Below are 57,671 nucleotides of genomic sequence, written 5' to 3'. Positions count from 1 at the left end.
GAATTCATCTCGGCCTTCGCCCACGAACTGCCGACCCGGGTCTTCCTCACCCTGATGGATTGGCCGCGGGCCGACGCGGCGATGTTCACCGAGGCGACCGATATCGTCCTCACCGGCATTCCCGGTGGGAGCGAGGAGGAATCGAATCGGGCCCGCGGCGAGGCGGCGTTCCGGATGCTCGGCTATTTCCAGCGGATGATCGATGCCCGGCGCGCCACCCCGGGCCCGGACATCACCTCCACGATCATCCACACCGAGGTGGAACTCGCCGACGGCACCCGGCTGCTCACCGACGAAGAACTCCAGCGGATGTTCTTCCTGTTGCTGATCGCCGGACTGCACACCGTGCAGGGTTCGCTGGCCTGGAGCATCATCCACCTCTCGAACAACCCGGAGCAGCGCCGGCAACTCGTCGAGGATCCGGCCCTGATCGCCTCGGCCGTCGAGGAGATCCTGCGGATCGAGGCCGCCGTGATACCGGGCCGGTGCGCCACGCGCGACGTCGAATTGGGCGGGGTGACAATCGCGGCGGGCGATCAGCTGATCCTGCTGCTGTGTTCCGCGAATCGCGACGAGGCCGAATTCGAACAGCCCGACATGCTGCAATTGGATCGCCGGCCGAATCGGCACCTCTCGTTCGGCGCCGGGGCCCACCGATGCCTCGGCTCGCATCTGGCCCGGATCGAACTCCGGGTCGCGCTCGAGGAGATCCACCGCCGGATCCCGGATTACGCACTGGTCGAATCGGATCCGCCGATCCTGCACGCCAGCCAGGTGCGCGGCTGCGCCCGCCTGCCGATCACCTTCACCCCGGAGGGCTGACGGCGGCCACACCGCGAAGGTACGAGAACATCCGACAGGTATCGTCGCTGGTGTCGTGAAGAACGGACCCGTGGAGGGCGGAGAAGAACGTGGCTCGTCGCAACAGCAACGTCCTCAGCACCGATGTGGAAGAGGCCCGCGGCCAGATTCTCGAGGCCGCCCAATCCACATTCCTCCATTTCGGTGTCGCCAAGACGACCATGGACGATATCGCCAAGGCGGCGGGGGTGTCGCGACCCACGATCTACCGATATTTCCGGGACCGCGACACCCTCATCGCCGAATTGATCCGGATGCGTTCCCGAAAACTGTTCGTGCGGGGCACGAAATTCGTCCTGGAACGCGACAGTTTCCGCGATCAACTGATCGACGGCCTGATGTTCATGGTCGACCACGGCCGCAAGGACCCGCTGATCCGGCTCATCGTCGGCCCCGAACACATGGACCTCGCCACCACCGTGGTCGGCACCTCCCGCCTGGCCAGCACCCTCACCCTGGAAATGTGGGGCCCAATTTTCGACCGAGCCCGCGAACGCGGCGAACTGCGCCCGGGAATCACCAACGAACAAGCCTGCGAATGGCTCGCCCTCGTCCAGCTGATCCTGGTCGGCCGCCTCGATTTCGAGGACCCCACCGACCCGGCCCACCGCCAACTCCTGGAGACCTTCGTACTCCCGGCATTTCTCCCGGCGGCCGGCTGATCCTGCCGGACAGCGACATTGGTCCCCGGCACGTCACCGCCGCGCCGGCGGCCACCCCGCGTCCGCCAACCGATGTGCCAAATCCTCCGCTTGCCGAACACCGGCCGGAACGCCGCCGGCCAGCGACCGGACCCTACATGTCCGGCTCCGGTTCCACTCCGAAGGTGTTGTAGGCGACCGTGAGCATCATGAAGCAGCCGATGGTGAAGATCAGGTCCATCCGTTGCTGTTCGTCGAGGAATTCGCCGAGGGTTGCCCAGGTGTGGTCGGTCAGATCGGAATTTCCGTCGAGTTCGTCGACGGCGGTGATCAGCGCCTGTTCCCGGGGGTCGGGCAGATGCCCGGCACGGATCGCCTCGATCTCCGGGTCCGTCAGCCCCGCCGCCGCGGCGCTGTGCGCGTGATGGGCCCAGACATAGGTGCTACGGCGCCGATGGGCGACACGGAGGATGACGAGTTCCCGCATCCGCGGGCTCAGGGTCGAGCGGAAGCCCAGGTGGACCCCGAGACCGAGGTATGCCGCGGCGAGGTCCGGGTGCCGGGCCAGGGTCGCCATCGCGGTCCCGGCGCCCTCGGGATTCCGGCGGTCCCGGGGTAGCAGCGATCGGAACGCCTCCCGGGTTCGATCGTCCCATTCCTCGGCGGGCAGTGGGGGCAGGCGCATGGGACTCCTTCGCGATCTCGGGCGCCCGGCGGTCTTCGCGCGACCGACCGGAACCTGAACCCGTAGCCTCGCACAGCGAACCGCGGGATCGGCGACCGGTCGGCGCCTCGGCAGCGCGATGTCCCCCCGCGCGCCGAGGAGTCGGGTTGTCACGACGGCATAGTCGCCGCGATGGCGGTGAGCCGATCGACCGTCGCGGTCAGATCGGATGTGCCCTGGAGGTACAGCAGCACGTGGTCCGCGCCGGCGTCGAGGTGTTCGTGGATGCGCTCGGCGATGGCGTCGCCGTCGCCGTACGCGATCGTGGCGTCGACGACGCGGCGGCTGGTCTCGCGAATCTCGTTCTCGCCGTAGCCGAGTCGGAGCAGATTGCGGTTGTAGGGAGAATCCAGCGGGTCCATGCCGCGGGCCCTGGCCCCGGCCAGTCCGGCGGCGCGGGCGGCGAAGGCGGCGTCGCGGGCCCGGGTGGGGTCGGTGTCGAACACGACATGCTGCTCGGGGATGAGCAGTTTTCCGGGACCGAGAATCTCCCGCGCCTGCCGAGTGGCGGCCACCGGGCCCGCGAACGGGAGTGTGCCGTCGGCACGTTCGGCCGCCAGCGCCGTCATGCGCGGGCCGTTGACGCCGAGGAGCCGGGGCCACGCGGCCCGCACGACCGCGCCCCCGTCGCCGCGCTCGGCCGCCGCGGAATCCATCTCGTCGAGGTATTCCCGGCTGCGCGCGAGCGGGCGGGTGAAGTCGCGCCCGCCCACCGTCGGACGGGTGACGTATCCGTGGCCGATGCCGAGGACGAACCGGCCCGGGTAGGCGTCGGCGAGCGCGTCCGCGCCGGCGCGCATGGTGGATCCCGGCCGGTCCCACAGGTTGGCGATGCCGGATCCGACCACGATCCGCTCGGTCGCGGCCAACCAGGTGCCCAGTAGGACGAAGATGTCCCGCCCGTAGGACTCGCCGGTCCAGACCGAGCCGTAGCCCAGCTGCTCGATGCGGGCGACCTCCCGGCGCTGCACGCCGATCGGAGTCGTGGCGGTGGTGGCGTTGAGGATCCACACCCCGACTCTGCCCAGCCGTTGCCGGATTTCGGTGAAGTCGTCGGATTCTGTTCGGCCGGTCTCGTGCATGGCGATGATCTCCGGTCCAGCGGTTCGCGAAAAAGTGGGGATTGTCCCCGTTTACGCTGCGGTACAGTACCGGGGATACTCCCCACTTGTCGAATCGAGACCATGGCCACCCCCGACGCGAACCCGCGACCCCGGCGCACCGACGCACGGCGCAACCGTGAGGCACTCCTCGCGGCCGCCTCGAGGGTGTTCGCGGCCCAGGGCGCGAGCGCCGCGCTGGACACGATCGCCCGCGAGGCCGGGGTCGGCAACGCCACGATGTATCGCCATTTCCCCACGCGGGACGCCATGGTCGAGGCGGTCCTCGCCGAGCGCTACCGCGAACTCGCCGCGCACGCCGAAGAACTCGCGAACGCCGCCGACGCCGACGCGGCCCTGCTCGACTGGCTGACCGAGTTCGTCGCCTACAACCAGACGTTCCGCGGACTGTCCGAAATCGTCCTGGCCACCCTGCGGGACCACGACTCCGCGCTGTACGCCTCGTGTAAAGCCATGCGCGCCAACGCCGCCGATCTGCTCACCCGCGCCCAGCGACTCGGCACCGTCCGCGACGACATCGACGCGGCGGACCTGTTCACCCACGCCGCCGGAATAGCCTGGGCCACCCAGTACGCCCCCACCGAGGATCCCGGGCGCGCCCGGCGCCTGCTCCGCGTCATGACCGACGGATTACGCCGCCCCACTTGATCCTTCGCCATCGATGCCGAAAAGGCGATGGCACAGCCACATTCAGCGCACCGGAGCCGATCCGGCGTACCCGTGGCGCACACCGTTTCCCTGGCAGCGACGTTGATCCGCGGCCGACCGGCCGAACCCCTCGGGCTCCTGGGTCATTCGTCGCCGAGCCGGGCCGTTTCGTCCGAAATAAGTTCCGCGGCAGCCGATTCGGACCGGTTGCGTTCCCACAGGTCCGCCGACAGGGCGGTGGCGAAGGCGCACCACACGGGGTAGGCGGCCAGCCACCAGCGCCGGCGGGACCCGGCCGCGGTGCGCACGGTGAGGTCGGCGCTGCTGACGGTGAGCGCGGCGGCGACGGCGGTGGCCGTCCCGAGCCGATGCCCGCGGAAGAACACCCAGGTCCACGAGCTGTTCAGCAACATATTCACCGCCAATGCCGCGCGCAGACCCCGCCGCCGCGCCGGCGGATCGTGTTGCAGCGCCGCGGCGGTGGTGACGATGATGTCGGCGTACAGAGCGGTCCACACCAGCGGGAACACCTGGGGCGGAGGCTGATAGCCGGGCTTGTCCAGACCTCGATACCACTGCGAGGAGCTGCCGGAGGCCACCGCTCCGGCGATCGCCGCGGCGGAGACCATTCCGGCGGGAAGCAGCCAGGCCGACGGGTGGAACCCGATCCGATCCGACAGCCGGCGGCGGAGCCTGCCGCTCACGAGAGCTACCAGCATCGATGTTCCTCTCCTCGTAGGGACGGTGACCGTCGGCGAGCAGCGTGTGACGCCGGGTCGCGACAGCTTCCGACTACCCGCCACCGGCGGTCCGACACACCCGCGGCTCAGTTCGGCGTCGTTTCCACACCGTCGAGCAGGATCCGGACGTCGTCGGCGAATCCCGCCGGGTCGGCCAGGTCGAAGGCGACCCGCTGGAGCAGGAACCCGTGCAGCAGGCCCAGCACGACCCGCGCGCCCCGCTCCGGTTCCAGCGCGGGTGGAACGACGCCCGCCGCCCGGCCGCGGCGCAGCGCGTCCGCGATACTGCCGCGGACGGACTCGACGCCCTCGGCGGCGCGGGCGCGCACGGTGTCGTTGCGGAGCAGCTCCGACCAGGTCTGCACGGCACACCGCAGCAGTTCCTCGACCGGCACCGCGTGTCCCGCGGCATCGGTGACGGTGTCGGCGCTCAGCGCCTCCAGCGACACGGCCACCAGGTCGGCGACCGAGGGGGCGGCGGTGCCCGCGGCCAGTCGCTCGATCGGCGCGAAGATCAGCCGGAACGCGTCTCCGGCGATGGCGAGGATGATCTCCTCCTTGCTCGCGAAGTAGCGATACGGCGCCCCGGCCGAGACGCCGGCCTCGGTGGCGATATCGGGCATCGAGGTCTGGTGGAAACCGTCCCGGGAGAAGCAGCGCCGGGCCGCCGCCATGATCTCCGCGCGCTTGGCCTCGCGACGCTCGGGCGTGATGCGCGGCATGACCCTCCTTCACCGTGAATGACCATTCACCTTGACGAGCAAGGCGTGCGGTCCTAGCTTAAAAGTGAAAGGTCATTCACGGAAGGGAGGATCGCGATGAACGCGAAACTACGGGTAGCCACGTACATCTACGAGCACACCGCGGCGCTGTTCGACGGACGCGTCACGATCGAGGGGGCCGACGCGACCTTCGAGACGGACGCCCTGGTGTCCAACATCTTCCAGCGCACCGTCGAAAGGCGTTACGACGTCTCCGAATTCGGCCTGACCTACTTCCTGCGCACCTTCGATCTCCCGGACTCGCCCTTCCTCGCGCTGCCGATCTTCCCGAACCGCAACTTCCGGCACTCGGCCGTCTTCGTGAACACGGCGGCGGGAATCGAGAGTCCGCGCGACCTCGCGGGCCGGACAATCGGCGAATTCGCGCTGTACGGGCACGATCCGGGCGTATGGATGAAGGGCATCCTGGCCGACGAGTACGGCCTCACCCCCGACAAGTGCCGCTGGGTGATCGGCGGCACCGACCACCCCATCCCCCCGTTCGACTGGATCCCGCAGCCGGTGCCGGAGGGAGTGGACGTCCGGCACGCCGCCGACGGCGAAACCCTTTCCGCCATGCTCGAATCCGGCGAGATCGACGCCCTCGTCTCGGTGGACGTCCCCCGGGCCCTGCTGAACGGCTCGACGAAGATCGCCCGGTTGTTCCCCGACTACGAGACCGTGGAACGCGACTACTACCGGCGTACCGGGATCTTCCCGCAGATGCACATCGTCGCGGTCCCGCGCGAAACCGCATCGCGGACAGACCTTGTGACGTCGATCTACCGAGCGTTCCACGAGGCCAAGGAGATCGCCCAGCGCACCTATCGCGACGGTGCGGCGAAACAACACATGAGCGTCGTAACCCCCTGGTTCAGCGGACATTTCGAAGAGAACCGGGCACTGCTGGGCGAGGACTGGTGGCCCTACGGCCTCGCCGCGAACCGCACGGCGATCGACACGTTCCTGCGCTACCACCACGAACAGGGCCTCTCGAAGCGCCGGCTCACCAGCGAGGACATCTTCGTCCCCGCACTCCTCGACACCTGAGCGACACGGCGCCACCCACACCGAACCGAGGAGTCAGCTGTGACCACTGCGCACATCGACATCGCGATCACCCGCTACGACAACACGAGAGCACTGTTCGACGGATCCGTCACGTTCCCCGGCCTCGACGTCACCCTGCACAGCCCCACCATCCCGGAGATCTTCGCGGGCCTGGCGTCCGGCCGGTTCGACGTCGCCGAGTTCGGCCTCACCCACTACCTGCGCGCACGGGACGCCGGCGCCGATCTCGTCGCCGTTCCGGTGTTCCCCGCGCGCGTGTTCCGCCATTCCAGCGTCTTCGTCAACACGTCCAGGGGGATCGCCGGCCCGGCGGACCTCGTCGGGCGCACGATCGGCGAATTCGGCATGTACGGACAGGATTCCGGCATCTGGGCGAAAGGCATCCTGGCCGACGACCACGGCTTCGCGCCGGAGCGCAACCGCTGGGTCGTCGGCGGACTCGACACACCGATGTCCGCGCCGTTCGAATTCACCACACACCCGCGCCCCGACAATGTCGAGGTCGGCTTCGCCCCACCGGGACGCACGCTCGCCGACATGCTCGACCGCGGCGAAATCGACGCGCTCTTCGCCTCCAACGCACCCACGACCTACCTCGCCGGGTCACCGAACATCGCCCCGCTGTTTCCGGATCACGAAGCCCGCGAACGCGATTGGTACCGCCGCACCGGCATCTTCCCCATCATGCACACGGTCGTCGCACGCCGCGAGCTGTTCCGGACCCGTCCCGGCCTGGCCCAGCGGCTCTACCGAAGTTTCGTCTCCGCCAAGGACATTGCCGCCGACCGCTATCGGCACACGCGAAAACTGTTCCAGGTCACCACGATGGTGCCGTGGATGTACCAGCTCTTCGAGGAGAATCACGCGCTGTTCCCGGAGGACTGGTTCCCCTACGGGATCGATGCCAACCGCAGGGTCCTGGAGACCTTCGTGCGTTACTCCTGCGAACAAGGGCTCACCTCCGCCCCACCCACCATCGACGAACTGTTCGTCGAAGAACTGCGGGGCACGTGATCGGGCGGGGCGGTGTGGTCCGCCCCTACTCGCCGATCCGGTCGAGTTCGGTGCGCGCGAGTGCGGCGAACTCCGGGTCCCCGGCCGCCAGGCAGGCGGTCAGGTCCGCGACCCCGGCGGGGCGGTCGTCGGCGGCCAGATGCGCCGTGCCGCGGCGATAGCGCAGTTCGGCGTGGCTGTCCGGATCCGCCGCCATCGCGGCCGTGAAGTCGGCGACCGCCGCGGCGTGATCACCGCGGCCGCTGTGCGCGATGCCCCGGTTGGCCCGGACTATCGGGTCGTCGTCGAGTTCCAGCGCACGATCGAGGTAGCCGATCGCGGCGTCGGCGTCACCGTACTCGTGCGCCAGCACGCCGGCGTTCGCCCAGCCGGCGACCAGGGCCGGGTTCAGCCGCACCGCCCGGTCGAAGGCGCGGGCCGCCTCCTCGCGGTGCCCCCGGGCCTGCTCGATCAGGCCGAGCAGGCAGTGCAGTTCGGCCTGGTCGGGGTCCAGCGACAGTCCGGCGGCGACATCATCGGCGGCCGCCTCGACATCACCGAGTTCCAGCCGGCAGCTCGCCCGGTTGACGTACGCGTCGACCAGGCCGTCGTCGAGTTCGAGCGCGCGATCGAGATCGGCCAGCGCCCCGGCGTGATCGCCCAGTTCCATCAGCAGGTCACCGCGGTTGAAGTGCACCTCCGGGTACGGCGGGCTCGCCGCGATGGCGTGCGCGTAGTCGGCGAGCGCGTGCTCGGTGTCGCCGAGCTTGCGGTGGACGGCCGCTCGCTCGCCGTAGTACTCGGAGTGGTTGGGGTCCATGGCGATCACGATGGCGTAGGCGGCCAGGGCCTCGCGCGGGTCCCCGATGCGCGCGAGCAGTTGCGCGCGGTTGTAGGCGAGTACCGAACGGTGCGGGTCGAATCGGCCCGAGTCGACCTCGGCGGTCATCCGGGCGAGCCCCGCATCGATCAGCCGCAACGCCTCGGCCGGGTTGCCCGTGTGCATCTCGATGAGGGCCTTGCCGTTCTCCTGGAACGAGAGGTTGTAGGCGCGGCGCTGCTTCTCGGTGCTCAGCGAGGCGAACGCGATCGCGGTGTTGATCCAGGTGCGGGCCCGATCGTGGTCGCGGCGGTCGGCGTAGAAGCGGGTGTAGAGCATCGCGCGCCCGTACGCCGATTGGAGATGCACACCCGGCAATGTGGTGTTCGCGCACGCCCGATCGTAGAGCTCCTCGGCCTCGGCCGGGCGGTTCAGCGCGGACAGTGCCGTGCACATCCGGATGGTGACCAGCCAGCTGCGTTCGGGATCGGTTCGCCAGTTCAGCAATTCGAGGGCGCGGCGGCCGAATCGGACGGTGGCCTCGTAGAAGCCCTGCATCGTGCAGTGCGCCAGCGCGCGTTCGACGGCCACCGCGCCCGCACCGGACGGATCGGTGCCGCGCTCGAGCAGCAGCGGGACGATGCCGAGGGTCAGCGAGAGTTCCCCGCGTTGTTCCAGTTCGGCGGCCCAGCGATCGTGCCATCGCGCCCGTTCGGCATCGCCGAGCCCGTTGTAGACCGCGGGGTCGGCGGCCGCGCCGGACAGGCCCAGGCCGGTCAGATCGGGGAGGCCGTCGTGCCCGGCGATGTCGGGGCTCGGGGCGCATTCGGTGGCGTATCGGGCGAGGGCGCCGGCCAGCCGCGCGGGCACCGGCCCGTCGGCGCTGATGTCGAGAACCAGGTACGCCGGGTCGGCGCGGCGGACCAGCACGGCGAACAGCTCGGCGTCGGTCGGGTCGGCCAGCTCCACATGCCGGATCACCAGCCGCTGGGGTGCGCCGAGTTCGCGGCAGTATTCGAGCAGCAGGTCGGTGATCCCGTGCGCGAGCCGCGCGGTGTACACCGCCGGGTAGTACCGGGTCCGTTCCTCGGGCGCGGCGGAGGCCATCAGAGTGGCTCGGGCACAAGCGATCCGGTCGGCCAGTTCGGGGGCCACCGCGATCAGTTCGATGTCGTGCCGCGCCACCAGGTCCGGGTGCCGGGCGAGCAGATCCGGCGCGAGCCGGCGCAGGATCGCCCCGCCGGCCGAATAGGGGCCGCGCAGCCGATGATCGGCGTCGGCGGAGGCGAGGACGGTACACGGCACGGCCGATCCGGCGGTGCTCCAGGTCCGGGTGGTCACGATATTTCCTTCCGGTCGGCCGCCGGCCCCCGCCGGCGATCACGAATTGCGATGACCAGCGCCGCCGCGACCTGGCCGAGATTGAGAGTGAGCAGGACCGCCGCGTCCGCGACGGAGGCGAGCGGCGCCGTCGGCGAGCACAGCGTGTGCACCGCGCCGCTGATGAACCGCCAGGACAGCGGGATCATCACCACCACGAACATGACTGTGGCGAAGGTGTATCCGAGGGCGTGCAGCGGCGCGTAGAACCGCGCGACGCGGCGATCACGCGGATGCCAGCGGCTCTCGTCGACCAGCCGGTCCGGCCGGCCCAGCAGCCGGTGGAACCGGTTGCGCAGCAACTGCCCGCTGACGGTGTGCAGGTCGACGCAGCCCAGGAGGTTCGCGACCAGGTGGTAGATGTCGGTACGCAGGAAGAAGTAGAACTGCCAGGCGAACCGGGCCACCGAGGTGAAGGCGAGCGCCAGGCACACCCGGCCGATCAGGATCGGTTCCCCGCCGGGCGAGCGGGTCGCGTAGGCGACGACGGTCAGCACCGCGATCCCGAGCAGATCGGCGAGCATCCCAGCCAGCATCGGCAGATATCGCTGCCGCTTCGGCACCACCACCAGCCCGTCGATGGCGGTCTCGAAGACCACCATGTAGAACCGCCGGCCGATGGTCAGCCGGGTGGGCAGCCCGAGCCGCCGCCCGGCCAGCACGTGGAATGCCTCGTGCAGCAACGTGAGTGGCAGCTGACCGAAGAAGAGTACGACCTCCACGACCAGCAGATAGTGGGTGAAGATCACGTGGTGGCGGGTGGGCAGCAACCGCGGATCGGCGCACAGCGCACCGATCGCCGCCGCGAACAGTGCGGCGTAACAGATCCAGGCCGGTGCGCTGAACAACGCCCGCCCGGCCCGCTGCCACCGCACCGGCCGCTGTTCCGGCGCCGGCCCGGAGCCCTCGTACAGGAAGCCCAATTCGCTTACCGTGTCGAGGAATTCGTCGATATCGACCGGCTCGCCGAAGGTCCGCGCGTACCACCGGGCGGCCGCGGCGGGCGAACGGCCCGCGACGAGTTCGCGCAGCAGCGCCGCACCGTCGGCGGGCAGGATCGCGTAGGAACCGGTGTCGACCCGCCCGACGACGACCTCGTCCCCCTCGGCCAGGAAGCGCAGCCGATGGAAGTCCAGCCGCGCGTGATCGTGTCGAATTGTCATGGCATGACCTCGAATCCGGGTGCGCGAGGCCGGAACACCGCGGTGCCGGCCCCGCCCGCCCGTCGCTGGGATCGGGTCTACTGCATCGCATCCTCGGTGATCTTGCAGCTGCAGTTGCAGTAGCAGTACGCCGCCGAGGTCAGGCGCACGGTGCCGGGCTTGCGGACCAGGATCTTCTTCATGGGATGTCCCTCTCGATCGAAGGGGCCGGACCCGAATGGCCCGGCACCGGTGGACGATTCGAGAATGCGGCAGCGGCCGCGCGAAATCGTCGGCCCACCGCGGTATCCCGGCGTACCACCACAGGCGGACATCGCCGTCCCCCCGGGGTGGTAGCGCTCGTCAGCCGTCCGATCCCGGCAGCACCAGACCGCTCCGGTAGGCCAGCACCACCGCCTGCGTGCGATCACGCGACCCGGTCTTCATGATCACCCGCGCAACATGGGTCTTCACGGTGGCCTCGCTCAGCACCAGCCGTTCCCGGATCTCGTTGTTGGACAACCCTTCCGCCATCAGCACGAGAACCTCGCGCTCCCGCGGCGTGAGCCGATCGATCAACTCCGACGAGTGCGGGCCGACCCGCCCGGACCCCGCCAGCGCGGCGATCACCCGCCCCGCCACCGCCGGATCGATCCACGCCTCCCCCGCCGCGACCCGCCGGACCGCGGCGGCCAGATCCCCCGGCGCGGCATGTTTGAGCAGAAACCCGCTCGCCCCGCTGCGCAACGCGCCGTACACCGCGTCGTCGTCCCGGAAAGTGGTCAGCACCAACACTTTCGTCAGCCGATCCGGATCCCGGGCGGAATCCGCGGTCAGCGCCGCGGTCGCCTCGATACCGTCCATCTCCGGCATCCGGAGATCCATGAGCACGACGTCCGGCCGGTGCACCGCCACCAACTCCAGCACCTCACGTCCGTCGGAAGCCTCCCCGACGACCTCGATATCGGTCTCCACCCCCAGCAACAGGACGATCCCGGCCCGCACCAGCGGCTGATCGTCGGCGACGACCACGGTGATACTCATATCGGCAGTGTCACCGATCCGGCTCAGCCGTGGGGCGGATAGCTCTCGACGGGTGCGACGACGTTCCCGGCGCCGTCGCGCACCTCGTCGACCCCGAACCACGAACTGCCGCCCGATTCGTCCGCGTACATCGAATCCCATGTCTTACCGGTGAATCCGTGCACCCGCAGTCCGATGCCGACCTCGGTGTGCAGGTGCTCGGCGACCGTCCGTGCCGCGGGTCCCGATGCCGTGGCGCAATGCAGCAACAGCGCGTCCCCCGACCGCGCCGCCTCGGCCGCCCGGAGGAATACATTGTCGGAGCCCACGACACGAGCGTATTCGCCGGCGTCCAAGCGCAGGACCCGCCAGCCGCGATTCGCCGCGCCACCGGAGCCCACGAGCACATTGAAGTACTGCCCGTCACCGTGCCCCTGGACCAGGACCGGGTCGGTCCACGGCGCGGGCCGGGGATCGTCGTACGTCCGCATCGGCGAAAACCCGGTCGGATCGGGTTTCGGCCTGAGGACGTAATATTCGTGGTCGACGGTTCTGTTCCGCACACTCACCCACCGAGCCATCCGGGTGATCTCCATCGGCTCTCGCGGATACTGCACACCGATGAGCCGCCCCCGGTCGTCCTTCAGCGGAACGCTGAGAACGCTACGGCCGCCGACCGACACGCGCCGCCCGGTGTCCACATCGATGCCCGAGATCCGCTCTCCCCCATGTATATCCCGGTGGACAGCGGCTGTCGCCACATCCCGAATTTCGCCACTCGTCTCCCGGATGCGCAGCGACACCGCTTGTGCCAGTTCACCGGAGAGTTCGTCCAGGTTCCGAAGGACATGATTGAACGCGACAGCGAAATCACGGGGCACCGACGAATCGTCCCACCTTCCCGGTGACGGGACCGCCCTCCAGCGGGGCAGCGATCACGACCACGCCGCGCTCAGGAGACGGCCCGCACCTCGCGACCTCCACGTCGTCCACCTCGAACGGGCCGGAAAGCACTCCCGCCGTGACCAATTCGCGGAAAACCCGTTCCTGTTCGTCGCGGCACCGGATCACCCGTGGCCCGCGTTCGGGATCGAGGCTGCGGATCTCGGTCGCCCCCACCAGCGCGTCGTCGCGCCGGAACGCGTGGAACAGCGCCCCGGCGTGGACGGCCGCGCGGCAACGCGCCGCCGGCGACTCTCCCGCCGACGCGATCGCCCGGTCCACTACGAAACCGGCACGGAGGCCAAGGCATGGCGCGACATCTGGGGCGCGGGCCAGGGAATCGGCCCGCACGGCCCTGGCCACCGTCCCGGCCGAAAGCTGAGCCGGCGTCCGGGCAGGCGTCAGCCCGGCCGGTCGGGGATCGCGGCGACGCTGCCGTAGGCGTCCAGGATGTGCAGGGCCAGTTCGATGTACGCCCGGCGATCCGCCACCGGACGCCCGAGCAGTTCCTCGGCGCGGCGTACCCGGTAACGAACGGTATTGGGGTGCACCGACAGTCGCTCACCCGCGCGCCGCGCGTCGCCGCCGAGGGTCAGGTACCGCAGCAGCGTCCCGCGCAGCAGCACCGTCGGCTCGTCGTCGGCGGCGAGCGGGCCCAGTTCCCGGCGGATCAGTTCCCGCGCCGCCGGGCTTCCACCGAGACCGGTTGCCAGGCAAGCCAATTCGACATCGCGATAGGCGGTGACCGGGCGCGGTACGGCCGCCGCGACGGTCTGCGCGGCGAGCGCCTCCCGATGACTGCGACGGAAACCGGCCACGCCGGGTGCGGGCGTACCGGTCGCCGCGTGCACCCGGGCGTGCGACAGCGCGTCCGGGATCACCGCGGCGGCGCGACCCGGAGTGGACGACCAGCACCACAGGGTCCGGGCCCCGCTGGGAACGGTCAGCCGGCCACCCGCGCCGATCCCGGCCGCCACCGCGGCGGCGGTGTGCTCGAGGGCCCGCTGTACGTCGGCGGCGGGCAGGTCGTCGTCGGCCCAGAGCACCCAGGCCGTGTGCTGGTGGTGCAGCGGGTACCCGAGCGTGTTCGACGCCGCGTCGACGTCCACGGCCACACCGTCGAGGATGTCGTGGACGGTCTCCAGCCGTATCGCCAGGAATCCGCGCTGCAATTGTTCGCGTTCGCGGGTGTACGTGCCGACCAGGGCTTCGACGGTGGTGTCCAGCCACAGGCTGGTCCGATCCCAGAATCGCACCAGCACCGCGGACCGCAGCGCCACGTCATCGATGCGTTCGTCCAGGTAGGCGGTGATGTGCTGCCACACCGCCCGCTGCCCCACCCGATAGGAGGCCAGCAGCACGGCGAGGTCGAGGCCGCGACCGGCGATGGTGCGGGCCAGGTCGATCGCCTCCGCCGGAGGCCGTGGCTCGAACGGTTCGCGGGACAGCCCGGCGAACAGCCCCCGCCAATGGGCCCGGGTACTGGCGTGCAGGTCGTGCCGGAAGGTCTCGTCGGCGCTCAGCTCCGGCACGGCCGCGAGAATCCGGTCGTCGGCCATCCGCACCAGATCCTCGAGCCGCTCGGGCCGCCGCATCCGGCGCGCGTAGTCGTCCAGCCAGGTCGTGGCGTCCATCGAGCCCCCTTTTGTTCCCCGGAACAAATACGGAACGGATATCTGACCGACAGCACGAGAATTATCGCCCCGGACGGACCGACAATGGAGTAACGAAATGTTCGACGAGACAAATTCGGTAGGTCACCAACGGAGGTGAACGGGATGCAGCAGCCGAGAACAGAGCAGATGGCCGTATTCGACCCGGAAGGCCTCAGCGACTGGCCGCAGCCGGTGCGCTGGTCGATCCTGACCGGCTGCAAGAACCCGATCACCGCGGCCCGGCGCGCCGCCGCGCTGGCCGAGCGGATCACGCTCGACGACAGCGACGAGGCGGACCGCGTCCGCGCGACGGTCGCCGCCGTCCTGCGCTGCTGCCTGCACGCGGCGGCCCGCGCGGACTGCACCGTCGCGCAGGTGCGCGACTGGATCGAGAACCGCACGAACCGGACACCCGTAGCGATCCTGGAACTCGTCTTCCCCGCCTGGGCGCGGGAACTGTCCTTGCTGCTCGCCGCCGCCGGCACCGACGACGAGGCCTTCGAGGCCGCCGCCCGCCTGTTCGAACCCCTGACCGTCCCGAGCCGATCGGCCGCGGTCGACGCCCCACCGGCCGAATCCTTCGACCTCGACCGATTCATGCGCTCCGGCCCGAACACCGTCTACCTGGTCTCGAGGGGCACCACCGACGCCATGGCCGCGTTCACCGCCGTCTTCGCCGCCGAGGCCCACGAAGCGGCCCGGCAGTCCTCCCACACCGGCGCGGCACGCCCCGACCCGACGGTATGGCTGACGGTCGGCCCGGACAACCCGGCACCCCTGCACCTCGCGGCGGCATGACTCCGCGGAACGAACACCGCGCCCGATTGGTAACGGCCACAACATTCCCGGGATAGCGCGCGCCGCGGCACACGGGTGCTCTTGACTCCGGTTCGGGCCTTCTCATTCGGGGCAGGAGTCGATATGACGGGATATTCCCGGCGAATGTGTGGCGCGTTCCTCACCGCTCTGCTGATTCTCTCCTGGGCGAGCGTGCACGCTGTTGCCGCACGGGCCGACAACTCGGAGATCCGGGAACTGCGGCCCGGGCCGGGCCGGCAGGCGCAACTCGACGTGTATTCGACGGCGATGGGCCGAGTGGTGCGGATGACCGTGCTGCGGGCTGCCGATCCGGATGCGCCGGCGCCGGTGCTGTATCTGCTCAACGGTTCCAGCGGGGGTTCGGACGGGAATTGGCTCGACCGCACCGATCTCGCCGAATTCCTCGCGGGCGAGCAGGTGAATGTCGTCGTTCTGATGGACGGGGCCGGAAGCTATTTCACCGATTGGCGGGCGGACGATCCGGTGCTCGGGAAGCAGCGCTGGGCAACGTTTCTCACGCGGGAGTTGCCGCCGCTGGTGGATCGGGAGTTCCACGGCACGGGCGCGGACGCGATCGCGGGGGTGTCGATGGCGGGGACCTCGGTGTTCCAATTGGCGCTCTCCGCACCGGGTTTCTACCGGGCGATCGGCTCGTTCAGCGGGTGTGCGCGCACCAGTGACCCCACCGGGCAGGCCATCGTCGAGACGGTGGTCACCACCCAGCGTGGCACGGTCGCCAACATGTGGGGGCCGCCGGACGATCCGGCCTGGCGGGCGAACGACCCGTACCTGCACGCGGAAGAGTTGCGCGGCACCGCGATCTACGTGTCGGCCGGCAGCGGTCTGCCCGGCGTGAACGAGAATCTCGGATACACGCGCGGAGACGCCGTGCAGCTGATCTACCAGTTCCTGATCGGGATGCCGATGGAGGCGATCGCGAACACGTGCACCCGGCAGTTGCAGGATCGGCTGCGCGCGTTGGGGATTGCCGCGACCTTCGATCTGCGGCCCGCGGGCACCCATTCGTGGGGCTACTGGCAGGACGATCTGCACAGGTCCTGGCCGATGTTCGAGGAGGCGCTGCGATGACCCGCGGCGAGGCGGCCGTGGCGCTCGGCTCGTTCGGGGCGTGCCTGATCTCGGTGTTCATGCAGATGATCGACGTCACGATCGTCACCACCGCGCTGCCGGTGATCACCGGCGATCTGGCCGCGTCCCGATCCCAGCAGTTGTGGTTCGTGGCCGGTTACTCGCTGGCCTTCGCGTGCGTCCTGCTCACCGCGGCCCGGCTCGGCGCGATCGCGGGGCGGCGGCGGATGTTCCTGTGGTCGGCGGCGGGGTTCACCGCGGCCTCGTTGTGGTGCGGAATGTGCACCAGCGCTGTGGAACTGGATCTGGCGCGGATCGTCGCGGGCGTGGCGGGGGCGGGGATGGCGGCGCAGACCATCGCGATCATCACTGCCTCGTTCCGGCGCGAACATCAGCCGTACGCGTTCGCCGCCTACGGCGCCACCGCGGGTTTCGCGGGCATGCTCGGCCCGATCCTGGGCGGCGTGCTGGTCACCGTGAACCCGTTCGGGCTGGGCTGGCACGTCATCTTCCTGATGAATCTGCCGCTCGGGGTGGTGGCCGTCGCCCTGGCCTGGAAGTACCTGCGGATCGGGGCGGCGCCGCGGCGCCCGCCGCTGGATCTGCGCGGATCCGTGATCGCCACGGCCGCACTGTTTCTGCTGCTGTTCGCGTTGTCGGACAATCAGGCCGGTCCGCGGCCGTGGCAGTGGGGCTGTACCGCGGCCGCGCTGGTACTCGGCGGGTTGTTCGTGGTCCACGAGCGGGCGGCCCGGCGTCGCGGCGCAGTGGCGCTGGTCCGGCTGGACCTGTTCGGCGACAGGGGTTTCGCGGTCGGCTCGGTGCTGGTGACGATATTCTTCGGGCTGTTCACCGCCTTCGTGTTCACCGTTTCGGTGCTGCTGCAGGAGGTGCTGCGGTTTTCCGTGCTGCGCACCGGAATCGCCATGACCCCCTTCGCCATCGGTGCCGGTGCCGGTGCGGTCCTGTCGCCGAAACTGGTGAACCGCTTCGGTGTTCGGGCGCTCGCCGCCGGGGTCGGCCTGTTCGGCGGGCTGGTCGCGGTGGGCGTGGGATATCTGTCCGTCAGTTCCGGGGCGGTGAATCTGGCGCTGGTCACGGGCCCGGTGTTCCTGGCGGGCTTCGGGGTCGGGGTGTTCGGGGTCCCGTTGCAGCCGATCATGCTCGCGGGCTTGGACGATCGGGACATGGACGAGGCGTCCGGCCTGCTGCCCACCGTCGAGCAGATCGGCAATTCGGTCGGGCTCGCGGTGCTCAGCGCGCTGTTCTTCCGGGCGCACACGCTGCCGGGCAGCATGACCATGCTGAGCGCGATCGCCGTCGCCGCAGCCGGTCTCGGCGTACTCACGCTGGCACTGCCGGATCGCCGCGCCAAGCTCGGATCCACCCCGTGGACGCCCGCCACCACGAAATGACCCGCCCGGCGCGCCGACCCGTTCGCCGTGGCTACCGGCGCGGCCCCGGACCGGCCGCCGGCTCCCCGATTTCGTCCGGCAGCGGCCGGTCCTCGCGGAGCGGCGCATCGAATTCATCACGTGGCGAACGGGTTTCGTGGTGCTCGGCGGCCGCGATCGGCTCCGCACGCGGGGCCCGGCGCCGCAACGGGCCGGGCGTCCACCAGGCGACCGCGCCCAGCATCCGCATGATCGCGGGCATCAGCAGCAGGCGCAGCACGACGGCATCGATGAACAGCGCCGTGGCCATCCCGATGGCGATGTACTGCATCATCACCAGCTCCGACAGCGCGAACGCGCCGCACACCACGATCAGGACCAGGGCGGCGGCGGTGATGATCCATCCGGTCCGCGCGACCCCGAGTCGCACCGCCTCGGCATCGCTCGCGCCGCGCGCCCTCGCCTCGTGGATGCGAGCGAGCAGGAACACCTGGTAATCGGTGGACAACCCGTAGATCACCGAAATGATCAGTACCAGAACGAGAGCCATGATCGGCTGCGGTGTGAAGTTCAGCAAACCGGCGCCGTGGCCGTCGGCGAAGATCCAGGTGAGCACGCCGAGGGTGGAGCCCAGCCCCAGCAGGTTCAGCAACCCGGCCGCCAACGGCAGTATCGGCGCGCGGAAGGCCAGGATCAGCAGCACGGTGGTGACCAGGAAGACCAGCGCGACCACCCACGGCATCCGATGCCGCAGCGCCGCAACGCTGTCCCGTTCCACCGCCGATTGGCCGCCGACGAGCACGGTCGTGCCCTTGGGCACCGGCATGGCCCGCAGATAGTCGATGGTCTCCCGCGCGTCGTGCGCGTCCCGCAGCGAGGTCGAGGTGGTGAACACACCCAGCTGCGACGGCGCGTGGAAGGGCTCCGGGAACGGCGCCTTCAAACCCGGGGCCCGGTTCGCCGTCGCCACCACCTCGTCGATATCGGCCGTGGCGGCCGTGGTCACCACGATCTCGACCGGATCGGTCTGCCGCAGCGGGAACAGCTCGTCGAAATGCCGCTGGGCCGTGCGCACCGGATGCTCCGGCGGCAGGAAACGTTCGGAGATACCGCCGAACGCGACATCACGCACCGGCGCGATGAGCACCACGAGGATCGCCACCACCGGCACCGCCGCCAGGACCGGCCGGCGCATCACCCAGCCGGCGATCCGGCCCCACGGATTACCGCGCTGATCGGATTGCGCACGGCGCGAATGGAACCGGTTGAAGCCCAGCCGATTCACGCCCCGGCCCAGGACTGCGAGCACGGCCGGCAGCACCGTCACCGAGACCAGCGCCGCCAGCGCCACCGTCACCATCGCGCCGACCGCGAAGGAACGCAGGAACCCCTGCGGCACCAGCAGAATCGCGCCCGCCGCGGCCACCACGACGGTCGCGGAGAACACCACCGTGCGGCCCGCGGTGGCGACCGCACGCCCCACCGCCTCCGGCACCTCGTGCCCCGCGGCCAGTTCCTCCCGGAACCGGCTCACGATGAACAGTCCGTAGTCGATGGCCAGGCCGAGGCCGATCATCGAAACCACCGGGGAGACGAAGGAATTCACCTGCATGAAGCCGGTGAGGAAACGGACGATCCCCCACGCGCCCAGGACGGTCAGCCCGCCGACGGCCAGCGGCAGGGCGGCTGCGATCACACCACCGAACAGGAAGAACAGCAGCACCGCCACCGCGGGGATCGCGAACAGTTCCATCCGGCGCTGGTCCTGTGCCATGGTGTCGTTGAGCGCGAGCGCGATCGGTTGCCGCCCGGCGATTTCCACGTCGACGCCGGGTAGCGCGAGCTCGCCCGCGACCTTGCGATAGTTGTTCAGCAGGGTGGTGTCGTCGTCGCCGCGGATCGCGACCGAGGCGAAGGCGTGGCCGCGGTCCTCGGTGCCGAAGACCTCGGGCATGGCCAATCCGGTGTCGGTGGCCCAGTACGCCCCGTTGATCCGGTCGATCTCGCCCGGAAAGCGTTGCGGCAGACCGTTGAGGTAGTCGATCGCGGTAGCGGCGAAGTGCGGATCATCGACGGTCGCCCCGGCCGGCGCGTGGAACAGCAGCAGCACGTCGGCAGCGTGGTCGTGGCCGAACGCGTGGTCCCGCAGCCGGGCCGACCGCGCCGATTCCGAGCCGGGATCGTCCCATCCGCTGACGCCCAGGTGATCGGGCAGTCCGAGGCCGTAGCCACCGAGCGCCAGCAGCGCGCCGACCACGACGACGAGGACGGTGAACCGCCGTTTCACGATCAACTGTATCCAGCCGGTGAACTCGCCCGACATCGCCGCTCCCACCGAGAATTTCATCGCCGGCGCATACCGCCGGTCACCTGAAACATAGGCAGCCGCAATGGGCCGGACAGCGCCTGAACGGACGCATTCGAGACTTCACAATTCAACCATGATCAGTTTGTGAGGTCTCCCCGAAATGGCGTCCATCGCCCGCAGTCGCATTCTGGGTGCGCCGAAACTCGTTGCCAATCAGACTGATCCGACCCTGGAGGGGTGCATGTCGGATATCGCAATTGTCGGCATAGGATGCCGGTTCGCGGGCGGGATCGACTCACCGGACACTTTCTGGGAATTCGTCCTGGACAAGCGCGACGGAGTGACGGACATGCCGGCCGATCGCTGGGACTATCGCCGCTATTACGATCCGGAACCGCGCACGCCGGGCCGCAGCTACACCAAGCGCGGCGCCTTCATGACCACCGATCCCTGGGAGTTCGATCCGGACTTCTTCGGCATCTCGCCGCGCGAGGCCACCGTGCTCGACCCGCAGCAGCGCCTGATGCTGGAGGTCACCTGGGAGGCCCTCGACGACGCCGGGATCGCCGCGCGCGCGGCGGGCGGGCAGGTCGGCGTCTACGTGGGCGGCTTCGTGGTGGACCAGTCGGTGATCGGCGTGGTGGGCCCCGCGTTGTTCCACACCGACATGCACACCCCGGCCAGTGCGTCGTACACCATGCTGTCCAACCGAATCGCCTACGCGCTCAACCTGATCGGGCCCGCCCTCACCGTCGACACGGCCTGCTCGTCGTCGCTGGTGGCGTTCCATCTGGCCTGTCAGGCACTGGCGAACGGCGACTGCGAGGTGGCGCTGGCGGGCGGCGTCAACGTGATGCTGCAGCCGGAGACCTTCGTACTGATGTGCAAGGGCGGCTTCCTCGCCGCCGACGGCCGCTGCAAGTCCTTCGACGCCGCCGCGGACGGCTACGGCCGGGGCGAGGGCGCGGGCATGGTGGCGCTGAAGAAGCTCGACGACGCGGTGCGCGACGGCGACCGGATCTACGCCGTGGTGAAGGCGACCGGCGCCAACCAGGACGGCCGCACCACCGCGATCACCGTGCCGAACGTGGATTCCCAGGAGTCGCTGGCGCGGACGGTCTGCGCCCGCGCCGGGCTGGCTCCGGCATCGATCACCTACGTCGAGGCGCACGGCACCGGCACCCTGGTCGGTGATCCGGTCGAATTGCGGGCTCTGGGCAAGGTTTTCGGCGTTCCGGCCGAACGCGACCGGACGCTGGGCGTCGGCTCGGTGAAGTCCACCCTCGGGCACACCGAGGCCGCGGCGGGCATCGCCAGCGTGATCAAGGCGGCGCTGGCCATCCGGCATCGCACGATCCCGCCGCAGGGCTGGATCGACCGGCCCAACCCGGACATCCCGTTCGACGAACTCGGCCTGCACGTCCAGGTGGAGGCCGAACCGCTGCCCGCCGACGCCCCGCCGATGGCCGTGGCGGTCAACGGCTTCGGCTACGGCGGCACCAACGCGCACGCGATCCTGTCCGAATATCGGCCCGCCATCGTCGTCGAGTCCGCACCGGAGCCGAAACACTATGGCGTACTGCCGATCTCGGCACGCAGCACCGCTGCGGCACGCGCCCTGGCCGGGCGGTTCGCCGAATTGATCACCGCGGGCGCGGAACCCGGACGGCTGGCCGAGGCCGCGTGGACCCGGATGGCGCATCACCAGTTCCGCACCGGCATGCTGCTCGGCGACACCGAGGACCTCGTCCACGACCTGCGCGCGTTCGCCGCCGGCGAGGGCCGCGACGCGGTCCGCACCATCGTCGCCCGGACCACCGAACCGGTGTTCGTGTTCTCCGGCATGGGCCCGCAATGGTGGGGCATGGCGCGCGGACTGCTCACCACCACAGGAGTTTTCGCCGACGCCGCCACCGAGGTCGACACCGAGTTCCGCAAGGTCGCGGGCTGGTCGATCATCGAGGAACTGCTGAAACCGGAGGAACAGTCGCGGGTCTCCGCGACCGAGGTCGCGCAACCGGCCAACTTCCTGGTGCAGGTGGCGCTGGTGCGCGAACTCGCCCGGTACGGCATCGTGCCGGCGGCGATCGTCGGCCACAGCGTCGGCGAGGTGGCCGCCGCGTATGTCAGCGGAATGCTCTCCCTGCGCGACGCGGTCCTGGTGGCCCACCACCGGGCGCGATTGCAGGCCACCACCGCCGGCTCCGGTGGCATGCTCGCCGTGGGCATGTCGCGGGAACAGGCCCTCGAACTCGTCGCCGACGATCCGCGCGTCGACATCGCCGCGATCAACAGCGCGAGTTCCCTGACCCTCTCCGGCGATGTCGACCGGCTCGAGGAGATCGGCGAGAAGCTCACCGAGGACGGTGTTTTCGCGCGGCCACTGCGGGTCGAGGTGCCCTACCACAGCCGGCTCATGGACCCCATTCTGGACGAATTGCGCACGGCGCTGGCGACTCTGGAGCCGCGGACGCCGACCGTGCCGTTGTATTCGTCGGTCACCGGCACGCAGGTGACCGGACCGGACTGGGACGCCGGGTACTGGTGCGACAACGTCCGCCTGCCGGTGCGTTTCGCCGACGCGATCACCGGACTGATCGCCGAGCGCCGGGTCTTCCTGGAGGTCGGCCCACATCCGGTGCTGTCCGGCAACATTCGCGAGACGCTGCTCGGCGCGGAGATCAACGGCACCACGGTGCCGACACTGGATCGCAAACAGCCCGACTCCGACAGCATCCGGCGCACCCTCCTGGGACTGCACGGCGCGGGCGTGCTCGACCTCGACATCCTGTTCCCGCCGGATCGCGCCGCCACACCGCACGTGCCGCTGCCGCGATATCCGTGGCAGCGGACCCGGCTGTACTCGGCGCTGCCGCTGTTCGAGCAGGCCCGGCTCGGAACTCCCGGCAGCTACGCCATGCTCGGCGATCCCGACGTCGAGGGCCGGCCGGACTGGCTGCTCCAGGTCGGCACCGAACTGCTGCCGTGGCTGGCCGATCACGTGGTCAACGGCGTCAAGATCATGCCGGGCGCCGCGTACCTGGACGCGGCGCTCAGCGCCACGGCGAAGCGACTCGGCGTCGAACGCGTTGCGCTGGAACAGGTCCGCTTCGTGGCGCCGCTGATCATGGGCGCGCCGGACGTGCCGTTGCTCGCCCTGACCGTGGAGGAGGCCAGCGGCCGCTTCCTGATCCGCTCCCGCTCGGCCACCGGCACCGCGTGGACCCTGCACGCCTCCGGCCGCATGCTGACCGGCAGTCACCAGCGCACGCGCGTGCAGGTTCCGGACATCGCGGTCGGCGTCGACGTCGACCCGAAGCTGTTCTACAGCGGCCTGGCCGCCGCCGGTCTGCACTACGGGCCCGCCTTCCGGCGGGTGCTGTCCGCGCGGGTCGGCAAGGACACGGTGACGGCCACCGTGGACGGCAGCATCGCGGTGGGGTCTCGGCACGCCGCACATCCGGCGGTCGTCGACGCGGCCATGCAGACCGCGGCCCTGCTGTTCGCCGAATCCCGCATCGACGAGGGCACACTGGTCCCGGTCGGCGTCGCGGCGGTGCGACTGGTCGCCCCACTGCCCGAGCGGATCACCGTGGTCGCCCGCACCGACCCGAAAGCGCGGCTGCGGGCCGATGTCGATCTGCTCGACGACGACCACAACCTCGTGATGCGCCTGAGCGGCCTGCAGATCGGCGCGCTCACGCCGGGCCAGGACCCGTTGCGCCGGATGGCCGACTTCTTCTACACCGAGACCATGCGGGCCCGCGATCCGCTGGAACCCACTGCGCTGCCCCAGGATTCGGTCAGTACCGTGGTACTCGCGCTCGGCGGCGGCGCGACCCGCCGCGCCCGGTCGCTGGCGGCGGCCGTCCCGGGCGCGCGGCTGCATCTCGTCGAATCGTCCACGCGACAGCCGCCGGTCTCCGAGAACCCGGACCGGCCTTCGGAATTCGGCCGGGACGCCGAATCGGACACCCTCACCGCGACATTGGCGGCCGCGCGCGACGAGGGCACGGACCGGCTGCACGTCGTCGTGGTCGCGGGCGCCGGCCCGGACGACCTGGCCGACCTGTGGACCCTGAAGCGAATCGCGGCCACCGTGAACGACTTCGCGTACCCGGAGAGCGCCGACCGCGCCGCGGAGAAGTTCGAGGACGGCCGGTGTCACGCCACCCTGGTGACCGAACACGCGCTGGCCGTACCCGGCGACACCGCTCCCGCGGACCCGGCGCAGGCCGCCCTCGCCGGGGCGCACCGGGTACTGCTCAACGAGCAGACTCCCCTGCGGTGGCGGCTGATCGACGTGACGCCCGGCACCGAGATCGCCGATCTGGTCACCGAACTCGCCGTCCCCGGCGCCTTCTGGACCGACGACACCGACGAGGTGGCGTTGCGCGCCGGCACCCGCTGGAGCCCGCTGATCACCAAACCGCTGCCGGATCGGCTGGACGCGCTGGACACCGCGGCGCCGCTGACCGACCCGTCGGCCAATTTCGCGCTGGAACTGCCCCGTACCCGTATGCTGTCGGCGCTGTCCTGGCGGCAGTGCCCGCGCCCGCGGCCGGGCGCGGATCAGGTCGAGGTCCGGATGAAGGTCATCGGCCTGAACTACAAGGATCCGCTGAAGGTCATCGGCCTGCTCGGCGAGCGCGAGCTCGCGCCGACCTACTTCGGCACCGTCCCCGGGATGGAAGGGGTCGGCGAGGTGGTCCGGATCGGTTCCGGCGTCACCGATCTCGCGGTCGGCGACCTGGTCGCGATCGCCGCCAAGGGCATGATGCAACGCTACGTCCTGGTCGATCGGGACCGGGCCATCGCGCTGCCCCCGGACGCGGATCCCGGATACTGCACCAGCACCATCGCTTTCGGCACCGCCGAATACGCGCTGCACGATCTGGCCCGGCTGCAACCGGGCGAGACCGTGCTGATCCACGGCGCCGCAGGGGGTGTCGGCACCGCGGCGATCCAGGTCGCCAAGGACCGGGGCGCGCGCATCATCGGCACCGCCTCCACCGACGAACGCCGGGCCCATGTCCTCGGCCTCGGCGCCGACCACGCGATCGACTCGCGCTCACTGAACTTCGTCGACGACGTGCTCGCCCTGACCGGCGGCCGGGGCGTCGAGGTGGTCGTGAGCAGCGCACCCGGCGAGATCCTGCGGCAGAACTTCTCCGCCGTCGCCGAATTCGGCCGCATCGTCGAGGTCGGCAAGGCGGACATCTACACCGGCGGCCTGCTGGAGATGGCCAACTTCGACAAGAACGTGGCCTACTACTCGATGGACCTCGACCGGCTGGTCGCCGCAGATCCGCAACGGCTGATCGCCCTGCTGCAACGGGTCTACGAGAAGGTGCTCGCCGGGATCTACACGCCGCTGCGCTACCGGTTGTTCGACACCGACGACGTGGCGAGCGCTTTCGAGGAGACCATCCGTTCCACCGGCCTGAACCGCATCGCCCTGCGGATGGATTCGCCGCTGCCCGCCGTGCGGCCGTCTCTGCCGCAGGTCGAGATCGACCCGGACGCGACGTATCTGATCACCGGCGGCTTCGGCGGTTTCGGGATGGCGATCGGGCGCTGGCTGACCCTGCGCGGCGCGCGCCGGCTGGTACTGGTCGGCCGCCGCGGCGCGGGCACCGAGGAGGCGCGCCGCCAGCTCGAGGCCTGGCACGCGACCGGCGTCGAGGTGGTCCGGGAACTGGCCGACGTCACCGACGCGGCGGCGGTCGCCGCGATCGTCGGCCGGGCGCACACCGCCGGACATCCGCTGCGCGGGGTGTTCCACGCGGCCGGTTCGGTCGCCGACAATCGGCTCGAGGCAATGACATTCGACGAGCTGGACATCGTGTACCGGCCCAAGGTGCACGGCGCCCGGGTGCTGCACGAGGCGGTGGCGGCGGCCGGGATCCGGCCGGACATGTTCGTGCTCTGCTCCTCCGGTGGTTCGATGTACGGCATCTACGGCCAGTACAACTACTGTGCCGCCAATCTCGCGGTGGAGACCATGGCCCAGGAATGGGCGAAGGCCGGGGAACGGGCGCTGTGCGTCGGCTGGGGCCACCTGTCCGGCGCGACCGGCGGCATGGCCGCCGACGAGACGGCGGTGAAATACCTGGATCTCGTCGGTTTCGACCCGATCGATATGGCGGACGCCACCGCTTACCTGGAACAGACTCTGCGCCTAGGCATTTCGCGCGCGGGGATCATCCCCACGGACTGGGCGAAGCTCACCGGCACCTTCCCGCAGCTGACCCGCACGGGCCGCACGATGGCGCTCGCGCAGGTCTCCGCGAAGGACACCTCGGAACTGGCCCGGCTGCGGGCCGAGGTGGCCGCGATCGAGGAGGGCAAGCGCGGCACCTTCGTGGCCCGCAAGATGGCCGAGGAACTCGCCGTGGTCATGGGCGTCCCGGTGGAATCCATCGACATGACGGTCCCCGTACCGGAACTGGGCCTGGATTCGCTGATGGCCGTGGAACTCGGCGCCCGGGTCACCAAGACCCTCGGCATCGACCTGATGTCACTGCAGATGGGCCGGTCGTTCAGCCTGGAGCAGGCCGGCCCGAAGGTGGCCGAACTGATAATCGGAGCCGCGTCGTGACCGGACGTCATCGAAACGAGGGTGGGACATGGTCGATTTCGGCCTGATCGACGAATGGGAACCGGCGCCCGGCCGGCTGACCGGCTGGGTGGCGTCACCCAGGTCGGCCGAGCGGGCGCGGCTGGCGCCGGTCCACCCCGCGCCACCCTCGCACCAGCAGGAGCAGTACCTGCGACTGGCCGACCGGCACGCCACCGCGGAGTTCCGTTACTCCGGCCTGTGCCTGGTGACCGCCGAAATCCCCACCGGCGACCTGGATCACGCCGCGATGACCCGCGCCGTCAACGCATTCCTGTTGCGGCACGACACCTTTCGCACATGGTTCCGGATCGGGCCGGGTGGTGCGATGGAACGCCACCTGGTCCCCGAGCAGGACGTGGAGTTCGTACCCGTCGACTACGGCTGGGTCGACGACCCGGAGACCGTCCGCGACCACGTGCAGAAGACCACCCCCGGCCCCTTCGACTGGGACTGCTTCACCTTCGGGGTCATCGAACGCGACGCATCGACCACGCTCTACCTCGCGGTCGACCACCTGCACACCGACGGCTTCGGCCAATACCTGTCCGGATTCGATCTGGCCCTGCTCTACATGCGCGAAGTGTGGGACGAGACACCGGACCAACTCGTCCCCGCGGCAAGCTATCTCGACTACTGCACAACCGAACGCGCCTACACACAACAGATGTCGCTGACCTCGCCCGGTGTCCGCAAGTGGCTGGAGCTGATTCGCGGAAACGGCGGCAGCCTACCGTCGTTCCCCCTGGACCTGGGCAGGCGCACCGACGTCTACAACCGCAGCGCACACCGCACGGTGACCCTGTTCGACGAGGACACCGCCGCCCGCTTCGAACAGCGCTGCCGCGCGAACGGCGCCGAATTCGTCGGCGGCGTCTTCGCCGCGATCGCGCTGGCCGAACGCGACATCGCCGACAGCGACTACTACTTCGGCATGACACCCGTGACCACCCGCGGTACCGCCGCCGAACGCGCCTCGGTCGGCTGGTACGTGACCCTGCTGCCGGTGGCGTTCCCCCTCGGCCCCACCACCTCCTTCGACCGGGTGGTCACCCGCGCGCAGTACGCCTACGAGAACGGCCTGCGCCTGACGACCACCTCGTTCCAGCGGGTGGTCGAACTACTGCCCGCCGACACCGATCTGGATGTGAGCCCCGGCTGGGCCTGCCCGATGATCTCGTACGTCGACGCCCGGGACCTGCCCGGCAACGAATTCTTCGACCTGGCCGCGTGCGGCCTCTACACCAATCGCGCCGCCTCCGAACAGGTCCTGATCTGGATCAACCGCCTGCCGGGCGGCACCACCCTGAGCGTCGTCCACCCCGACACCCCCGTGGCACACGGCTCCGTCGACCGCTACGTGAATCGACTGGCAGCGGTCTTCACCGCAGCCGCACGGGAGAACCCATGAGCAACACCGTCTTTCGCGACCCCGGCATCCCCGACGGCGAGAAATCCGTCTACACCGTGAGCATCGGCGACCAGCCACCGGCCCTCGACGTGGTCAGCGTGACCGGCCACGACGCCCGCGGCTACACCTCGGTCGTCCAGCTGATCGCGGGCGAGTTCACCGTCACCGTCGAACAGCGTTTCCAGCGCACGGCCGACCGCCTCCGAGCCACCCACTACCGCGCCGAAACCCGTTCCGGCGCAACCCTGGTGAGCCGCGAGGAAGCAAACTTCCTCGGCACCCCCCACCTCCAGATCGGCACCGGCATAGCCCCCTTCCCCACCGACCTCATGCCCCTGGCGGCGGGCCTCACCCTGCTGCGCGGCCTGGACCTCACCGAGGGCGCCGAAACGAATATCGCCCTGTGGCTGGCCTTCTCGGTGCACATCCCGGTGAACGCGAAGGTCGAGCGCGACACCGTCATCGAAACCCCCCTCGGCCCGATCGACTGCCGGCAGGTCCGCCTGCGCCCCCGCCTGTCGGGCCTCCACACCATGCTGGAGAAGATGCTCACCGGCTTCCTCCCACCCGTGGTCGTCCACCTCGAGGCCACTCCCCCCCACCGAATGATCCGCTGCGCCTTCCCCACCGGCCCGATGCCGTGGGATCCCCGCGGGGTACTGGAATTGGTGACCTGAACACGGGCCCGCGACGGACGATCCGTGGCGGTTACTCGTCCCGGGAATCGTAGGCCCGGTGACTGCGCTCGATCTCCCCGTTGTGCTCGACGGCCCATTCCGCAAGTGTCACAGCGGGTTCGATCAGGGTGCGGCCCATTTCGGTGAGTTCGTATTCGACGCGGGGCGGCACCTCGGCGAAGACCGTGCGGCCGACCAGGCCGTCACGTTCCAGGTGCCGGAGGGTCAGGGTCAGCATGCGCTGGGAGATGCCGGGGATGCGGTGCATGAGGGTGGTGAACCGCATGCGTTCGCCGTGCAGGGTCGCGACCACGAGCAGGGTCCACTTGTCGCCGATGCGGTCGAGGATGCCGCGGATGGCGCGCCCGCCGTCACCGCGGATCAGGCAGGTCTTCTCGTACTTCGACATCGGCGCTCCTGGCGGTCGGTAACACGGATGTGCCTTTTGTGAACCCATCGACAGTGACGCATCATGGCCCTACTCACAAATCGGAACCATGGAGGTCACGGTGGTTGTCGGGTACTGGATCGTCGCGGCACTGCTGGCTGTGTTCTATCTCTACGCCGGGGGGAAGAAGGTCGCGCAGAGCAAGGAACAGCTCGCCCCGATGATGGGGTGGGTCGACACCATCCCGATGCCGGTGGTGCGGCTCGTCGGCGCCGTGGAGATCATCGGAGCAGCCGGACTCATCCTGCCGCCGGCCACCGGTATCGCACCGGTGCTGGCTGTCGTGGCCGCGGTGTGCTTCGCGGTCTTGCAGGTGTTCGCGGCCGGGCTGCATCTGTCGCGTGGTGAGGTGAAGAACACCGGGCTCAACCTGGTACTGATCGTTCTCGCCGCCGTGGCGGCGTGGCTCGCCACGGCGTTCTGACGAGAACAGCGCAGACCAGACGGCGCGACGATCCCCGGGTCTACCCGGCCGGCGAGTCGATGACACGATCGTTCGGTGTCACCTGCCTCGCCGCCGCCTCCATCCGATCGCGCTACCTCGGCGTCCGTTCCCAAGATGCCGGATCCTGCCGTGGTCGACTGCGCGGTCTACGTCGATGGCGAACGGCTGCCCGGTAGTTTCGGCCCGGACTCCGCGCTGGCGGAGGTGCGGGAGCGGGGTAGCGGGTTCGTGTGGCTGGGGTTGCACGAGCCCGATGAGCGGCAGATGGCCGAGATCGCCGAAATGTACGGTCTGCATCCGCTTGCTGCCGAAGACGCGGCGCGTCCCCGGCAGCGGCCGAAGCTGGAGCGCTACGACGACACTCTCGTGGTCGTCATGCGCACCGTCGCATATATGGAACACGATATGCACACCGTCAGTGAGATCGTGCTGACCGGTCAGATCCTGGTTTTCGTCGCCGGTGATTTCGTCATCGCGGTGCGGCACGGGGACCATACCGGGTTGTCGGGGGTGCGGCGGGAGCTGGAGGCCGATCCGGATCGGTTGCGGCGGGGGCCGGGGGCGGTGCTGCACGCGATCGCTGACTACGTGGTGGACTCGTACATCGATGTCGCGCAGGCGGTGGAGCAGGATGTCGACGCCATGGAGGAGGAGATCTTCACCCCGGGCACCACCATGGCGATCGAGCCCATCTATCAGCTCAAACGCGAGGTCGTCGAAATGCGAAGGGCGGTAGCGCCGTTCGCGCTGCCGTTGCAGATGCTGATCCAGAAGGAGATGCCGCTGCCGAAGGAGGTCCGCCGCTATCTGCGCGATGTCGCCGACCATCACACCGTCGTCACCGAGCAGATCACCATCTTCGACGAGTCGCTCAGCGCGATGATCAGCGCGGCGCTGGCGAAGACCGCCGTGCAGCAGAATACCGATATGCGCAAGATCTCCGCGCTGATCGCCATGGGCGCCGTGCCCACGATGATCGCCGGCATCTACGGCATGAACTTCGAGCACATGCCCGAGCTGCAACAGGTTTGGGGCTATCCGGTGGTGCTCACGGTGATGGTGGTGTTGTGCGCCGGGCTGTTGATCCTTTTCCGTCGCAGTAAGTGGCTGTGACCGGCGACGGCAACGAGCTCAAGCCTCTCAGGCCACAGCGGGAACCGGGTTCCAGAGTCGGTCGAGTGGCAGGACATGCCGTTTGTCCTCGTACGTGTATGACCTCTGACCCAAATTGACGACCGCACCGCCGGCGAAGTCGCTGCCCAGTTTGTCGCGGAGTAGGCGCAGTCCGTCGAAATCGCGATCGGTGACGGTGCCGGAGGCTTTGACTTCGATCGCGGCGACGGTTCCACTCACGGTTTCGTGTCGACACTGTGGACCCTGGCGCTACGGATCGTTCGCTGGGTGACCGACCGCGTGAACGGTTCGAGGTCCACGAGCTGGAAATTCCGGATCCGCGCCAGATCTATTCCAGATCTGCCAGGACTATGTCCCGTGATCCGCGCACCCGAAATTCCAGATCCGCCAGACCACGGATCGGCACTCTATACGATTGTGCGGACCTATCGGTTACCGCAGCGTTTCCGGTCGCGGCCGGGTCCTGACAGGCAGGACCCGGCCGGGGGCGACAGAGGTGTGCCGCTGCCGAGGACAACGGCACCGCGGTTACAGCAGATCGCGCAATATCCGCCCGATCCGGTCCATGTTCTCCGGGCGATCGAAATCGCCGTGGGCACAGTCGATTTCGAACACCTCGATCCGTCCGGTGAGGTGCGGGCGCCAGGCGTCCGTCAGATCCGTTGCGACGTCGTCGATTCGGTTGCTGTCGGGGTCGACGGTGCCGCCGAAGATCGTCAGGTCGCCGTCGTGGACGGGTGAGGTGCAGCCTTCCAGGAGGGTGCTGTTGTTGATGAGCACCTTCGTCGCGCGCTCGACGAGCTCCCGGACGACCTCGGATTCGAGTTGCTCGCCGAATCTGTCCGCCGCCCAGGCCCGGATTCCGGCGAGGGCGTCGTCCTCGGAGACGTCGGGTTGTTCGTCCATCGGCACCACGGGTTTGCTGTCCACGACGCCGAGGAAGCCGATCCGCTTGTCGCGCTGCGTGAGTCGCCGCGCGAGCGCGTGGGCGACGATCCCGCCGTACGACCAGCCGAGCAGGAAGTACGGGCCGTCGGGCTGGAGTTCCAGGATCTGATCGGTGTAGTCGTCGATCATCTCTTCGAAGGAACCGGCCAGGGGGCCGCCGTCCAGGCCACGGGATTGGATGGCGTAGATCGGGCGATCGGGCAGGTGCGGGCCGAGTTGCTGGTAGAACCAGCCGAGGCCACCGCCGGGGTGCAGGCACCACAACGGGTTTCCGGAGCCGGTGTTCTTCAGGACGAGCACCGGATCGAAATCCGTACTCTGCGCGGCCTCGTCGAGGCGGGGCGCCAGCTGCGCGACCGTCGGGGCGTCGAAGATCACCCGGACGGGGACCTCCACCCCCAGAGCCACCCGGATCTTGCTGGTGAGGCGGGTGGCCAGCAGGGAGTGGCCGCCGAGGGCGAAGAAGTCGTCGTCGATGCCGACCCGGTCGAGTCCGAGGATCTCCGCGAACAGGCCGGCCAGGACCCGTTCGCGTTCGTTCGTCGGGGCCAGATATTCGACCGCGGAGGCGAATTCGGGGTCCGGTAACGCCTTGCGGTCCAGTTTTCCGCCGGCCGTCAGCGGCACCTCGTCGATGACGGTGACCACCGCGGGGACCATGTATTCCGGCAGCCGGCGGCTCACCCAGCGCCGCACGTCGGCGGCGAGCAGGCCGGCCTGCGGGTTGTTGGCGTGGCGGGCCGGGTCGCCGATCGGCCCGGCGGGCAGGTAGATGTCGGCGAGCGGCCGGCCGGCGGCGGTGGCCGCGTCGAGGAAGACCGCGTCCATCCGGCCCGGTTCGGCCGACCAGGTGACGGCGGTGATGTCGCCGAATCGCCGGCCCAGCCGGTGCAGATCCTCGGGCAGCAGGGCCGCTTCCACCCGTTCCTCGACGGCGGTGACCGGGTGGCCGGACCGGATGCGTTGTGCCGCTTCGACCTGACCGGCGAGGCCCGAATGCGGGATACCGGTCACCCGGATCCCGGCCGGGTGGGCGGTTTCGAGCAGCGTGCGCAGCGACTGTTCGTCGCGGTAGACATGCGTCGGCACCTCGGCGGCCGAGATCGGGTCCGGTGGCGCCTTGCGCAGCACGACATCGTAGCGATATCTGGTCAGTTCGTTGATCGCGTCGCCGCGCTGGAGCTGGATGTCGACGGTGTCGAATCCGGTTGTGCCGCCGCACATTCCCGCGAAGAATTCGGGGGCCAGCAACAGTTCCTGTTCGGCGGCGATGTCGCGGCGGACCCGGTCGGCGACAGCGGCCGGGTCGGCGCCGCCGTTGCGCGCGATCTGGACCGCGGTCGCGAACTCCTCCAGCAGCGCCAGATTGCGGACGTCGCCGACGAATACGGCGCCGCCGTCGACCAGCAGGCCCCGGACCCGTTCGAGAACGTCGCGCAGGTAGCGCTGTCCGGGGAAATACTGGATCACCGAATTCAGTACCACGGTGTCGAAGTGGTCCCGGGGCAGCCCGCCGATGTCGTCGGCGGTCCGCACGTTCAGGGTGACGTGGCCGGTCCAGTCCGCGTCCAGGGCGCTCACCTGTCGCCGGAGGGTGGCGATGGTGGCCGCGGAAAAGTCCGTCGCCCAATACTCTTCGCAGTCCGGGGCCAGTTGCGACATCAGCAGGCCCGAACCGACCCCGATCTCGAGCACGCGCCGCGGGTTCAGGTCACGGATCCGCTCGACCCTGGTCGACCGCCATTCCCGCATCTGTTCCACCGGGATCGGCTCCCCGGTGTAGCTGCTGTCCCAGCCGCCGAAATCCGCACCGAACGGCGCGTCGGCGGTCGTGTACAGGTCGTCGTACACCTGCTGCCACTGCCCGACGAATTCGTCCGAGACGCCGATCGGGCCGGACCGGTCGGCGACCACGTAGCCGATCAGCTGCTTGCCGCCGGATTCGCTCTCGCGTGCCACGACCACCGCCCGGGACACCGAGGGATGTTGCGCCAGTGCGGTTTCCACCTCGGCGGGCTCGACGCGGAAACCGCGGATCTTGACCTGGTCGTCGGCGCGGCCGACGAATTCCAGCACCCCGGCGCGCGTCCACCGCACCATGTCGCCGGTGCGATACATCCGGTCCCCGGCGCCGGCGAAGGGATCGGCGACGAAGCGCGCGGCGGTCAGGTCCGTGCGGCCGCGATAGCCGCGCGCCAATTGCGCACCGGCCACGTACAACTCGCCGGGCACCCCGACCGGGACCGGCCGCAGCCACGAATCGAGCACGTAGGCACGGGTATTGGCGACCGGGGCGCCGATCGGCACCGCACCGTCGACGGTCTCGGGCACCGCTGCGGACGTGACGTTCACCGTGGCCTCGGTGGGGCCGTAGAGGTTCTCGACGGCGACGTCGGGCCACCGGGTGCGCAGCGTCTCGATCACGCGGGCGGAGAGGACGTCGGCGCCGGTGTGCACCTGCCGCAGGCTCTCGAACGGGTTGTCCGGCAGGGAGTCCGCGTACTCGGCCAGCGCGGCCAGCAGCGGCGGCGTCGCGAACAGCTTCGTCACCGCGCGGGACCGCACCAGCCGGGTGATCTCCGCCGGATCCGACCGCTCCTCGACCGCCACCACCAAGACGGCACCGCCACACAACGCCGGCCAGATCTCGTAGGTCGAGGCGTCGAACGCCACCGACGAATGCACCAGCACCCGATCACCGCGACCGGCCGGCCACGCCTGCGCCACCAGATTCACCACATTCCGATGCGTGACCCCCACGCCCTTCGGCACACCCGTGGAACCCGACGTGTAGATCACATACGCCAGATTCTGCGGACGCACCGGTACCACGAGATCGCTACCGGGCGCATGCATGTCGAGGGTGTCGAGGAGCAGCAACGGCGCCGCGGCCGGGGGCAGCACGCCCGCGGTGACCGAATCCGTCACCACGAGAACCGGTGCGGCATCGGCCAAGACGAAAGCCAGCCGGTCCGACGGGTATCCGGGGTCGACGGGCAGGTACGCGCCGCCGGCCTTCGCCACCGCCACCAACGCCACCAGCAACTCCGCGGACTTCGGCAGGGCCACCGCGACGACCGTGTCGGGTCCGGCGCCACGCGACATCAGTTCCCAGGCGAGCAGATTCGCCCGGAAATCCAGCTGCCGATACGTCAGTTCCACGTCCCCGCAGATCACCGCGACCGCCTCCGGCTGTGCGGCGGCCCGCGCCTCGAACAACGCGACCAGGGTCGAGTCCGGGACGCCGGTGCGGGTCTCGTTCCACTGCCGCAGTACCAGTTCGCGTTCGTCGCGGGCCAGTATCTCGATCGCCCCGACCGGGACACCGGGATCCGTGCCCGCCGATGCCAGGACGAGTACCAGCCGCCGCGCCATCGCCTCGACCGTCGTACGGTCGAACAGCTCGGTCGCGTACTCCACGAACCCGTTCCACGCCTGCCCCGCCGGAGCGTCGGCGACATTGAAGAACAGGTCGAATCGGGAGGTGTCGATCGAGGCCGGATAGGGCTCGAATCCGACGCCCCCCAATTCGATGACCGGCAGGGCATTGTTCTGGAACGCCAGAGTGACCTGGAACAGCGGGTGATGCGCCGCGGAGCGCGCCGGGTTCAGCAGTTCCACCAGCAATTCGAACGGCGCGTCCTGATTGTCGTACGCCGCCAGCGCCTTAGCCCGCACCTGCGCCAGCAGGTCCGTGAACGACATGGCGGGCCGCACGTTCGTCCGCAGCACCCAGGTGTTGACGAAGAATCCGACCAGATCGGCGAGAGCCTCGTCGGTGCGCCCGGCGATCGGGGCGCCGATCGGAATATCCTCCCCGGCACCGAGTTTCGACAGCAGCACCGCCAGGGCCGCCTGCAGCACCATCGACACCGTCGCGCCCTCGCGAGCGGCCAGCCGCTCCACCGCGGTCCGGGTCGCGAGGTCGATCTCGAAGGGCACCAGGTCGCCGCGGTAGCTCGCGACCCGCGGACGGGGCCGATCCGTGGTCAGCTGCAACTGTTCGGGCACGCCGTCCAGCTCGTGGCGCCAGTAGTCGAACTGCCGGGATACGACGCTGGCGGGATCGCTCACCGAGCCCAGCCAGTCCTGTTGCCACAGTGTGTAATCCACGTACTGGACCGGCAGCGGAGCCCAGGCCGGCGCGGCACCGGCGAGCCGGGCCGTGTACGCGGTGGCGAGATCGCGCAGCAACGGCGTCAGCGACCAGCCGTCACCGGCGATGTGGTGCACCACCAGCACCAGCACGCATTCGTGGACCCCGTGCCGGAAGACGTCGGCGCGGATCGGGATGTCCGCCGACAGGTCGAATCCGTACCGGATCGCCGCGACGACCGCCGAATCCAGTTCTCCGGGAACCACATCGGCGACGGTGACCGGCACGTCGACGTCGGCGGGGTCGAGCACCCGCTGCGACGGCGCGCCGTCCACCTCGGCGAAAACCGTTCGCAGACTCTCGTGCCGGGCCACGACGTCGCCGAGGGCCGCGGCGAAGGCGGACGCGTCGAACACACCCGTCAGCCGCACCGCCAGCGGGATGTTGTAGGTCGCGGAGCGGCCTTCGAGCCGGTGGATGAACCAGAGCCGGCGCTGCGCGAACGACAGCGGCACCACCTCCGGCCGGGGCCGGATCGACAGCGCCGGACGTACCTGCGCATGCACGTCCAGCCGGGCCGCCAGCCGCGCCACGGTCGGAGCGTCGAACACCGCGCGGATCGGCACCTCGGCACCGAGTTCCGTGCGGATCCGGCTCACCAGCCGGGTCGCCAGCAGCGAATGGCCGCCCAGTTCGAAGAAGTTGTCGTCCGCGCCGACCCGGTCGCGGCCGAGGACCTCGCCGAACAGCCCGGCCAGGGCTCGTTCCCGGGCGCCGACCGGCTCCCGGTACGCGGCCGCCGACGCGAAGTCCGGTTCCGGCAGGGCCGCGCGATCCAGTTTTCCGTTGGTGGTCAACGGGACCGCGTCGATCGCCAGTACCGCCGACGGCACCATGTACTCCGGCAACCGGTCCGCCACCCACCGGCGGACGTCACGACCGTCGAGCGGCTGTCCGCCGGGAACGACCCAGGCGAAGAGCCGTTTCCCGCCGACGCCGGGATCGCGGGCCAGCACGATCGCCTGCGAGACCGAGGGATGTTGCGCCAGTGCCGATTCCACCTCGCCGAGCTCGACCCGGAAACCGCGGATCTTCACCTGGTCGTCGGCGCGGCCCACATACTCCAACTGCCCGTCGGCCTTCCACCGCACCACGTCGCCGGTGCGGTACAGCCGGCCGCCGGACGAATCGAAGGGGTCCGCGACGAACCGCGCGGCGGTCGCCCCGGATCGGTTCCGATATCCGCGGCTCACCTGCGGACCGGCGAGGTACAGCTCCCCCGCGACGCCCACCGGGGCGAGCCGTAGCATCGAATCCAGCACGTACGCACCCACATCGGCCAACGGGACGCCGATCGGCACGATCGCGCCGTCGAGCACCTCGCCGGGCTCGAACGTGCGGGTCACCGCGAACGTCGTGGTCTCGGTGGGACCGTACCCGTTCACGACGCGGACGCCGGCACAGCTCGACATCGCCCGGCGGAGCAGGTCCGCCGGGATCTCCTCGCCGCCGACCCACACCTGGCGCATCCCCGCGAACGCGTCGGGACGATGCTCGACGAACAATTCGAACAGCCGGGTCGTGAAGAACGTTGCCGTGACCCGATTCTCGATCAGCAATCGGGCCAGTGCCGTGAGGTCGCCGCCGTCCGAGGGCGCCACCACGACCCGGCCGCCGCCGAGCAGCGGCACCCAGATCTCGTAGGTGGAGGCGTCGAAGGCCGCCGAGGAGTGCCACAGCACGGCATCGTGGGCGCCACCGCGCCACATCGGATCGGCGGCGAAGGTCACGATGTTGCGGTGGGTGACGGCCACGCCCTTCGGCACACCGGTGGATCCGGAGGTGTAGATCAGGCAGGCGGTGTGCTGCGGCCGTACCGGGACGTCCCGATCGAGACCCGGGCCGTCCGACAGATCGAGACCGTCGAGATACACCCGAGGAATCTCGTTGTGGGGCAGCGTGTTCGCGGTGATCTCGTCGGTGAGGACGGCGACCGGTGCGGCGTCGCCGAGGATGAACGCCAGCCGATCCGACGGATACGCCGGATCGATCGGCAGATACGCGGCGCCGGCCTTCGACACCGCGAGCAGCGCCACGACCGCGCCGGCCGAGCGCGGCAGCGCCACCGCGACGACGGCGTCGGGCCGCGCCCCGTGCGAAATCAGTACGCGCGCCAGCCGATCGGCCCGCAGGTCGAGTTCCCGGTAGCTCAGCGCGGTGTCGCCGCACACGACCGCCACCGCATCGGGGCACTCGGCGGCGCGGGCCCGGAACCGTCCGGCCACCGTCGCCGCGGGTACGCGCGCATCGGCCCGATTCCGTTGGCGCAGTACCGTTTCCCGCTCGCCGCGACCGAGCGTGTCTATCGCCCCGACCGGGATGTGCGCGTCGGACGCCAGCTGTTCGAGTATTCGCGCGAGCCGCGCCGCCATCGCCTCGGCCACCGGCCGCTCGAAGACGTCGGTCCGGTATTCCAGCTGCAGGTGCAGGCCCGGACGGGCGTCGGCGACGAGGGTGACCGGATAGTGCGAGGGCGTGTCGGGCCGCACGTCGGCGATCGTGAGGCCACCGGCGGTGGCGACCCGGCCGATTCCAGCCTGATCGACCGGATAGGACTCGAAGGCGATCAGGGTGTCGAACAGCGCGCCGATGCCCATGCCCTGCTGGATGTCGCTCAGGCCGACCTGGTGATGGTCCAGCAGGGCGGCCTGCCGGGCCTGCAGGCCGGTGAGCATCCCGGCGAGGGTCTCGCGGGGATCGAACCGGACCCGGACGGGCACGGTGTTGATGAACACCCCGACCATGGCGTCCACTCCCGCGACCGCGGGCGGGCGGCCGGACACCGTCGCCCCGGCGACCACGTCGCGACGGCCGGTCGACACCGCCAGCGCGATCCCCCAGCCGCCCTGCACCATCGTGTTCACCGTCACGCCGAGCGCGGTCGCCTGCCGGTTCAGGGCATCGACCGTTCCGGCGGGGAGCGCCACCTCGATCCGTTCGACGCCGGCCTGCTCGGAATCGGCCGCGCCGCCGCGCTTTCCGAGACCGTCGGCGAGCAGGGTCGGTTCCCCGACACCGTCGAGTTCGCGGATCCACGCCCGCACGCCGGCCCCGGGGTCCTGCGCGGCGAGCCAGGTCAGATAGTCGCGATAATCCGGTACGGCGGGCATTGCGGTGGTGTCGCCACCGGAACCGTACAGCTGCAACAGGTCTCGGAGAACCAGCGGCAGCGACCAGCCGTCGAGCAGCACGTGATGCGCGGTGAGGATCAGTTCCGACCGCTGCGCGGCCGTGCGCACCAGCGTCAGGCGCAGCAGCGGCGGGACCGCGGCGTCGAAGTGCGCGGCGCGATCCCGCGCGAGCAGCGCACCCATCTCCTCCGGCTCGTCACGGAGATCCACTACCCGCCAGGGCAATTCGACGCGGTCGACGATCAACTGGAGCGGATCGCCGTGCGAGTCGGCGCCGAAACACACCCGCAGATTCGGATACCGGTCGAGCAGTGCCTGCCCCGCCGCGCGCAGCCGCTCCGGATCGACCGCTCCGGCCAGCGTGAACACCACCTGCATGTGATAGGCGTCGAATCCGTTGTCCGCCAAGCCACGATGGAACAGCAGACCGGACTGCATCGGCGTCGGCGGCCACACGTCCACCAGCCCCGGATACCGCCGCTCCAGCGCCTCGATCTCGGCCTGCCCGAGCGCCACCGCGGGCAGATCCGACGGTGTCAGACCGCCCGCCCCGGCGGTGGTCGCGTGCCGCACCAGGCCCAGCACCGCGTCCCGCCAGAGCCCGGCCAGCTCCGCCACCTCGGACCGGGCCAGCACGCCCGCGGGGGCGGAGAACACCGCCTGCAACACCGGGCCCGCGTCGGTGTCGACGATCATCGCCAGCGCGTCGAGCACCGACAGCACCGGCATCGCCGACAGGGCCGGATTCAGCGGCGTGATCAGCTGACCGGCGTCCTCGGCCGGCGTCCAGCCCGCGCCGCGCAACCGCTGCGGCAGCAGATCCGCGGAGGTGAACCGGCCGAGGTAGTTGAACCCGATCTGGCCGGTCGGAAATTCCTGTAGCACAATGGCGGTCTCGGGATTGAGGTAGCGCAGCAACCCGTAGCCGATGCCCTTGTCCGGCAGTGCGCGCAACTGCTCCTTGACCGCCTTGAACAGCGCGCCCGCATCGGCGCCGCCGGCGCACAGGTCGTCCCACCCCGTCGCGCCCGCCCGCAGGCGGATCGGGAACATGCTGGTGAACCAGCCCACGGTGTTCGACAGCTCCGCGCCGGGGACGACGTGCTCCTCCCGGCCGTGGCCCTCCAGCCGGATCAGCACCGAATCCGCACCGCGGCCGCGGAGGTCCCGCCAGCGGGTCACCGCGGCCGCCAGGGCGGCCAGCAGGCCGTCCTCGACGCCGCCGTGGAACGCCGCGGGCAGCGCGGCGAGCAGAATATCCGTGTCGGCCACCGGAATCCGGACCTCGACGTGTTCGGTGGTGGCCATGACGTCGACCGCCGGATCCAGCGGGCGGGATCCGAGCATCGGATCCGGTCCCGCCGACACCGAGCGCCACCAGTCCAATTCCGCCACCCGCCGCGGCCGGCGCGCCTCCTCGGCGAGGGCGTGTGCCCAGCGCCGCAGCGAGGTGCCCGGCACCGCCGGCGCCGGCGCGGCACCGGAGGACACCGCCTGCCACGCGGACGCCAACTCCGGCAACAGGATTCGCCAGGACACGCCGTCGACCGCCAGATGGTGCGCGACGATCCCCAACCGGCCGCGCCGGTCCGGACCGGCGTCGAACCAGACGAACTGCACCATCGCGCCCGCGGCGGGCGCCAGGCGGCCGACCGCGGCCTCCAGTTCCGCGGCCATCGTGTCCGCGCCGGTCGCCTCGACCCGATGCAGGAACCGCCCCACATCGATCGCGCCCGGCGGTACGACGTCGAGTCCCGCGCCGCGCTCGTCGTCGAGCAGCCGCGCCCGCAGCACGTCGTGGCGATCCACGACCGCGCGCACGGTCGCGAGCAGGCCGGCCCGGTCGATCCCGACCGGTAGTTCCAGCACCATGGACTGGCTGAACGCCTCGAATCCCGCGCCGAGTTCCCGCACGTGCCGGGCCACCGGCAGCAGCGGCATCCATCCCGTGCCGCCACCGTCCAGCTCGCGCAGCACCGGATCCGCCGCCCGCCCGCCGGCCACCGTGGAAAGCGCTGCGACCGTGCGCCGTTCGAAGATCTCACGCGCACTGACCACCACGCCCAGTGCGCGGGCCCGCGACACCACCTGGATCGAGCGGATGCTGTCGCCGCCGAGTTCGAAGAAGTCGTCGTCCGCGCCGACCCGTTCGACGCCGAGCACCTCGGCGAAGACGGTGGCCAGCACGCGCTCCGCGGCGGTGCCCGGGGCCCGATACCCGGTGGAGGACACCACTTCCGGTGCGGGCAGCGCGGCGCGGTCCAGCTTCCCGTTAGGGGTCATCGGCACCGCCTCGATCACCGTCACCACCGACGGCACCATGAAATCGGGCAGCCGCTCGGCGGCGAACTCGCGCACCTGTGCCCCGTCGACGCCGGGTGCGGCCAGCCGATCGAGAACCACGTATCCGATCAGTCGCTTACCGCCGGCGCCGGCGCCGACCGCGGTCACCACCGCGCGGGTCACCGAGGGATGTTGCGCCAGTGCGGCTTCCACCTCGCCGGGCTCGACCCGGAACCCACGGACCTTCACCTGATCATCGGCCCGGCCCACGAACTCCAACTGTCCTTCGGTGTTCCACCGCACCACGTCGCCGGTGCGGTACAGCCGGCCACCGGCGGCATCGAACGGATCCGCCACGAATCGCGCGGAGGTCAGCCCGGCCCGGCCACGGTATCCGCGCGCCAACTGCGCACCGGCGACGTACAGTTCGCCGGGTACGCCGAGCGGAACCGGCGCGAGCCAGGAATCCAGCACGTACACCCGGGTATTGGCGACGGGAGTGCCGATCGGCACCGCGCCGGACATGCCCTCGGGGACGACCAGCGAGGTCACGTCGACCGTCGCCTCGGTCGGCCCGTAGAGATTGTCGATCCGCACCCCGCCGCATACGTCGCGCACGGCGTCGGCCAGTCCGGCGGAGAGGGTGTCGGCGCCGGTGTTCACCTGGGTCAGGCTGCGAAGGGGTTTGCTGCGCAACGGCTCCGCGTACTCGACCAGCGCCGACAGCAACGGCGGCGTCGCGAACAGCTTGGAGACCGACCAGGTCTCGATCAGCCGGGTGATCTCCACCGGATCGGACCGCTGCTCGCCCGCGACGAGCAGGGTGGCGCCGCCGCACAGGGCCGGCCAGATCTCGTAGGTGGAGGCGTCGAACGCGACCGAGGAGTGCATCAGCACCCAGTCGCCGGTCCGTGCCGCCCACGCCTGGGCGACGAGGTTCACCACGTTGCCGTGGGTGATCGCCACGCCCTTGGGCACGCCGGTCGAGCCCGAGGTGTAGATCACGTACGCCAGGTTCCGCGGCCGGACGGTGACGGGCGCGTCGTCGGCGTCGGTGGTCGCGGCCGGGTGGACGCGCGCAATAGCGTTGTCCGGCAGCACCTCTGCGGTGCCGGGCTCGGTCACGACGACGATCGGGTCGGCGTCGGCGAGGACGAAGCTCAGTCGATCCGACGGATAGGCCGGGTCGATCGGCAGATACGCGCCACCGGCTTTCAGCACCGCCACGAGGGCGACCAGCAGATCCGCCGATCTCGGCAACGCCACCGCGACAACCGTATCCGGTCCCACGCCACGGGATTTCAGCGTCCGGGCCAGCTGGGTGGCGCGGACGTCCAGCTGCCGGTAGGTCAGATCGGTGTTCCGGCAGACCACGGCGACGCGGTCGGGGGTGCGGGCGACCTGCGCCTCGAACAATCCGGCCAGGGTCGTGTCCGGGACGTCCACGGCGGTCCGATTCCACCGGCGCAGCACCGATTCCCGCTCGGGGCCGAGGATGTCGATCGACGCCACAGCGACATTCGGGTCGGCGGCGACCTGCTCGAAGATCCGCACCAGTCGTCGCGCCATCGTGTCGACGGTCCGGCGATCGAACACGTCCGTGCGGTATTCCAGCCGGACGGTCAGTTCCGGTGCGGCGCCGGCCACCACGGCCAGGGGGTAATGGGTCGGGGCGTCGGACCGCAGACCGGCGATGGCGATCCCGCCGGTGCCGGCGGCGTCCTCGATTCCGGCCGGGTCGACCGGGAAGGACTCGAATCCGACCAGGGTGTCGAACAGAACATGCAGGCCCGTCGCCTCGTGGATGTCGCTCAGCCCGACGTGGTGGTGGTCCAGCAGGGCGGCCTGCCGGGCCTGCAGTCCGGTCAGCAGTCCGGCCAGGGTGTCGCCGTGGCCGAAACGCACCCGGACGGGCACGGTGCCGATGAACAGGCCGACCATCGATTCCACGCCGGTGACCGCGGGCGGGCGGCCCGAGACGGTCGCGCCGGTGATCACGTCGCGACGGCCGGTCGAGACGCCGAGCAGGATGCCCCACGCCGCCTGCACCACGGTGTTCAGTGTGACCCCGAGCCGGCTCGCCCGCCGCGCCACGGCCGACGCGGTGGCCGCGGACAGTGGTACGTCGAGCCGCTCGACCTCCGCCGAGGCGGCGCTGTCGGCACTGCCCGCGAGCAGGGTCGGTTCGGCGATGCCGTCGAGCTCGTCGGCCCATGCCCGCACACCGGCCCGAATGTCCTGGCGGCCGAGCCATTTCAGGAATTCGCGATAGTCGGGCACCGGTGGCAGTGCGGTCCCGCCGGAACCGTACAGGCGCAGCAGATCCCGGATGAGCAACGGCAGCGACCAGCCGTCGAGCAGGACGTGGTGCGCGGTGAAGATCAGCTCCGACCGCTGTTCGGTAAGCAGCACCAGGGTGAATCGCAGCAGCGGCCCGGCCGCGACGTCGAAGTGCGCGTTGCGGTCCTCGCCGCGCAGCAGTTCCACCGCCGCCCGGCGCTCCGTCTCGGAGTGATCCCGCAGATCCACGACATGCCAAGGCAATTCGGCGTACTTGACGACGACCTGGATCGGGACGCCGCGTCCGTCCTCGGCGAAACCGGACCGCAGATTCGGGTACCGGTCGATCAACGCCTGCCCGGCCGTGCGCATCCGGACCGGATCCACCGCTCCGGTCAGATCGAACGCGACCTGCATGTGATAGGCGTCGAAACCCTTGCCCGCCAGGGCCCGATGGAACAGCAGGCCCTTCTGCACGGCGGTGGCGGGCCACACGTCCGAGAGTCCGGGATACCGCCGCTCCAGCGCCTCGATCTCGTTCTGCCCCAGCCGGACCAGCGGCAGATCGGACGGCGTCAGACCGCCGCCGCCGACGGCGTGCCGCGCCAGCCCGAGGACGGCCTGCCGCCACAGCTGGGCCAGTTCCTGGGTTTCGCTGGTGCTCAGCACATTCCGGGGATTCGCGAACACCGCTCGCAGCATCGGGCCGTCGTCGGTGTCGACGACCATCGTGGTGGCGTCGAGCACCGCGGGTGCGGGCATCGCCGGATCCTGGCCGGCGACCGACCCGAGATCGTGCCGGGCCGGCGTCCATCCGGTGCCGCGCAGCCCCTCCGGCAGCAGGTCCGACGCGGTGAACCGGCCGAGATGGTTGAACCCGATCTGCCCGGTCGAGAACCCTTGCAGCACAGCGGCCGTCTCCGGATTCAGGTAGCGCAGCAATCCGAATCCGATGCCCTTGTCCGGCACCGCCCGCAGCTGTTCCTTCACCGATTTGACGAGTGCGCCCGCGGCCGGGCCGCCCGCGCAGATCTCCTCCCAGGCCGTCGCGTCCGCGCTCAGCCGGACCGGGAACACACTGGTGAACCAGCCGACGGTGGCCGACAGGTCGGCGCCGGGGACGGTGTCCTCCTCGCGACCGTGGCCTTCCAGCCGGATCAGCACCGAATCCCCGGCCACACCCCGACTTCGGCGCCGCCGCGCCACGGCGATCGTCAGCGCCGCCAGCAGTCCGTCCTCGACGCCACCGTGGAACACCGCGGGCAGGGTGGTCAGCAGCGTCTCGGTCTCGGCCACCGGGATCTCGACGACCGTGTGCGAGACGGTCGCCATCACATCCACCGCCGGATCCAGCGGCCGCGACCCGAGCAACGGGTCCGGCGCGTCGACCACCGCACGCCACCACGGCAACTGCTCGGTCCATCGCGAGGCCGACGCCTGCTCGGCCAGCCCGTGCGCCCAGCGCCGCATCGACGTCCCCGCCGAGTCGACGGCCGGGGCGGCCCCGGCCGACACCGCCTGCCACGCGGCGGCCAAGTCGGGCACCAGGATTCGCCACGACACCCCGTCGATCACCAGATGGTGCGCGACGATCGCCAACCGGCCCGGCTGCCCGGGACCCGCGTCGAACCAGCCGAACTGCACCATCACCCCGGCCGCCGGATCCAGCCGCGCGTTGAGCGCCGCGCCGATCTCGATGCGGTGCAGCAACCGGTCGACATCGACCGAACCCGCGGGTGCGACCTCGAGGCCCGGGCCCCGCTCGTCGTCGATCAGCCGCGCGCGCAGCACATCATGACGATCGACCACGGCGGTCAGGACCGCCACCAGTGTCTTCCGGTCGATGCCGGCCGGAAGGTCCAGCACCATCGTCTGATTGAAGCTGTCGAATCCGGCGCCGGACTCCCGGAGGTATCGGGCGACCGGCAGCAGCGGCATCCAGCCCACCGCCCCGCCGGGCAGTTCCGCCACCGCCGCGTGCCCGGTACGGCCCTGCGCCACCGCCGCCAGGGCCGCCACCGTCCGATGCTCGAACACCTCGCGCGGGGTCACCTCGACCCCCAGCGCGCGGGCCCGCGACACCACCTGGATCGAGCGGATGCTGTCGCCGCCCAACTCGAAGAAGCTGTCCCCCACGCCGACTCGCGCCAGCCCCAGGACATCGGCGAACACCGTGGCGAGGATCTCCTCGCGCGGGTTCTCCGGTGCGCGGTATCGCGTCGAGGAGGTGAACCGGGGCCGCGGCAACGCGGCCCGGTCCAGTTTGCCGTTGGCGGTCAACGGCATCGCGTCGAGGACCATCACGACCGCGGGCACCATGTATTCCGGCAGCCGTTCGGCGGCGAACGCGCGCACCCGCGAACCGTCGAGTCCGGCTGCGGCGGTGACATATCCGATCAGTTGCCGGCCACCGGACTCGTCGGCGCGGGCCACCACCACGGCCTGCGACACCGACGGATGGTGCGCCAGCACGGCTTCCACCTCGCCGGGCTCGACCCGGAAGCCGCGGATCTTCACCTGGTCGTCGGCCCGGCCGAGGAATGCCAACCGCCCGTCGGCGTTCCACCGCACCACGTCGCCGGTGCGGTACAACCGGCCCCCGGCCGGATCGAACGGGTCCGCCACGAACCGCGCCGCGGTCAGCGCGGCCCGGCCGCGATATCCCCGCGCCACCTGGGTACCGGCCACGTACAGTTCGCCGGGCACCCCCACCGGCACCGGCGCCAGCCCCGAATCCAGCACGTACAACCGGACATTGGGCAGCGGCCGGCCGATCGGCACGGCATCGCCGATCTCGTCGGTCAATTCGTGGTCGGCCACGTACACCGTCGTCTCGGTCGGGCCGTAGCCGTTCACGACGCGCGTACCGGGATATTCCGCGCGCAGTCGGCGCGCCAGTGCCGCGGGCAGTTCCGAGCCGGCGGCGAACACCCTCGTCAATGAGCCCAACGGGGTTCCCGGCCGGGATCCGGCATGGTCGAGCAGCGCCGCCAGCAGCGGCGGTGTCGCGAACATCCGTGTCACCGAACAGGTCTCGATGACGGACGCGATCTCGGCCGGGTCGGGACGCCGCTGCTCCGGCAGCACCAGCCGCGCGCCGCCGCACAGCGTGGGCCAGATCTCGTAGGTCGACACGTCGAAGGCGATCGAGGTCTGCATCAGCACCCGGTCACCGGTCACCACCGGCCGCGCGTGCGACACCAGATTCACCACGTTGCGATGGGTCACGGCGACGCCCTTCGGGACGCCGGTCGAACCGGAGGTGTAGATCAGATAGGCCAGATGGTGCGGGAGCGCCGTCGCGACCGGCGCACCGGCACCGGCCGGCTCGGGTGCGTCCAGGTACAGCCGCGCGATCGCGTTGTCCGGCAGGATCTCCGCGGTGCCGGTGTCCGTCACGATCACGACCGGCGCGGCGTCGGCGAGGACGAACGCCAGCCGGTCCGAGGGGTAGGCGGGATCGATCGGCAGGTACGCGCCGCCGGCCTTCCAGACCGCCAGCAGCGCGACGATCAGTTCCGCGGACGGCGGCAACGCCACCGCGACAACGACATCCGCGCCGGCTCCGCGCGCGGCCAGGATCTCGGCGAGCCGGTCGGCTCGCGCGTCCAGTTCCCGGTAGGTCAGTTCGGTGTCCGGGCCCGTGACGGCGACGGCGTCCGGCGTCCGGACGGCCTGCTCCCGGAACAGCTCCGCCACGGTGAGTTCGGGCACCGGCGCCACGGCGCCGTCGCCACGACGCAGCACGAGTTCCCGTTCGTCGGCGCCGGTGATCTCGATCGGCCCGACCGGCCGTTCCGGGTCGGCCACCACCTGCCGCAGCAGCCGCACCCATCGCGCGGCCATCGCCTCGACCGTGGACCGATCGAACAGCTCGGTCGCGTATTCGACCAGACCGCTCCACTTTCCGTCCGCCGGTGCGTCGGCGATGTCGAACAGCAGGTCGAACCGGGCGGTGCCGGTGGACACCGGATACGGTTCGATCGTCAGCCCGGCCATCTCCAGCCGCGGCGCGGTGTTGTTCTGGAAGGCCAGCGACACCTGGAACAGCGGATGGTGCGCCGCCGAGCGCACCGGATCCAGCAATTCGACCAGCAATTCGAACGGGGCGTCCTGATTCTCGTACGCCGCGAGCGCTTTCGTCCTGGTCTGCCGCAACAGCCCGGTGAACGATCGCGCCGGATCGATCTCCGTCCGCAGCACCCAGGTGTTGACGAAGATGCCCACGAGATCGGCCAGCGCCTCGTCGGAGCGCCCGGCGATCGGTGAACCGAGCGGAATGTCGTTTCCCGCACCGAGTTTGAACAGCAGGACGGCCAGCGCGGACTGCAACACCATCGACACCGACGCGCCCTCGCGGGCCGCCAGTCGTTCCACCGCGGCCCGGGTCTCGCGGTCGATGTCGAAACTCACGACGTCGCCGCGGTATCCGGCGGTACGTGGCCGGGGCCGGTCGACCGGCAGCCGCAGTTGCTCCGGCAGGCCGTCGAGCTCCCGCCGCCAGTACTCGAACTGCCGGGACAGCACGCTGTCCGGATCGTCCGGCGTGCCGAGCAGATCCCGTTGCCACAGCGTGTAATCCGCGTACTGCACCGGCAGCGGCGCCCACGCCGGCGGGCGCCCCGCGTGCCTGGCCGAGTACGCCTCCGACACGTCGCGCAGCAGGGCGGCCATGGACCAGCCGTCCCCGACGATGTGGTGCAGCAACAGGACCAGGACGCCGCCGTCCGGTCCGTCCCGGAACACGCCGGCACGCAACGGGATCTCCGCGGCGAGATCGAACGCGTGGCGCACCTCCGCGGTCACCGCGGCGTGCAGACCGGCCGCGGCCACCTCGGCGACCCGGACCGGGACCGCGACACCATCGGCGTCGAGGACGCGCTGCGCGGGGACACCGTCGGATTCGACGAACAGCGTACGGAGGCTCTCGTGCCGGGCCACGACGTCGGCGAGGGCCGCCTCCAGCGCGGGCACATCGATCGCACCGGTCAGCCGGGCCGTCACCGGCAGGTTGTAGGTGGCGGACGGGCCCTCCAGCCGATGCATGAACCACAACCGCCGCTGCGCGAACGACAACGGAATCGTCTCGGGCCGTTGCCGGGTCGTTACCGCCGGGCGCACGGAGCCCCCGGCTTCCAGCCGGTGCGCCAGTTGCGCGACCGTGGGGGCCTCGAACACGGTCCGGATGGGCAATTCGACGCCGAGCACCGCCCGGATGCGGCTCGCGAGGCGGGTCGCCAGCAGCGAGTGGCCGCCCAGCGCGAAGAAGCCGTCGTCCACGCCGACCCGTTCGAGACCCAGAACCTCGGCGAACAGTTCCGCCAGCGCGCGCTCGCGCCGGGTGCCGGGGGCCCGGTACGGTGCGGCCGAGCCGATCTCCGGGATCGGCAACGCCGCGTGATCGATCTTCCCGTTGGCGGTCAACGGAATCGAGTCGATCGCCAGCACCGCCGCCGGCACCATATAGTCCGGCAGCCGCTCGGCGGCGAACCCGCGCACCCGCGCGGCGTCCACGCCGGCCGGACCGGCGATCACGTAGCCGATCAACCGCGCCCCGGCGTCGGTGCCGCGCGCGACCACCAGTGCCCGTGTCACCGAGGGGTGCTGCGCCAGAACGGCTTCCACCTCACCGGGCTCGACCCGGAAGCCACGCACCTTCACCTGGTCGTCGGCCCGGCCCACGAATTCCAGTTGCCCACCGGCATTCCAGCGCACCACGTCACCGGTCCGGTACAGCCGTCCGCCGGTCGGATCGAACGGATCCGCCACGAATCGCTGCGCGGTCAGCGCGGGGCGGCCCCGGTACCCGCGCGCCAGCTGCGCACCCGCCACGTACAGCTCGCCGGTGACCCCCGCCGGTACCGGCGTCAATCCCGAATCGAGCACGTACACACGGGTATTCGCGACCGGGACGCCGATCGGCACCGTCGCGCCCACCGGGTTGTCGGGCACCAGGGACGAGGTCACGTTCACGGTGGCCTCGGTCGGCCCGTAGAGATTGTCGATCCACACGTCCGGACAGGCCGCGCGCACCGCGCGCACCAGATCGGTGGTGAGGGTGTCGGCGCCGGTGTTCACCTGCCGCAGACCGCGCAGCACCGGTTCCGGCAGCGATGCGCTGTACTCGGCGAGCGCGGACAGCAACGGTGGCGTGCCGAACAGCCTTGTCACCGTGTGTGTTCCGATCAATCGGGCGATCTCGCCGGGGTCCGAGCGCCGTTCGGTCGCCACCACCAGCGCCGCGCCACCGCACAACGCCGGCCAGATCTCGTACGTCGACGCGTCGAACGCCACCGACGAATGCACCAGCACCCGGTCGCCGGGCCGCACCGACCAGGCCTGGGCCACGAGATTCACCACGTTGCGATGGGTGATCGCCACCCCCTTCGGCACCCCCGTCGAACCCGAGGTGTAGATCACGTACGCCAGATCCCCGGGCCGCACCGGCACCACGACATCGGTACCGTCGCCGCGTGTTTCGACCGTGTCCAGGTACAGGCACGGGGCCGCGGTCTCGGGCAGCGCCGCCGCGGTGACAGAATCGGTGACGACGAGTACCGGTGCGGCGTCGGCCAGGACGAACGCCAGCCGGTCCGACGGATAGTCCGGATCTATCGGCAGATACGCGCCACCGGCCTTCGACACCGCCAGCAACGCCACGATCAGTTCCACCGAACGCGGTAAGGCCACCCCGACGACACGGTCCGGGCCCACCCCGCGCTCGATCAGCGCCCCCGCCAGCCCGGCGGCGCGCGCGTCGAGTTCCCGGTAGGTGAGCGCGACATCGCCGCACAGCACGGCGACCGCATCCGGGGTCCGCGCGACCTGCGCCCGGAACAGTTCGGGCACAACGGTGTCCGCGACCTGTGCGTCGGTGGCGTTGTGGTGGCGGGTGAGCAGTTCCCGCTCCGCGGCGTCGAGGACGTCGACCGGCCCCACCGGCGCATCGGGATACGCCATCACCCGTCGCAGCACCCGCACCAGCCGGGCCGCCATCGTCTCGACCGTGGACCGGTCGAACAGATCGGTGGCGTACTCCACGTGCAGATCCCAGCCACCGGCGGTCGCGGCATCGGCGACGGTGAACACCAGGTCGAATCGTGACGTCGTCACCGGCAGCGGATACGGCTCGAAGGCCACCCCGGGCAGCTCCAGCGTCGGCGCCACATTGTTCTGGAAGCTCAGCAGGACCTGGAACAGCGGGTGATGTGCCGGAGAGCGCACCGGATTGAGCAACTCCACCAGCAATTCGAAAGGGACGTCCTGATTCTCGTACGCGGCCAGCGCTTTCGTCCTGACCCGGCGCAGAATCCGGGCGAACGACATCGCCGGATCGACCTCCGCGCGCAGTACCCAGGTGTTGACGAAGAACCCGACCAGATCGGCCAGCCCCTCGTCGGTGCGCCCGGCGATCGGCGACCCGATCGGGATGTCCTCCCCCGCACCGAGTTTGAACAGCAGCACCGCCAGGGCGGACTGCCACACCATCGACGCCGACGCGCCCTCGCGGCCGGCCAGCGCCTCGACGGCGGCCCGCACCTCCGGATCGACCCCGAAGACGACCACATCCCCGCGATGGCTGGCGGTGCGCGGCCGCGGCCGATCGGCCGGTACCGGCAATTGCTCGGGCAGCCCGGCCAGTTCGCGTCGCCAGTACCCGAACTGCCGTGCCAGCACGCTGTCCGGATCGTCCACCGATCCGAGCAGTTCCTGCTGCCACAACGTGTAGTCCACGTACTGCACCGGCAACGGCTCCCACCGCGGCGCTGCACGCCGCATGCGGGCCGCGTAGGCCTGTGACAGATCCCGCAGCAGCGGCGCCATCGACCAGCCGTCGCCGGCGATGTGATGCAACAGCAGCAGAACGACGTGATCGTCGGCGCCGCAACGCAATACGGTGACCCTGATCGGGATCTCGGTGGCCAGGTCGAAGGCGTGCCCGGCCGCCCGGGCCAGCGCCGCGTCGACCTCGGCGAGCGGCACGTCGGCGGTCGAGATCGGGACCTCGACGCTGCCCGCGTCGAGCACCTCCTGCCCCGGGACGCCGTCGATCTCGGCGAATATCGTGCGCAGGCTCTCGTGCCGGGCCACCACATCACCGACCGCGGCGGCGAACACCGATTCGTCGAAACCACCGGACATCCGGACCGCCACCGGCATGTTGTACGCGGCGGACGGCCCGTCGAGCCGATGGATGAACCACAACCGGCGCTGCGCGAACGACAACGGGATCATCACGAAATCACCTCTCGATTCATCTTGCGCAGAGCCGGTCGCCGGGACGGCGCGAGCTCGTCCCAGCGTTGCGCCAGCTCCGCCACGGTCGGGGCGTCGAAGATCACCCGTACCGGGATCTCGACCCCGAGCACCGCCCGGATCCGGCCGCCGAGCCGGGTGGCCAGCAGGGAATGGCCACCGAGGGCGAAGAAACTGTCGTCCACGCCGACCCGATCGCGCCCGAGGATCTCGGCGAACAGTTCGGCCAGCGCCTGTTCCCGCTCGGTGGCGGGGGCGCGGTAGGCCGTCGTGGCGGTGAACTCCGGATCCGGCAGCGCGCCGCGATCCAGTTTCCCGTTGGCGGTCAACGGAACCGAGTCGATCACCAGGACCACCGCCGGCACCATGTACTCCGGCAGCCGCTCGCCCGCGAATTCGCGTACGGCCGCCGGCAGCAGGGTGTCGTGCGGGCTGTTGGTGTACGCGGCCGGATCGCCCACGGCGGTCGCCGGCACGTACACGTCGGTGAGCGAACGATCCTGCACCATCGCCGGATCGACGAAGATCGCGTCCATCCGGCCCGGCTGCGCGGACCAGGTGACCGCGGTGGTGTATCCGAGCCGCTGCCCGAGGTAATGCAGATCCTCGGGGAGCCGGCCGGCCGGATCGGGGTCGTCGCCGAGCAGATCGGGCGACACCCGCGCGCCGGACCGGATCCGGTCGGTGGCCGCGAGCTCACCGATCAGGCCCGCGTGCGGGATACCGGTGACACGAACAGCGTTGTGCCGCTGCGCTTCCAGCAGTTCCCGCAACCGAACTTCGTCCTGATACGCCACGGTGGGCACGTCCCGCACCGACAGCGATCGGGCCGGGGCCTTGCGCAGTACCACGTCGTACCGGTACCGGCTCAGTTCGTTGATCCGGCGTCCGCGCTTCAGCTCGATGTCCACGGCGTCGAAACCGGTATGGGCGAGGAAGTATTCGGGGGCGACCAGCAGTTCCTGCTCGCCGGCGACGGTGCGCAGCACCCGATCCCGGACCACGGCGGGGTCGTCGCCGCCGTGCCGGGTGATCTCGACGGCGGTCGTGAACTGTTCCAGCAGAGCGAGATTGCGCACATCGCCCACGAACACCGCCCCGCCGGGGGCCAGGACCCGCAGCACCTGCGCCAGGACCCGATCCAGATAGGCCCGGCCGGGGAAGTACTGGATGACCGAGTTCACGACCACGGTGTCGAAGTGGCCCGCGGGCAGTCCGCCGGGATCGTCGGCGGCCTGGACGCTCGTGAACACCCGCTCGATCCACGGCTCGTCCAGTCCGCGCAGCTGTTCCCGGAGAGTGCCGATGGTGGCCGCGGAGAAGTCCGTCGCCCAGTACTCCCCGCAGTCGGGAGCCAGCTGCGACAGCAGCAGACCCGAACCCACACCGATCTCGAGGACCCGCTTCGGTTTCAGCTCCCGGATCCGCTCGACCGTGGCCGTCCGCCATTCGCGCATGTCGTCCACGGGGATGGCCGCACCGGTGTAACTGCTGTTCCAGCCGCCGAATTGCGAGCCGAACTCGACATCCGCGGTGGCGGAGCCGTTCCGGTGATCAGCGCTGCCGTAGAGGTCGTCGTACACCCGGCGCCACTGCCCCACCAGGTCGTCCTCACCGGCGACCGGGCCGGACCGATCGGCGACCACGTACCCGACCAGCTGGACGCCGCCGACGGCGGTGTCGCGCGCGACCACCACCGCCCGCGAGACCGAGGGATGTTGCGCCAGTATGGCTTCCACCTCGCCGGGTTCCACCCGGAAGCCACGGACCTTCACCTGGTCGTCGGCGCGGCCCACGAACTCCAACTGGCCCTGGGCATTCCACCGCACCACATCACCGGTGCGATACAGCCGGCCACCGCGCGGGTCGAACGGATCGGCCACGAACCGCGCGGCGGTCAGCCCGGGCCGGCCGCGGTAGCCGCGCGCCAATTGCGCACCGGCCACGTACAACTCGCCGGGAATCCCCGCGGGAACCGGCGCCAGCCCCGGATCCAGCACGTACACCCGGGTTCCGGCCGTCGGACGCCCGATCGGGACGGTGCCGGCGCCGCCCGCCACCGCGTCGTACTCGGTCACGCACGCCGTGGTCTCCGTGGGGCCGTAACCGTTGACGACCCGGGCGTCCGGATATGTCGCGTTCAACCGGCTCACCACGCCGGCGGTCAGCTCGGCGCCACCGGCGATGATCCGCCGCAGCGACCGCAACGGTGTTCCCGGAACGGATTCGGCATGGTCGAGCAGGGCCGCGAGCATGGGCGGCGTCGAGAACATCTTCGTGATCGACCGTTGCTCGATCAGGCGGGTGATCTCCGACAGGTCGGCGCGCTGTTCGCCCGAGATCACCACCGCCGCACCGCCGCACAACGCCGGCCAGATCTCGTAGGTGGCGGCGTCGAAGGCCGTCGACGAATGGGCCAGCACCCGGTCCTCGGTCGTGGCCGGCCAGGCCGCGGCCACCAGGTTGACCACGTCGGCGTGGGTGACGGCAACACCTTTCGGCACACCGGTCGAACCGGAGGTGTAGATCACGTACGCCAGATGGTCCGGTCGCACGGCCACCGGCCGGGTGTCGCCGCCGGGGTCGTCGCCGTCCGATTCGTCGAGGTACAGCGGCGGCACCCCGCCGAGCGGCAGACGCTCGGCGGTGCCGCGATCGGTCACCACGGCGACCGGAGCGGCGTCGGCGAGGACGAACGCCACCCGATCCGCGGGATACGCCGGATCGATCGGCAGATACGCGCCACCGGCGACGAGCACGCCCAGGATGGCCACGATCGAGTCCGACGATCGCGGCAGGGCCACCGCGACAACGGAATCCGGGCCGACCCCGCGCGTGGTCAGCACCCGCGCCAGCCGATCGGCGCGATCGGCGAGTTCCCGGTAGGTCAGGCTCCCGGCCGCGCAGACCACCGCGGTCGCCGCGGGGGTCCGTCCGGCCTGTGCCCGGAACAGATCGACCGTCGTGGCGCCCGTCGCCGGCCCGGCGCCACCGTTCCAGCGGCGCAGGATCGAATCGCGTTCGTCGTCGCCGAGTACGTCGGCCGTGCCCACCGGCGCGCCCGGATCGGCGACGACGCGGCGCAGGACGCGCAGATACCGGTCGGCCATCGCCTCGACCGTGGGCCGGTCGAACAGATCGGTCGCGTATTCGACCAGGCCGCTCCAGGTTTCGCCCGCCGGAGCATCGGCGATGCTGACGAACAGGTCGAGCCGGGCCGTCGCGGTGACCGCCGGATAGGGCTCGATCCGGACGCCGGGCAGATCCAGCACCGGCAGCGCGTTGTTCTGGAACGCCAGCGACACCTGGAACAACGGATGACGCGCCGCCGAACGGGCCGGATTGAGCATCTCGACCAGCAATTCGAAGGGAACGTCCTGATTCTCGTACGCCGCCAGCGATTTCGCCCGGACCTGGTCCAGCAGCTCGGCGAACGAGGTCGCCGCGGCGGGCCGGGCCCGCAGCACCCACGAGTTGACGAAGAATCCCACCAGATCGGCCAGCGCCTCGTCCGTGCGCCCGGCGATCGGCGAGCCGATCGGAATGTCCTCGCCCGCACCGAGTTTGAACAACAGCACGGCCAGCGCGGACTGCAGCACCATCGAGACCGTCGCGCCGTCGCGGGCGGCCAGCCGCTCCACCGCGGCCCGGGTCGCGGCGTCGATGTCGAAGAAGACCATGTCGCCGCGATAGGTCGCGACGCGCGGCCGCGGCCGATCGGCGGGCAACGGCAATTGCTCCGGCAGCCCGTCGAGTTCGCGCCGCCAGTAGTCGAACTGCTGGGACAGCACGCTCGCGGGATCGGCCGCCGAGCCGAGCAATTCCTGTTGCCACAGTGTGTAATCCGCGTACTGGACCGGCAGCGGCCGCCACCCCGGCAGCCGGTCTCCGAGCCGCGCCGAGTAGGCCGTGGTGAGATCGCGCAGCAGCGGCGTCATCGACCAGCCGTCGCCGGCGATGTGGTGGATCAGCACGACCAGCACACAGTCCTCGGCCGAGGTGCGGAACACCTGCGCGCGCAAGGGTATTTCGGTGGCCAGGTCGAATCCGTACCGCACCGCGGCGGTCACCGTCGTGTCCAGCGCGGCGGAGTCCACGTCGGTGACGGTCACCGGGACGTCGACCGCACCGGCGTCGACGATCACCTGGGCGGGCACGTCGCCGGTCTCGACGAAGATGGTGCGCAGGCTCTCGTGCCGGGTCACCACGTCGCCGACCGCGGCCGCGAACGCCGCGGTGTCGAACGACCCGGTCAACCGCACGGTGAGGGCGATGTTGTAGGTGGCCGAGGGCCCTTCCAGCCGATGGATGAACCACAGCCGGCGCTGCGCGAACGACAACGGGATCGGCTCGGGCCGTTGCCGTTCGGACAGCCGGGGGCGAACCCGGACACCCGCGTCGAGCCGGGTCACCAACTGCGCCACGGTCGGAGCGTCGAAGACGGTCCGGATCGGCACCTCGACGCCGAGTACCGCGCGGATCCGGCTGACCAGCCGGGTGGCCAGCAGGGAATGACCGCCGAGCGCGAAGAATCCGTCGTCCATGCCGACCCGATCGATGCCGAGCACCTCGGCGAACAGTTCGGCCAGCATGCGTTCCTCGACGCTCGCGGGAGCGCGATATTCCGCCGCGGAGGCGAATTCCGGATCCGGCAGCGCCCGGCGATCCAGCTTCCCGCCGGCGGTCAGCGGGACCGAGTCGATCACCATGACCACCGCCGGCACCATGAATTCGGGCAGTCGATCGCCCGCGAACCGGCGCACATCGGCGGCCAGCAGGCCCGCCTGCGGACTGTTGGTGTACGCGGCGGGGTCGCCGACCCGGCCGCGGGGGCGGTAGACATCGGTCAGCGGGCGGCCCACTGCGGGCGCGAACACCGCGTCCATCCGGTCCGGCCGCTCCGACCAGGTGACCGCCGTGCGGTAACCGCATCGCGCACCCAGCGTGTACAGATCCTCGGGCAGCAGTCCGGCACCGGCCCGTACGCCGGCGGGTTCGAGCACACCCTCGAAACCGAGCCCCCGGGACAGTCCGGCACAAGGGATTCCGGTGACCCGCAGACCGTCGGCGGGCCGCTCGTCGAGCAGCGCGCCCAGCCGGTCGTGGCCGGGGAATTCGACCTCCGGCAGATCGGCGGCCGACAACGGGTCCGCCGGCGCGGTGCGCAGCACGACGTCGTACCGGTACCGGCTCAATTCGTTGACCGCGTATCCGCGCTTCAGCTCGATGTCGACGGCGTCGACGCCGGCCACGGCGCGGGCCAGACTCACGAAATACTCGGGCGCGACCAGCAATTCCTGTTCGGCGGCGATGTCGCGGCGGACCAGCTCGGCGATCGCCGCCGGATCCTCGTCGCCGTGCCGCGCGCTCTGGATCGCGGTGGCGAACTCCTCGAGCAGGGTGAGATTGCGGACGTCGCCGACGAATACCGCGCCGCCGGGGGCCAGTACCCGCAGGATCCGGGTGAGGACGGTGCGCAGATAGCTCTCGCCCGGGAAGTACTGGATCACCGAGTTCAGCACGACGGTGTCGAAGTGGTTCTCCGGCAGGCCGATCGTGTCCTCGGCGGTGCGGACGCCGAGGGTCACCCGATCGGTCCAGTCCGCGCCCAGTTCCCGCAGTTGCCGTCCGAGGGTGGCGATGGTGGCCGCGGAAAAGTCCGTCGCCCAGTACTCTTCGCACTCCGGCGCCACCTGCGACATCAGCAGGCCCGAACCGACACCGATCTCGAGCACCCGCCGCGGCCGCAGT

Annotated in this window: 27 protein-coding genes (2 of these 27 only partly in view); 13 read left to right on the top strand and 14 right to left on the bottom strand. The window is 70.2% G+C overall.

Going from position 1 to position 57,671, the window contains the following annotated elements; all coding sequences use genetic code 11:
- Positions 1-822: the 3' portion of a cytochrome P450 gene (locus NRB56_RS07865; protein ID WP_153339880.1), read on the top strand. The gene continues 411 nt to the left of window position 1, outside the view; 822 of the gene's 1,233 nt are visible here — the last part of the coding sequence; its start codon lies off the left edge, out of view; the stop codon is at positions 820-822.
- A gap of 89 nt (positions 823-911) precedes the next feature.
- Positions 912-1,523, top strand: coding sequence for a TetR/AcrR family transcriptional regulator (locus tag NRB56_RS07860; protein WP_319942705.1), 612 nt, complete (start codon positions 912-914; stop codon positions 1,521-1,523).
- Positions 1,524-1,656: 133 nt separating this feature from the next.
- Here NRB56_RS07860 and NRB56_RS07855 read toward each other — a convergent pair whose 3' ends face one another.
- Positions 1,657-2,187 carry a carboxymuconolactone decarboxylase family protein gene (locus NRB56_RS07855; protein ID WP_153339878.1) on the bottom strand — a complete coding sequence of 177 codons (531 nt, stop codon included), beginning with the start codon at positions 2,185-2,187 and terminating at the stop codon, positions 1,657-1,659.
- A 149-nt stretch (positions 2,188-2,336) separates the two neighbouring features.
- Positions 2,337-3,308 carry a TIGR03620 family F420-dependent LLM class oxidoreductase gene (locus NRB56_RS07850; protein ID WP_153339876.1) on the bottom strand — a complete coding sequence of 324 codons (972 nt, stop codon included), beginning with the start codon at positions 3,306-3,308 and terminating at the stop codon, positions 2,337-2,339.
- A 102-nt stretch (positions 3,309-3,410) separates the two neighbouring features.
- Here NRB56_RS07850 and NRB56_RS07845 point away from each other — a divergent pair, with 102 nt between their 5' ends.
- Positions 3,411-3,995 (top strand): TetR/AcrR family transcriptional regulator, encoded by a 585-nt coding sequence (locus tag NRB56_RS07845; RefSeq protein ID WP_153339874.1) that lies wholly within the window; start codon positions 3,411-3,413, stop codon positions 3,993-3,995.
- 143 nt (positions 3,996-4,138) lie between these two features.
- Here NRB56_RS07845 and NRB56_RS07840 read toward each other — a convergent pair whose 3' ends face one another.
- Both NRB56_RS07840 and NRB56_RS07835 read right to left on the bottom strand, forming a co-directional pair.
- Positions 4,139-4,714 (bottom strand): TspO/MBR family protein, encoded by a 576-nt coding sequence (locus tag NRB56_RS07840; RefSeq protein ID WP_406603448.1) that lies wholly within the window; start codon positions 4,712-4,714, stop codon positions 4,139-4,141.
- A gap of 107 nt (positions 4,715-4,821) precedes the next feature.
- Entirely contained in the window at positions 4,822-5,457 is a 636-nt protein-coding gene (locus NRB56_RS07835; protein WP_153339872.1) for a TetR/AcrR family transcriptional regulator, read from the bottom strand.
- Positions 5,458-5,553: 96 nt separating this feature from the next.
- On the opposite strand from NRB56_RS07835, the gene NRB56_RS07830 reads away from it, so the two are divergent.
- Entirely contained in the window at positions 5,554-6,546 is a 993-nt protein-coding gene (locus NRB56_RS07830; RefSeq protein ID WP_153339870.1) for a substrate-binding domain-containing protein, read from the top strand.
- Positions 6,547-6,585: 39 nt separating this feature from the next.
- Positions 6,586-7,581: an ABC transporter substrate-binding protein gene (locus NRB56_RS07825; protein ID WP_319942704.1), complete on the top strand. Its 996-nt coding sequence runs from the start codon at positions 6,586-6,588 to the stop codon at positions 7,579-7,581.
- Between the two features lie 25 nt (positions 7,582-7,606).
- Here NRB56_RS07825 and NRB56_RS40050 read toward each other — a convergent pair whose 3' ends face one another.
- The 6 genes from NRB56_RS40050 to NRB56_RS07795 all read right to left on the bottom strand — a co-directional run bounded on the left by NRB56_RS40050 (position 7,607) and on the right by NRB56_RS07795 (position 14,501).
- Positions 7,607-9,721, bottom strand: coding sequence for a tetratricopeptide repeat protein (locus NRB56_RS40050; protein WP_153339869.1), 2,115 nt, complete (start codon positions 9,719-9,721; stop codon positions 7,607-7,609).
- The gene (locus tag NRB56_RS07815; protein ID WP_153339867.1) at positions 9,718-10,923 is read right to left on the bottom strand and encodes a hypothetical protein; all 1,206 of its coding nucleotides are present in this window, start codon (positions 10,921-10,923) and stop codon (positions 9,718-9,720) included. Before NRB56_RS07815 ends, NRB56_RS40050 begins: the two co-directional genes overlap by 4 nt.
- A 342-nt stretch (positions 10,924-11,265) precedes the next feature.
- Complete coding sequence (locus NRB56_RS07810; protein WP_153339865.1) at positions 11,266-11,946, bottom strand: response regulator; 681 nt, start codon at positions 11,944-11,946, stop codon at positions 11,266-11,268.
- A 23-nt stretch (positions 11,947-11,969) separates the two neighbouring features.
- Complete coding sequence (locus NRB56_RS07805; protein ID WP_153339863.1) at positions 11,970-12,806, bottom strand: hypothetical protein; 837 nt, start codon at positions 12,804-12,806, stop codon at positions 11,970-11,972.
- Positions 12,796-13,149 (bottom strand): hypothetical protein, encoded by a 354-nt coding sequence (locus tag NRB56_RS38260; RefSeq protein WP_319942703.1) that lies wholly within the window; start codon positions 13,147-13,149, stop codon positions 12,796-12,798. Before NRB56_RS38260 ends, NRB56_RS07805 begins: the two co-directional genes overlap by 11 nt.
- Positions 13,150-13,268: 119 nt before the next feature.
- Complete coding sequence (locus tag NRB56_RS07795) at positions 13,269-14,501, bottom strand: PucR family transcriptional regulator (protein WP_153339861.1); 1,233 nt, start codon at positions 14,499-14,501, stop codon at positions 13,269-13,271.
- Between the two features lie 144 nt (positions 14,502-14,645).
- Here NRB56_RS07795 and NRB56_RS07790 point away from each other — a divergent pair, with 144 nt between their 5' ends.
- From NRB56_RS07790 to NRB56_RS07780, 3 genes are all read left to right on the top strand, one after another.
- Complete coding sequence (locus NRB56_RS07790; protein ID WP_153339859.1) at positions 14,646-15,320, top strand: hypothetical protein; 675 nt, start codon at positions 14,646-14,648, stop codon at positions 15,318-15,320.
- 123 nt (positions 15,321-15,443) lie between these two features.
- Positions 15,444-16,430, top strand: coding sequence for an alpha/beta hydrolase (locus NRB56_RS07785; protein WP_153339858.1), 987 nt, complete (start codon positions 15,444-15,446; stop codon positions 16,428-16,430).
- On the top strand, positions 16,427-17,845 hold the full coding sequence (locus NRB56_RS07780; protein ID WP_153339856.1) for an MFS transporter: 1,419 nt from the start codon (positions 16,427-16,429) through the stop codon (positions 17,843-17,845). Before NRB56_RS07785 ends, NRB56_RS07780 begins: the two co-directional genes overlap by 4 nt.
- Positions 17,846-17,876: 31 nt before the next feature.
- On the opposite strand, the gene NRB56_RS07775 is transcribed toward NRB56_RS07780, so the two are convergent.
- Complete coding sequence (locus NRB56_RS07775; protein WP_227837345.1) at positions 17,877-20,171, bottom strand: MMPL family transporter; 2,295 nt, start codon at positions 20,169-20,171, stop codon at positions 17,877-17,879.
- A gap of 202 nt (positions 20,172-20,373) precedes the next feature.
- Here NRB56_RS07775 and NRB56_RS07770 point away from each other — a divergent pair, with 202 nt between their 5' ends.
- The 3 genes from NRB56_RS07770 to NRB56_RS07760 are packed head-to-tail and all read left to right on the top strand — an operon-like array spanning position 20,374 to position 28,839.
- Positions 20,374-26,733: a type I polyketide synthase gene (locus tag NRB56_RS07770; RefSeq protein WP_153339854.1), complete on the top strand. Its 6,360-nt coding sequence runs from the start codon at positions 20,374-20,376 to the stop codon at positions 26,731-26,733.
- Positions 26,734-26,761: 28 nt separating this feature from the next.
- Positions 26,762-28,162, top strand: coding sequence for a condensation domain-containing protein (locus tag NRB56_RS07765; protein ID WP_153339852.1), 1,401 nt, complete (start codon positions 26,762-26,764; stop codon positions 28,160-28,162).
- Positions 28,159-28,839, top strand: coding sequence for a hypothetical protein (locus tag NRB56_RS07760; RefSeq protein WP_153339850.1), 681 nt, complete (start codon positions 28,159-28,161; stop codon positions 28,837-28,839). The genes NRB56_RS07765 and NRB56_RS07760 overlap by 4 nt, the downstream gene beginning before the upstream one ends.
- Before the next feature lie 31 nt (positions 28,840-28,870).
- Here the strand turns inward: NRB56_RS07760 and NRB56_RS07755 are convergent, their stop codons facing one another.
- On the bottom strand, positions 28,871-29,248 hold the full coding sequence (locus tag NRB56_RS07755; protein ID WP_153339848.1) for a winged helix-turn-helix transcriptional regulator: 378 nt from the start codon (positions 29,246-29,248) through the stop codon (positions 28,871-28,873).
- An 88-nt stretch (positions 29,249-29,336) separates the two neighbouring features.
- On the opposite strand from NRB56_RS07755, the gene NRB56_RS07750 reads away from it, so the two are divergent.
- Together NRB56_RS07750 and NRB56_RS07745 are read left to right on the top strand one after the other, a co-directional pair.
- On the top strand, positions 29,337-29,711 hold the full coding sequence (locus NRB56_RS07750) for a DoxX family protein (protein WP_153339847.1): 375 nt from the start codon (positions 29,337-29,339) through the stop codon (positions 29,709-29,711).
- A 135-nt stretch (positions 29,712-29,846) separates the two neighbouring features.
- On the top strand, positions 29,847-30,845 hold the full coding sequence (locus NRB56_RS07745) for a magnesium and cobalt transport protein CorA (protein WP_153339845.1): 999 nt from the start codon (positions 29,847-29,849) through the stop codon (positions 30,843-30,845).
- Between the two features lie 549 nt (positions 30,846-31,394).
- Here NRB56_RS07745 and NRB56_RS07740 read toward each other — a convergent pair.
- Together NRB56_RS07740 and NRB56_RS07735 are read right to left on the bottom strand one after the other, a co-directional pair.
- The gene (locus NRB56_RS07740; protein WP_153340403.1) at positions 31,395-51,899 is read right to left on the bottom strand and encodes a non-ribosomal peptide synthase/polyketide synthase; all 20,505 of its coding nucleotides are present in this window, start codon (positions 51,897-51,899) and stop codon (positions 31,395-31,397) included.
- A protein-coding gene (locus NRB56_RS07735) for a non-ribosomal peptide synthetase (RefSeq protein WP_153339843.1) crosses the window boundary here: on the bottom strand, positions 51,899-57,671 show its end. Its footprint extends 9,230 nt past the window's final position; 5,773 of the gene's 15,003 nt are visible here — the last part of the coding sequence; the start codon falls outside the window, past its right edge; it ends in the stop codon at positions 51,899-51,901. Before NRB56_RS07735 ends, NRB56_RS07740 begins: the two co-directional genes overlap by 1 nt.

This window comes from Nocardia aurantia, from assembly GCF_009604425.1.
Taxonomy (GTDB): Bacteria; Actinomycetota; Actinomycetes; order Mycobacteriales; family Mycobacteriaceae; genus Nocardia; species Nocardia aurantia.
Note: the sequence above shows the minus strand (reverse complement) of the source record. Positions and strands in the feature narration are given on the sequence as shown.

Bases quoted from the DNA above. Each gene is read 5' to 3' on its own strand.
- NRB56_RS07775 (WP_227837345.1), bottom strand. From the start codon at position 20,171: ATGAAATTCTCGGTGGGAGCGGCGATGTCGGGCGAGTTCACCGGCTGG.
- NRB56_RS07840 (WP_406603448.1), bottom strand. From the start codon at position 4,714: ATGCTGGTAGCTCTCGTGAGCGGCAGGCTCCGCCGCCGGCTGTCGGAT.
- NRB56_RS07855 (WP_153339878.1), bottom strand. From the start codon at position 2,187: ATGCGCCTGCCCCCACTGCCCGCCGAGGAATGGGACGATCGAACCCGG.
- NRB56_RS07755 (WP_153339848.1), bottom strand. From the start codon at position 29,248: ATGTCGAAGTACGAGAAGACCTGCCTGATCCGCGGTGACGGCGGGCGC.
- NRB56_RS07830 (WP_153339870.1), top strand. From the start codon at position 5,554: ATGAACGCGAAACTACGGGTAGCCACGTACATCTACGAGCACACCGCG.
- NRB56_RS07765 (WP_153339852.1), top strand. From the start codon at position 26,762: ATGGTCGATTTCGGCCTGATCGACGAATGGGAACCGGCGCCCGGCCGG.
- NRB56_RS07835 (WP_153339872.1), bottom strand. From the start codon at position 5,457: ATGCCGCGCATCACGCCCGAGCGTCGCGAGGCCAAGCGCGCGGAGATC.
- NRB56_RS07845 (WP_153339874.1), top strand. From the start codon at position 3,411: ATGGCCACCCCCGACGCGAACCCGCGACCCCGGCGCACCGACGCACGG.
- NRB56_RS07770 (WP_153339854.1), top strand. From the start codon at position 20,374: ATGTCGGATATCGCAATTGTCGGCATAGGATGCCGGTTCGCGGGCGGG.
- NRB56_RS07850 (WP_153339876.1), bottom strand. From the start codon at position 3,308: ATGCACGAGACCGGCCGAACAGAATCCGACGACTTCACCGAAATCCGG.
- NRB56_RS07810 (WP_153339865.1), bottom strand. From the start codon at position 11,946: ATGAGTATCACCGTGGTCGTCGCCGACGATCAGCCGCTGGTGCGGGCC.
- NRB56_RS07740 (WP_153340403.1), bottom strand. From the start codon at position 51,899: ATGATCCCGTTGTCGTTCGCGCAGCGCCGGTTGTGGTTCATCCATCGG.
- NRB56_RS07760 (WP_153339850.1), top strand. From the start codon at position 28,159: ATGAGCAACACCGTCTTTCGCGACCCCGGCATCCCCGACGGCGAGAAA.
- NRB56_RS07790 (WP_153339859.1), top strand. From the start codon at position 14,646: ATGCAGCAGCCGAGAACAGAGCAGATGGCCGTATTCGACCCGGAAGGC.
- NRB56_RS07795 (WP_153339861.1), bottom strand. From the start codon at position 14,501: ATGGACGCCACGACCTGGCTGGACGACTACGCGCGCCGGATGCGGCGG.
- NRB56_RS07815 (WP_153339867.1), bottom strand. From the start codon at position 10,923: ATGACAATTCGACACGATCACGCGCGGCTGGACTTCCATCGGCTGCGC.
- NRB56_RS07780 (WP_153339856.1), top strand. From the start codon at position 16,427: ATGACCCGCGGCGAGGCGGCCGTGGCGCTCGGCTCGTTCGGGGCGTGC.
- NRB56_RS07745 (WP_153339845.1), top strand. From the start codon at position 29,847: ATGCCGGATCCTGCCGTGGTCGACTGCGCGGTCTACGTCGATGGCGAA.
- NRB56_RS07785 (WP_153339858.1), top strand. From the start codon at position 15,444: ATGACGGGATATTCCCGGCGAATGTGTGGCGCGTTCCTCACCGCTCTG.
- NRB56_RS07750 (WP_153339847.1), top strand. From the start codon at position 29,337: ATGGAGGTCACGGTGGTTGTCGGGTACTGGATCGTCGCGGCACTGCTG.